The organism is Bordetella genomosp. 5, assembly GCF_002261315.1.
Classification (GTDB): Bacteria; Pseudomonadota; Gammaproteobacteria; order Burkholderiales; family Burkholderiaceae_B; genus Bordetella.
Map to the genome: position 1 here is coordinate 169,768 of NZ_NEVP01000001.1, position 57,671 is coordinate 227,438.

The following is a 57,671-nucleotide window of genomic DNA, read 5'->3' on the forward strand; positions in this document are numbered from 1 at the left end:
GCGATGCGGTGACCCACGCCCTTGGCGGCCCAGCCCAGGTGAACCTCGAGCACCTGACCGACGTTCATCCGCGAGGGCACGCCCAGCGGGTTCAGAACGATGTCGGCGGTGGTGCCATCGGCCATGTGCGGCATGTCTTCGACCGGGGTGATACGCGAGACCACACCCTTGTTGCCGTGACGGCCTGCCATCTTGTCGCCAGGCTGCAGACGACGCTTGACGGCCAGGTACACCTTGATCATCTTGAGCACGCCCGGGGGCAGCTCGTCACCTTGCGTGAGCTTCTTGCGCTTTTCTTCGAAGGCCAGATCGAATTGGTGGCGCTTTTGCTCCAGCGATTCCTTGGCTTGTTCGAGGACGACAGCGTGCGGCTCATCGGCCAGGCGGATGTCGAACCACTGCCAGCGGTCCAGATCGACCAGGTATTCCTTGGTGATCGTGGCGCCCTTGTTCAGCTTGCGCGGACCGCCGTTGACGGTCTTGCCGACCAGCAGCTTCTCGATACGATCGAACTGGTCGTTCTCGACGATGCGCAGCTGGTCGTTCAGGTCCTGGCGATAGCGGCGCAGTTCGTCGTCGATGATCGACTGAGCGCGCTTGTCGCGCACGATGCCTTCACGCGTGAACACCTGCACGTCGATGACGGTGCCGGTCATGCCCGAGGGCACGCGCAGCGAGGTGTCCTTGACGTCGGATGCCTTCTCGCCAAAGATGGCGCGCAGCAGCTTTTCTTCCGGCGTGAGCTGGGTCTCGCCCTTCGGCGTGACCTTACCCACCAGCACGTCGTCGGCGCTGACTTCGGCACCGATGTAGACGATGCCCGAATCATCCAGGCGATTGAGCTGGGTTTCGGCCAGGTTGCTGATGTCGCGCGTGATTTCCTCGGGTCCGAGCTTGGTGTCGCGAGCGACAACGGTGAGCTCTTCGATGTGCACCGAGGTGTAGCGGTCATCGGCGACGACGCGTTCGGAGATCAGGATCGAGTCTTCGAAGTTGTAGCCGTTCCAGGGCATGAACGCGATCAGCATGTTCTGACCCAGGGCGAGTTCGCCCAGGTCGGTCGATGCGCCGTCAGCCAGCACGTCACCCTTGGCGACGCGGTCGCCACGCTTGACGATCGGACGCTGGTTGATGTTCGTGTTCTGGTTGGAGCGGGTGTACTTGATCAGGTTGTAGATATCCACACCCACTTCGCCCGCGACGTTTTCTTCGTCGTTGACGCGGATCACCACACGCTCGGCGTCGACGTGGTCGACCAGGCCGCCACGCAGGGCCTGCACGGTCGTGCCCGAGTCAACGGCCACGGTGCGCTCGATGCCGGTGCCGACCAGCGGCTTTTCCGGACGCAGGCAGGGCACGGCCTGACGCTGCATGTTGGCGCCCATCAGTGCACGGTTTGCGTCGTCGTGCTCGAGGAACGGAATCAGCGAGGCTGCGACCGACACGATCTGCGACGGCGCCACGTCCATGTAGTGCACGTTGGCCGGCGAGGTCAGCATCGTTTCGCCTGCTTCACGGCAAGCGACGAGATCGTCGACGAAGCGGCCTTCGCCATCGAGCGCGGCGTTGGCCTGCGCGATGACGTAGTGGCTTTCTTCGATGGCCGACAGGTAGTCGATCTGATCGCTCACCTTGCCGTCGATGATCTTGCGGTACGGCGTTTCCAGGAAGCCGTACTCGTTCAGACGAGCGTACAGCGCCATGGAGTTGATCAGACCGATGTTCGGGCCTTCCGGCGTTTCGATCGGGCAGACGCGGCCATAGTGGGTCGGGTGCACGTCACGGACTTCGAAGCCGGCGCGCTCGCGGGTCAGACCGCCCGGGCCCAGTGCCGAGACACGACGCTTGTGCGTGATCTCGGACAGCGGGTTGGTCTGGTCCATGAACTGCGACAGCTGGCTCGAACCGAAGAACTCCTTGATGGCAGCCGAGATCGGCTTGGAGTTGATCAGGTCGTGCGGCATCAGGTTTTCGGTTTCGGCCTGGCCCAGACGCTCCTTGACGGCGCGCTCGACACGCACGAGACCGGCGCGGAACTGGTTTTCGGCCAGTTCGCCCACGCAACGCACACGACGGTTGCCCAGGTGATCGATGTCATCGATCTGGCCACGGCCGTTACGCAGCTCCACGAGGACCTTGATGGTCTCGAGGATGTCTTCGTTGGTCAGGGTCATGGGGCCGTTCGAATCGTCGGCACCGCCCAGGCGGCTGTTGACCTTCATACGGCCAACGCGCGACAGATCGTAGGTCTCTTCGCTGTAGAACAGACGCTGGAACAGCGCTTCGACGGCTTCCTCGGTGGGCGGCTCGCCAGGACGCATCATGCGATAGATGGCGACGCGCGCGGCCATCTGGTCGGCGGTTTCGTCGGTGCGCAGCGTTTGCGAGATGTACGGGCCGCGGTCCAGATCGTTGGTGTACAGGGTCTGGAATTCGAGCACGTTGGCCGAACGCATGGCGTCCAGCACGCTTTCCGTGATCTCGTCGTTGGCGTGCGCAATCAGCTCGCCGGTGTCGGCGTCGACGATGTTCTTGGCCAGCACGCGGCCGAACAGGAAGTCTTCAGGCACGGAGATGCGCTGGATGCCGCCATTGGCGAGATCACGCAGGTGCTTGGCGTTGATGCGCTTGTCCTTCTCGACGATCACCTTGCCCGAACGGTCGGCGATGTCGAAACGGGCCATTTCGCCCTTCCAGCGCTCAGGCACGAATTCCATCATGCCGCCTTCGCTCTTGAGTTCGAAGTTATCGAAGTCGAAGAAGTGGGCGAGGATGGACTCCGGCGTCATGCCGATGGCCTTGAGCAGGATCGTCACGGGCATCTTGCGACGACGGTCGACGCGGAAGAACAGGACGTCCTTCGGGTCGAATTCGAAGTCGAGCCACGAGCCGCGGTAAGGAATCACGCGGGCCGAGAAGAGCAGCTTGCCCGAGCTGTGCGTCTTGCCGCGGTCGTGTTCGAAGAACACGCCAGGCGAGCGGTGCAGCTGCGAGACGATGACACGCTCGGTGCCGTTGATGACGAACGAACCGGTGCCGGTCATGAGCGGAATTTCGCCCATGTAGACTTCCTGTTCCTTCACTTCCTTGATGGTGGGCTTGCTGACCTCACGGTCGAGCAGGACGAGACGCACCTTGGCGCGCAAAGGCGACGCATAGGTGAGGCCGCGCTGCTGACATTCCTTGACATCAAACACCGGTTCGCCGAGCGCGTAGCTCACGAACTCCAAGCGCGCCATACCGTTGTGGCTGACAATCGGGAAAATCGACGAAAACGCCGCCTGCAGGCCTTCGCTATGACGCTCCGCTGTGGGGGTGTCAGCCTGCAGGAAAGTTAGGTAGGATTGAAGCTGCGTTGCAAGCAGGAAAGGGACGTTCTGCACGTCCTCACGCTTGGCGAAGCTTTTGCGGATGCGCTTTTTTTCGGTGTACGAGTAAGGCATGAGCACTCCGACTCGAGGTTGCATGGGCCGTAAACCACGGCCCTGGGTGATACGACTCCAGGAAACCACCCTGAAACCACCTGATCAGAAGGGGTTTCCTGGAAACGCAAAAGCCCGGGGACGGCAAATTGCGCTGTCCCCGGGCAGATGACGCGAAGGCTTACTTGACTTCGACCTTGGCGCCAGCTTCTTCCAGCTTCTTCTTGGCGGCTTCGGCGTCAGCCTTGGCCAGACCTTCCTTGACGGGCTTCGGAGCGCCGTCAACCAGGTCCTTGGCTTCCTTCAGACCCAGACCGGTCAGCTCGCGCACGGCCTTGATCACGCTCACCTTGTTGGCGCCGGCTTCAGCCAGCACAACGGTGAACTCGGTCTGCTCTTCAGCAGCGGGACCAGCAGCGGCGCCAGGAGCGGCCACGGCCACAGCGGCGGCAGCAGCCGACACGCCAAACTTCTCTTCCATTTCCTTGATCAGCTCGGACAGTTCGAGCACGGTCATGCCAGCGATGGCGTCAAGGATTTCAGCTTTGTTAAGTGCCATTTTCTTTAGAACTCCAGAATGGGGTAATGCCAGGTTTGGTTGTCGCTATGTCGTTCAGCGAAGTCCGGATACCGCGCCAGCTTAGGCGGCGGCCTTCTGATCGCGCACGGCGGCGAGGCCACGGGCGAACTTGGTCGGAACTTCGTTGAGCGTACGCACGAATTGCGCGATCGGGGCTTGCATAGTGCCCAGCAGCTTCGAAAGCAGTTCGTCGCGCGAGGGCATCGTGGCCAGGGCCTTGACACCATCTTGGCTCAGCAAGTTGTTGGGCAGAGCGCCCGCCTTGATGACCAGCTTGTCGTTGCTTTTTGCGAAGGTAGCGAGGACCTTGGCCGCCGAAACCGGGTCGTTGCTGATACCGTAGATCAGCGGACCGGTCAGTTGCTCGGACAACGGCTCGAAAGCCGTGCCGGCAACAGCACGACGGGCCAGCGAGTTCTTCAGAACTCGCAGGTAAACGCCCGATTCACGCGCAGTTTTGCGCAGTACGGTGACAGAGGCGACGTCCAGACCACGGTACTCAGCGATAACAATCGATTGAGCCTGGGCCACTTGGGCCGAGACTTCCTCGATCACCACCGCTTTCTCTTGGCGATTGAGACTCACGGTTTGAACACTCCATCAAAAGACGCTTGGGGCGGAAGCCTTGCACGTCAACCGAATGCGGCGCCTGGTTGAGTTCTTCGTGTAAAGAATTCTTCCTGGGGACGCCGTCTACGCTGGATCCGGACATGACGAGCTCCGGGATTAAGCGGCTTGCCTTTACTGCCGGCTTGCCACTCCAGCGGTCTTTGACAGCAGCATCCGGAAAAACCGGATGCAGCCCAAAGTACAGTTTGCGATCAGCCTATCAGGCCGACAGCGAAGCGATTTCTACGCGAGCACCGCCGCCCATGGTGGACGAGACGGCCAGCTTGCGCAGGTAGATACCCTTGGCGGCGGCGGGACGAGCCTTTTGCAGGGCGTCGACCAGAGCGGCCAGGTTGGTTTGCAGTTGTTCGACGCCGAACGAGGCGCGACCGATGGTGGCGTGAATGATGCCGGCCTTGTCGGTGCGATACTGCACCTGACCTGCCTTGGCGTTCTTCACGGCGGTAGCGACGTCGGGGGTCACGGTGCCGACCTTCGGGTTCGGCATCAGGCCACGCGGGCCCAGGATTTGACCCAGGGCGCCGACGACACGCATCGTGTCGGGCGAGGCGATGACGATGTCGAAGTCCATCTGGCCAGCCTTGATCTGGTCAGCCAGGTCGTCGAGGCCAACCACATCGGCGCCAGCGGCGCGAGCGGCTTCAGCCTTGTCGCCTTGGGCGAACACGGCGACACGGACGGTCTTGCCGGTACCGGCGGGCAGCACGACCGAGCCACGAACCAGTTGGTCGGACTTCTTGGGGTCGATGCCGAGCTGGACGGCGACGTCGATCGATTCGTTGAACTTGGCGGTGGCGGTTTCCTTGACCAGGGCCAGGGCTTCAGCAACCGGGTACAGCTTGGTGCGATCGATCTTTTCGGCGATCGCGGCAGCGCGCTTGGACAGTTTTGCCATGATTAGATCCCCTCAACCGTGATGCCCATGCTGCGGGCGCTACCGGCGATCGTACGAACGGCGGCATCCAGATCAGCAGCGGTCAGATCGGGCTGCTTGGTCTTGGCGATTTCTTCAGCTTGCGCGCGCGTCAGCGTGCCCACCTTGTCGGTGTGCGGCTTGGGCGAACCCTTTTGCACGCCGGCGGCCTTCTTGATGAGGACCGTCGCGGGCGGGGTCTTCATGATGAAGGTGAAGCTCTTGTCGGCGAAAGCGGTGATCACCACCGGAATCGGCAGACCGGGCTCGAGGCCTTGGGTCTTGGCGTTGAACGCCTTGCAGAATTCCATGATGTTCAGGCCGCGCTGACCCAGAGCCGGGCCAATCGGGGGGGAGGGGTTTGCCTTACCAGCCGGGACTTGCAGCTTGATAAAGCCGACGATCTTCTTCGCCATGCTTTGCTCCTAACGGGTACATGCGCTGCCGGCCAACGACAGCTCCCCGGGGTTGAAATCAGGTCTTTTCGACCTGGCTGAAATCGAGCTCGACGGGGGTGGCACGACCGAAAATCGTGACCGACACACGCACCTTGCTCTTTTCGTAATTGACTTCTTCGACGTTGCCGTTGAAATCGGCGAACGGACCTTCCTTGACACGAACCATCTCGCCCACCTCGAAGAGGATCTTGGGCCGGGGCTTCTCGACGCCCTCTTCCATCTGGGAGAGGATCTTTTCGACTTCGCGCTCCGAGATCGGCGTGGGCCGGTTGCCCGAACCGCCGAGGAAGCCGGTCACCCGGTTCGTGTTTTTGACCAAATGCCAGGTTTCGTCGGTGAGATCCATCTCGACCAGGACGTAACCCGGGAAAATCCGGCGCTCAGAAATCGACTTCTGACCACCCTTGACCTCGACGACTTCTTCGGAGGGCACAAGGATGCGACCGAACGAGGTTTGCAGCGCGGCACGCTCGATACGCTCGTTCAGGGCTTTCTGAACACTCTTTTCCATGCCGGAATACACATGGACGACATACCAACGTTTACTCATGTCTGTCCTTATTTCCAGCCAAGCAGCAGGCCGTAGAGTACCCACTCGATGCCCTTGTCGAGCACCCACATGAAAAGACCCATCACGGCGACGAACGCAAAGATGATCCCAGTCATCTGGAATGTTTCTTTGCGGGTGGGCCATACGACGCGCTTGACTTCGTTGTACGACTCGCCACCAAAGCTGATCGTGCGGCGGCCGGGTTCGCTGAACCAGGCAATCAACGCGGCGATCACAAGGCTGCCGACAAACACGCCGACACGGGCGGCGAGGGGCTGCGCGCTGAGCACGGAAAACCCGACGATGCCAGCAATGACGACGAGAACCGCCAACCCGAGTTTGATCCGGTCAGCGGTACTGGTAACGGTTTCGACGCTGGTATTAGACATTTTGCGACGCGAGCCCGCCGTGAATGCGCAACTCGCGAGATCTCCGGCGGGTGGCAGGGGCAGTAGGAATCGAACCTACAACCTTCGGTTTTGGAGACCGACGCTCTGCCAATTGAGCTATACCCCTAAAACTGACACTTGCGACTACTTGGCACCTGACGGAACCAAGCAGTGTACTACTTTTTTGGCTTTTACGGCAAATATGGATAGAGGACCTTGACGGTCCGTCTATCCATACTGTAACGCGATTTACTTCAGGATCTTGGCAACGACACCGGCGCCGACGGTACGACCGCCTTCACGGATGGCGAAGCGCAGGCCTTCTTCCATGGCGATGGGGGCCAGGAGCTTGACGACCATCGAGACGTTGTCGCCCGGCAGAACCATTTCCTTGTCGGCCGGCAGATCGATCGTGCCCGTCACGTCCGTCGTGCGGAAGTAGAACTGGGGACGATAGCCGTTGAAGAACGGGGTGTGACGGCCGCCTTCTTCCTTCGACAGGATGTACACCTCGGCGGTGAAGTCCGTGTGCGGGGTGATCGAGCCCGGCTTGGCCAGCACTTGGCCGCGCTGGACGTCTTCACGCTTGGTGCCGCGCAGCAGGATGCCCACGTTGTCGCCGGCTTGACCTTGGTCGAGCAGCTTGCGGAACATTTCCACGCCGGTGCAGGTCGTCTTGACCGTGGGGCTGATACCCACGATTTCGATTTCTTCACCAACCTTGACGACACCGCGCTCGATACGGCCGGTCACCACGGTGCCGCGACCCGAGATCGAGAACACGTCTTCGACCGGCATCAGGAACGCGCCGTCAACGGCACGCTCAGGCGTCGGGATGTACGTGTCCAGCGCTTCGGCCAGGGCCAGAATCGCTTGCTCGCCCAGTTCGCCCTTGTCGCCTTCCAGCGCCAGCTTGGCCGAACCCTTCACGATCGGCGTGTCGTCGCCCGGGAAGTCGTACTTCGACAGAAGTTCGCGAACTTCCATTTCCACCAGCTCGAGCAGCTCGGCGTCGTCAACCATGTCAGCCTTGTTCAGGAAGACGATGATGTACGGCACGCCAACCTGGCGCGACAGCAGGATGTGTTCACGCGTCTGCGGCATCGGGCCGTCAGCGGCCGACACCACCAGGATCGCGCCGTCCATTTGCGCGGCGCCCGTGATCATGTTCTTCACATAGTCAGCGTGGCCCGGGCAGTCAACGTGCGCGTAGTGACGCGATTGCGTTTCGTACTCGACGTGAGCGGTGTTGATCGTGATGCCGCGTGCCTTTTCTTCAGGTGCCGCGTCGATCTGGTCGTAGCCCTTGGCTTCGCCGCCGAACTTGGTCGACAGCACCGTCGTGATTGCCGCCGTCAACGTCGTTTTGCCGTGGTCAACGTGACCAATCGTACCCACGTTCACGTGCGGCTTGGTACGTTCAAACTTGCCTTTTGCCATGGCTGACTCCTGACCTGGATTGAAGCTTCTGACTTGAAGAAAAGAACCGAAGCGAATGCTTCGGAGAATTCGGTGGTGCCCATGACGCGGATCGAACGCGTGACCTCTCCCTTACCAAGGGAGTGCTCTACCACTGAGCCACATGGGCATTTTGGAGCGGGTGAAGGGAATCGAACCCTCGTCGTAAGCTTGGAAGGCTTCTGCTCTACCATTGAGCTACACCCGCGGCTACCCTTTCACCTTGCTTCAATACCACTCTGCGCCGCGCTTCAATGCGCGCCACACATCGCAAATCTCTCATCGACCACAGGGGCTGGTTAGACCGACTGTGCAGCGCGCCTATCAAGCGCACCCCTCGATGCGAGGGCCTTACGATGCAAATCCAGGCTGACTGCGCCTGGATTTGAGAATGGGTCTTTGGTGGAGGAGGTTGGATTCGAACCAACGTAGGCGCAAGGCCAACAGATTTACAGTCTGCCCCCTTTAACCACTCGGGCACCCCTCCAGCGAAGATTTGAGATTATGAACACATTCTTTTCGCGTGTCAAACGCATTGGGGAAGTTTTTTTACGTGGAACGTGAAAAAAGTGTGCGGACGGGTGATCGCCGCCCGCCCCCTTCCCGATATGAAGTGCGTCTGACGTGCAGGGTGACGGCGGGCCGGGCCAGGATTCACGCGCTGGCGGGCAGGCGATAGGCGGCGCGCTCCGCGGCATCGATCCGGCTGACGAGGTCGACCTCCCATGCCAGGTACCGACGCGCGGCGTCCTTGTTGCCGTCGTGGCGATCGTGCACAAAGAAGAGGTAATCGATGCACTGCGCGTCGGGAGGCGCGTCGGGGCTGGCGTCGAGCGCGGCGCCCGCGTCGCGCAGGGCCTGCGCGTCCCAGCGCAGCCAGGCCTGTTCACCGCCATGGCCGCCCTCGCGCAGGGCCTGGCCGGCCAGCGCCGCGACGGCGGGGTCGTCGGCCACGAACACGACGGGCGTGTCGAACGGCACCGCGGCATGCGCTAGGCCGGGCCGCGCCAGGCCCGGCCTGATCGCCCATTCGGCGCCGCGCAGATGCGCCGCCCGATAGGCCATGCTGCCGCGCACATCGATCACGCGAGCGCCCTGCTCCAGGCGCTGCGCCAGCGCGGCGGGCCGCACTTCGGGCAGCGCTTCGATGACGGGTCGCGCCGCGCGTGAGCCGCGAACATCGGCGCGCACACCCTCTTTAAGCACGTAGGCGTCCCAACCCAGCTGACGCAGCCACGACGCCACCACCGGTGCGCGCACGCCCTCCGCATCGAAGAGCACCAGACGCGCGCCACGCGCGGCGACAAATTGATCCGTAGCCTGGATCAGCTGCCCGCCCGGCGTGTGCTGGGCGCCAGGCAACGAGCCGGCCGCGAATTCTTCCGGTGTGCGCACGTCGCACAGATAGGTGCTGCGATCCTGCCGCGACAGCCATGCCGTCGCGGTCTCGGCGTCGACCTCGGCCACGCCGTGCGTGCGCGCGAGGTCCTGGGCGCGCGCACGCTGGCGTTCAAGCGCCTCGCCCTCCAGGCCCTCTGCGGGATAAGCCGCGCGCTTGCCGTGTTCGAGCGGAAGGTCGGCGAGATACCAGCCCTGCGTGCCGTTTTCGAGCGCATAGACCGGGTTGGGCACGCCAAGATTGATCAGCGTCTGGGCGCCGATGATGCTGCGCGTGCGGCCGGCGCAATTCACGACGATGGTGGTCGCGGGATCGGGAGCGATGCGCTCGGCGCGCAGCGCCAGCTCGCCGTTGGGGCAGCAGATCGCCCCCGGAATGCTCATCTTCGCGAACTCCTGCAGGGGCCGGCCATCCAGCACGACGAGGTTATCCCCACGCGCCTGTCGCTCTGCCAGGTCCTGCGCGCTGATGCGCGGCGTGTGCAGGGCCAGCTCGGCCAGTTCGCCGAATGTCTTGCTCGGCACGTTGACCCCGGCGAACACCGCATAGCCCGCGTCGCGCCATGCCGACACGCCGCCCTGCAAGACATGGACCTGTGCATAACCCAGCGAGCGCAGCGCGCGCGCCGCCGCCCCGCTCACGCCCTCCCCGTCGTCGTCATACACCACGGCGCGGACGGACACGCTGGGCAGCAGTCGCGGCGCTTCGATTTCGAGCCGGCTATAAGGCAGCGGCACGGCGTAGAACAGGTGGCCCTCGCCGTACTGGCCGTGTTCGCGCACGTCGAGCAGCGCGATCTCGCCGCCGTCGTGCAGCCATTGCTTGAGCGTGGCCGCATCGACCGTTGCGAGAGCGTCTGGGGGATTTGAATTCGTCATGATCCAGCAAGTTGGTTATATCTGTTGATTGCGCAAGCAACCATATTGGTTGCGTGCGCAATCATTACAAGATTGAAGGCCATTGCTTCCGTAACGCCTCTGATAGAACAGGATCGTATGCAGCAACGGGCATTTGCCATCCCTTTATTTACGCTGCTTTTCTTCAAACATGGAAATCACGCATCGCGTTTTCATATGCGCAAATATTGGTTGCCTCGGCAACCAAATATGGTTGTTCGCGCAACAGCGTAAAGTTGTGCTCGCAACCACATGCGAGCTCGCAACGTTTCGTTGATCCTTTTTTTGGCGCCGAAATCGCCAAAAGGCGTGGCTGAAAAATCGGTGAAAAAAAGCCCGGCGGAGAAAATGGCGGTTTCGCCGTCGTGAAAAATCGCACCGTCAGCAAATCGCACTCGCCGTCGCGAAAAACGCCGCGCGGCGTCTTGCGGACGCGTTCGGCGTAATCGCCGTGTGGAAACGCTCGAGTTGATCAACGCCGCGTCTGAACGCCGATCGGCATGATGCTGCAGCGGTCGGTGCTCAAATCGAAGGCCAGGCGCTGGTCGAGCGTCTCGAGCGCCTGGCCGTACATGTGCAGATGCCGGATCACGCTGTCGCCTTCAATGTGCACCGCGTGTATGTCGTCGGGCATGAGCGCGATGCCCTGCCCTGGCGCCACCTGCACTTCGCCGGACAGTCGGAGTCGGCCCACGCCGGGACGCGTGCCATCATCGAGGCGCTCGTAGACGTAGTTGTTCTCGACGCCCTGCACGGCGGCGATGCATGCCCACGTGGTGTGGTTGTGCGGGACGATCTTCTTGCCTGGCCGCATCACGTTCAGATAGAGCGCGTACGACTTGTCGGGCTCTTCGCTGATGAGATAGCGCGCCTGGTGCTCGTTGGCCTCGGGATCAGGGTAGCGATCGGCCTGCCAGCAGTCGGGGCGGGCCGCGAGGGCCAGCAGCGTATGCAGCACCGACGCAAGACTGGCCCGGCTCAAACCCTGGGTGTCTACAGTGTTCTTTATCTTTCCGATCGCCTCGGAAATCTGCCGCTGACAGGGATGGGACGCTTCCATAGAGTTTCTGCCTTGGAAAAACAAGAAGAGTGGCTACACTCTACTGAGGCCGCCGCGACCGGACAATTTAATTTGGCCACGGCATTCATCAGCGCTACTGAAGTTTTCCACAGGCGGGCATGCGTCATTTCGAACTGGATCTGCTGCGTACGCTCGTCGCCATCGCGGATGGCGAGACGTTCGCCGCTGCCGCCGATAAAACCCATCGGACCCAGTCCGCGGTAACGCAGCAGATGCAGCGGCTGGAGGCATTCGTCGGCCAGCCCTTGTTCGAGAAGCAGGGCCGCAACAAGCGCCTCACGCCCCACGGCGTGAAACTGGTTCAGCACGCGCGTCATCTGCTGGCCCTCAACGACGACACCTGGCGGGCCCTGCAGGACGACCAGGTCGAAGGCCTATTGCGCCTGGGCGCGCCGCACGACGTGGCGGATACCATCCTGCCGACGGTGCTGACCCAGGTGTCGCGCCACCTGCCGCGGATCAAGCTGGAGATCCGCGTGGACCGTAGCCCGTTCTTGATGAAGGCGATGGCCGCGGGCGAAATCGACCTCACGATATCCACACGCTACGACCCCGACCTCGAAGGCGTGGTGCTGCGTACCTCGCCCACGGTCTGGATCTGCTCGGCCGATTATGTGCACGACACGCGCGCGCCGGTGCGGCTGGTGCTGGCGGACGAGCCGAGCATCTTTCGTCGTCTGGCGCTCGACGCGCTGGAGCAGGCGCGCGTGCGCTGGCATACGCACTACGTGGCGCCGAACTTGGTGGGCATCAAGGCCGCGCTGCGGGCGGGATTGGGCGTGACGGCGCGCAGCATCGAGTTGCTCGGCCCCGATCTGCGGGTGCTGGGAGAAAAAGACGGGCTGCCGCCGTTGCCGGAGGTGAATTACTTTCTTTGGCTGCGGCGCGAGCCGGTCAACGCGCTGTCACGGCATGTGTACGACATGCTGAAGGACAAGCTCGGGCTGGCCGATCCGGCCGACGCGGGCGCGCCGCCGGCATCGGCACCGCCCCCTTCGCGCACCGGGCAGCGCCAGGATCAATAGCGCTCGAACAGGGCCTGAATCTCGGCGCGGTCGCGCTTGGCCATGAGCGCCAGCGTCAGCAGCACGCGGGCCTTTTGAGGATTGAGCTCATACGCGGCGATGAAGCCGCCGTGATCGTCGTCGACCTCGATGTTGCGGCCCACGCTGCCGGATCCAGTGCGCGTGCTGCGCACCACCGCCACGCCACTGCGTGACGCATTCATCATCGCATCGACCGCGGCGTCGGTGGCATTGCCGTCGCCGACGCCGGCCAGCACGATCCCTTGCGCGTGCGTGGCCATGAAGTCGATCAAGAGACCGTCCATATCAGCGCAGGCATACGCGATCTCGACGCGCGGCCAGACCGTGGCGGGCAACTGAGACAGCGGGAACACATTGTCGGCCGCCGCGCTCGCGATATCGGCACGGCCGTAGAACGACACCCGCGATCCGCGCACCACGCCTGCCCGGCCGGCGTTGGGCGAGTCGAAGGCGTCGACACCGCCACACGCCATCTTCTGGACATGACGGGCGTAATGAACCTCGTCGTTCATGACGACGAGCGGACCACGATTGGCCGACTGCGGCGAGACCGCGACGGCGACCGCGCTATGGATGTTGCGCGGACCATCGGCACTCATGGCGGTGGCCGGACGCATCGCGCCCACCAGCACCACGGGCTTGGTATGCGGCAGCACGAGGCTGAGGAAATACGCCGTCTCTTCGAGCGTATCGGTGCCATGGGTGATGACGATGCCGGTGATGTCATCGGCACGCATGAGCTCGTCGACCCGGCGCGCCAGCGCGTGCCAGACGGCATAGCTCATGTTCTGGCTGCCGACGTTCACCAGCTGCTCGGGCTCGACGCGCGCCAGTCCGGCGAGCGAGGGCACGGCCTCGAGCAAGGTGTCGACCGACAGCGCGCCGGCGCGATAGCCTCCGCTGAGCTCACCGGTTTGCGCACCTGCGATGGTGCCGCCGGTGGCGATGAGCGCGATGCGCGCCTGGCGTCGATCAGGCATCGATGACTCCGGACAGACCCTGGCGCTCGAGCAGCGCGTTGAGATGCTCGTAGCCATGGAAGTCGATCACGATCTGGCCTTTTTCGCGCGCGCCGACCTTCAGCGATACGCGGGTGCCGAGGTGATCGGACAGAGCCTCTTCGAGCCGCGTGAGGTCGCGCGAGGCGCCATTGGCCTTCTTGCGCGGCGAACCATCGCTATCTTTCAGCGTCTTGGTGACGAGCTTTTCGGCTTCGCGCACCGACAGGCGCTTTGCGATGATCTGATTGGCCAGCTGAATCTGGATGGCGGCCTCGGCCGAAAGCAGCGCACGGGCGTGGCCCATGTCGACATCGCCGGCGAGCAGCATCGTCTGCACCGGCGCTGCCAGGTTGAGCAGGCGCAGCAGGTTGCTGGTGGCGGAACGCGAGCGGCCGATGGCCTGCGCGGCCTGTTCGTGCGTGAGACCGAACTCGTCGAGCAGGCGCCGTACGCCCTGGGCCTCTTCGAGCGGATTGAGGTCTTCGCGCTGGATGTTTTCGATGAGCGCCATCACCGCGGCGTTTTCGTCGGGCACCTCGCGCACGAGCACCGGCACCTCTTTGAGGCCCGCCAGCTGCGCGGCGCGGAAGCGGCGTTCGCCCGCGATGATCTCGTATTGGCCAGCGCCCGCGCCCTGAAGCGCGCGCACGAGAATGGGCTGCATGATGCCCTGCGCACGGATGGACTCGGCCAGCTCGTTGAGCGCGCCCTCATCCATGCGAGTGCGCGGCTGGTACTTGCCAGCCCGCATCTTGCTGACAGGCAGGACGGAGGGAGGGCCTTCAGCCCGCACGGCTTCTTTGCCGAGGTTGTCGATGGCGGGCGCATCGGCGCCCAGCAATGCATCGAGCCCGCGGCCCAGGCCCTTGGGTTTCTTGGTGGCCATAGCGATAAATTCCTCTTTCCTTCAGCCTGTTCTCTGGCGTGCGTTCACTGCTGCGCCGTGGCGGGCAGCGAGCGATACCAGTATGAATAACTATCCACAAAACCATATCGCGCATAAAGCGCGCGCGCGGCGACGTTGCCTGCCTCGACCTGCAGATACGCATGCCGGCAGCCGCGCTCGCGCGCTTCGGCGAGCAGCCGCACCAGCAAGGCGGTGCCGTGCCCGCGGCGGCGCTGCGCGGGCAGCGTCACGACGTCGAATATGCCCAGCAGATCCGCTTCAATCACGCCCAATGCCGCCGCCACCGGCGTGCCGTCGGCCTGGCATGCGAGCAAAGGCACCAGGTCGACCATCAGGCCGGTGAGGCGCGCCGTGTGTTCGAGCACAGCGGCCGGCGTGGAGCCTTTCAGGCGTCCGACTTCGGTTGCGAACTGCTGTGCCGGCACCTGCTGGAACGTGATGTCAGTGGACTGCGCCGCAGACGCGATCGGCGTGACGGGCGCGGTCATGACGGAGGTCGGGTCGTACCCCTCATACCCGCGCGCCGCCAGGGCAGCGTCGAGCTCGAAATCAGGACCGATCGAGGTCAGACGCAGGATCAGCGGCAGATCGGCGCGCGCGTACCACCCGAGACAGTACGCCAGTCGCTCGTCGAGCGCGCGTGTGGATAACCCGAGGATATTCACACTGCGCATGCGGCGCGCCGGCGACGGCGCACGCCGCAGCAGCCAGCCGTCGTAGAACACCTGTTCGCGCACCGCAGTGGCGTTGAGCGAGGCTTCTTCGATGCGCGCAAGCAGCCCGTCACGCGCTTGCATGACAGGAGCAAAAGGAGCGGAAGACGGCTCGGCCGGACGACTCTGCATCATGACAGCCGATCAGTTCATTTCCTTGACGCGCTCGATCATCTCGGCGCCAAAGGAGATGTACGCCTGAGCGCCGCGCGAGTTGCGGTCGTAGACGACGCCGGGCATGCCATAGCTGGGGGCCTCGGCGAGCCGGACATTGCGCGGCACCACGCTCTTGAACACCTTGTCGCCAAAGTGCGCCTCGAGCTGGGCCGAGACCTGCTGCTGCAGCGTCATGCGTGGATCGAACATCACGCGCAGCAGACCGATGACGCGCAGGTCGTTGTTGATGTTGCGATGGACCCGCTTGATCGTGTTGACCAGATCGGAGAGGCCTTCGAGCGCGAAGTATTCGCATTGCATCGGGATGATGACGCCATGCGCGGCGGCCAGGCCATTGAGCGTCAGCAGCGACAGCGTCGGCGGGCAGTCGATCAGTACGAAATCGTATTGATCCGCCACGGTGTCGATGGCGGCGCGGAGCTGACGCTCGCGCTCTTCCATCTGCACGAGGTCGATCTCGGCGCCGGAGAGCTCACGGTTGGCCGGCAGCACGTCGTAGCCGCCGGACTCGGAGCGCACGCGCGCATCCGCGATCGTGGCCTCGCCGATCAGCACTTGATAAAGATTGGACGGCACGGCGTTCTTGTCGATGCCACTGCCCATCGTGGCATTGCCCTGCGGATCCAGGTCGACCAGCAACACGCGCTGGTTCAGCGTGGCCAGTCCCGCCGCCAGATTGATGGCCGTCGTGGTCTTGCCCACACCGCCCTTCTGATTGGCGATGCAGAACACGCGTGCGGAGTTGCTGGGCGGTATTGAGTTCATAGAGTTCCTTGACTGCGGCGCATCCAGATGAGGCAGCGCTGCGCGTCGAGTTCGGGGACGGTCAACGTTTGAATGTTTTCGACTTGCCATTCGCCTTGGTCGGCGAGCATGGCGAGCTCATTGTCCGGGACCTTGCCTTTCATCGCGACGAGGGTACCACCGTTGCGCACGTGACGACCCGACCATTCAGCGAAATCCTGCAGCGACGCAAACGCGCGCGAAATCACGACATCGCACTCGCCCGGTTCGAGCTGTTCGATGCGGGCGTGACGCGCATGCAGATTGGGCGCGTTCAGCGCACCGCTCATCTGCCGCACGAACGCGGTTTTTTTCTCGACCGCATCGATGCAGGTGATGTCCCAGGCGGGTTGCATCACCGCAAGCACCACCCCCGGCAAGCCTCCGCCGGATCCCACGTCGTAGATGCGGGCGGGACCGTCGCCGAGATGCGCGCGCAGCGGCCCGACGACAGACAGGCTATCGAACAAATGCTGCACCAGCATTTGTCCGGGGTCGCGGATGGCGGTGAGATTGTAGGTGCGATTCCAGCGCTGCATCTGCGCGACGTAACGCAGCAGCGTGTCGCGCTGCTGCGCGTCGGGCTCCAGGCCCAGCGCGCGGCAAGCCTCGGCGAGCCGCGCCTCGGCGGCCGGGTCGTTCACGACGGCGCTCATGCCGCTTGCTTGCGCGAGCCGTAATGCAGGCGCTTGAGATGAATCAGCAACAGGGAGATCGCGGCGGGGGTCATGCCGGAGATCCGGCCGGCCTGTCCGATGGTCTCCGGACGGTGCGTCTTGAGCTTCTGCCGCACTTCGAAGGACAGGCTCGTGACCGCGTCGTAATCGATATCGGCCGGAATGGGCTGCTGCTCATGGGTCGCGTGCTTCTGCACTTCATCGCGCTGGCGCGCGATGTAGCCGGCGTACTTGACCTGGATCTCGACCTGCTCCGACAGCACCTCGTCGTGCAGCACGCCCGGGCCCGCGAGCAGCTCGCCGGCCTCGTCGCGCGCCTGCATCAGGCCGGCATACGACACATTCGGGCGCTTCAGCAGGTCTGATAGTGAGTACTCACGTTCAATGCTTTTGCCAAGCAGCGGCTCGGCAACTTCCGCGGGCAAGGTCCGCGGGTTGAACCAGGTGGACTTGAGACGCTCGACTTCGGCCGCAACGGCGTCGCGCTTGCGGTTGAACGCGTCCCACCGCAGGTCGTCCACCAGACCCAGCTTGCGGCCGATTTCGGTCAGGCGCAGATCCGCGTTGTCTTCGCGCAGACTGAGGCGGTATTCGGCGCGCGAGGTGAACATGCGATAGGGTTCGGTGACACCGCGCGTGACGAGATCGTCGACCAGCACACCCAGATAGGCTTCGTCGCGGCGCGGCGTCCAGGGCTCTTTGCCCTGCGCCTGCAGCGCGGCGTTCACACCGGCCAGCAGGCCTTGCGCGGCCGCTTCTTCGTAGCCCGTCGTGCCGTTGATCTGTCCGGCAAAGAACAGCCCCTGGATGCTCTTGGTTTCGAGCGTGCTCTTCAGCGCACGCGGATCGAAATAATCGTACTCGATGGCATAGCCGGGACGCAGAATGTGTGCGTTCTCCAGCCCCGGCAGAGAGTGAATCAGATCGAGCTGCACGTCGAACGGCAGGCTGGTCGATACCCCGTTGGGATAGACCTCATGCGTGTCCAACCCTTCCGGCTCGAGAAAGACCTGGTGCGACGCCTTGTCGGCGAAGCGGTGGATCTTGTCTTCGATCGAGGGGCAGTAACGCGGGCCCACGCCTTCGATCACACCGCTGTACATCGGCGAACGGTCGAGACCGCCGCGAATGATGTCGTGCGTGCGCGCGTTGGTATGCGTGATCCAGCACGGCAACTGGCGCGGATGCATCGCGGTGTTTCCCATGAAGGAAAACACGGGCACCGGGTCCAGGTCGCCGGGTTGCTCTTCCAGGATCGCGTAGTTGATGGTGCGACCATCGATACGCGGCGGGGTGCCGGTCTTGAGGCGGCCTTGAGGCAACTGCAGTTCTTTGAGGCGCTGACCCAGCGAGATTGCAGGCGGGTCGCCGGCGCGGCCACCCGAGTAGTGCTGCAGGCCGACGTGGATCAATCCATTCAGGAAGGTGCCGGCCGTGAGGACGACCGTGCGCGCGCGGAACTTCAGACCGACCTGGGTCACGGCACCCACGACCCGGTCGCCCTCCACCATCAGATCCTCTACGGCCTGCTGGAACAGCCACAGATTGGGCTGGTTCTCCAGCCGGCTCCGGATCGCTTGGCGATACAGAACACGGTCGGCCTGCGCGCGCGTGGCACGCACCGCCGGACCCTTGGAGCCGTTGAGAATGCGGAATTGAATCCCGGCCTCGTCCGTGGCGATCGCCATGGCGCCGCCCAGCGCATCGACCTCTTTGACCAGATGTCCCTTGCCAATACCTCCGATGGAGGGATTGCAGGACATCTGCCCTAAGGTCTCGATGTTGTGGGTGAGGAGCAGCGTCTGAGCGCCTGCGCGCGCGGCCGCCAGCGCGGCTTCGGTACCGGCGTGGCCGCCACCGACGACGATGACGTCAAATTCGCGGGGGTAATCCATGATGGGGGCAATAAAAAAGAGCTTCGACCGCCATTATAGAGGCTGCCCTGCCCTTGTTTCACGTGAAACGTGGTAAGGGACAGGAAAAACAACGTGAGCGGCGCGGCTGGGTAGGAAGTGGTGAGGGAAGTTGGGATATGTGACGGGTTGGGCCTGAAGGCTTGGGCGCTGTTTGGGCTTGCTCCCGCGGGGACTGGCCCCCCGGGGGCCGGCCAACACTGACTGAAGCGAGCACTAACTTTGCGGTGCAGGAGGTCGCCTCGCGCGCGGCGAACCGGGAGTACCGAAGCGCTGGCTGGCATCCTGGACGAGTCCGCCTTAGGTTCGGCGGAACGCCGCCTTGAATGCTGCGCTGTTGGCGGTATGCGGTGGCCATGCTGGAACGCTTCCGGCGCTCGGCTGCGTAGAGGGTGGCGGACGGATAGAGGTCGGCCGAGGGATGGGAATCGGGTCGTTGCTATCCCTCCCTGCCCGATGAAGTCCCGCCTCTCTGCCGCGGCATGCAATCCGCGGGCATAGGGGCGGGACTTCATCCCGGTTGTTTCACGTGGAACGTCGCGCCGAGGTTCCATACTTTTAATCGGGCGGACCCGGGCACTACCGTGTGTTCCACCTGAAACAGGCAGCGTTCAGAGTACCGCCAGTCACACCGAGATGTCGGCATGTACGGCGAACCGGTTCCTCGGATACACGACAACGACCAGCCGATGCGCAGCGTGGGCCGTTTCGCATGAGGGCCGACCTACTGACCCGGTAGGATGGCACGCGGCACTCCCTCCTCTTCCCTTCGCTCTCCAACGCACCTGGCGGATCGCCGGCGTTCGGGACGGCGACGTTTCACGTGGAACAAGAGCGGTAGCCGTGAACCGGCCTAGGAATGGCGGGGATGACAAGACACGAAGCTGCGCAGATCGCGGCGGCCAGGTGGCATCCGGCTGTGCCGGAGCATCGCGATGTTTCACGTGGAACAGTGCGACCGCGCGGAGGTCAGGCGCTGGTCCAATGACCGAATACCGTCATGGCCGGGGGACCACGGCAAGATGCTCTGACGTCTAGCGCACTCCCTCCTGCGGCGTCTGCGGACAGGCGCATCTCTCGTTCGCCGCGACGTTTCACGTGGAACATGGAGTGCTAAGGGCCCGATATGCGCCGATGTATGCTCACCCAGGGCCCCAAACCGCGCGCGGTTGCGTCGCTCTGCATCGTCTCCGCCTCTACCCCACCGACCAGAAGCAGCCGGTAAAGTCGGCGACGCTTCCAATGAAGCGTGCGGTGCAACGGGTCAATCGGCATGGCCTGTTTCGTATCCAGGGCACGACCACCGGTGAGATTGCCACAGTGGGCTGCCCGGGTCCCTTTCCACACCTTTGGATTGATCGCAGATGGGAGTCGGGAACAGATGTTCCACGTGGAACAATGCGCGTTGAGGCCGCAACTGCGCCGATGTGTCCGTATCCGCGCGCGGCACCGAGCGCATTTGCGTCGGTTTACAGCCATGCACCTTACCCCGCCATCCCAGAAGCACTCGATATTCGTCGGACGTAGGCGACGTTTCACGTGGAACCGAGCAGTGGGACGGGGTCAGCCTGAACGAATCGCTCCTTATTCCCGCACTCAGGCGCTGCAGAGCGGCCACGATGCTCTCCCTCAACCCTCGCCCCGCCACCTAAGAAGCGCACGATGCCCGTGGATTGTGGCCGATGTTCCACGTGGAACATTGCCCCGCCGTGGGATCACTCTGAATAATCGAGATCGAGGACGCAGCCTTAGAGGCCTTGCCTTCCAGCATCCGCCCTCCCCGTGCGTCTCTCGGTTCCACTTCACCAGCGCATCAGTGCCTAGGTAAGCCTGGGTAAGCCGCCTCGTGCGCCCATGCTTAGGTGAGCCAGAGTAATCCGCCTAGCGCATCCAAAAATCAGCGGTAGAGGCGGATGTTCCACGTGGAACATGCGCAGCGATGATCGCAGCTTTACGCATAGCGGCGAGCCAGTCACCGGTAACGGCTCTCAGACGTGGAGCTAAGCGAGGCGTAATCCCTTCGCTGCTGGGGCGGGCGGGCACGTGTACCTAAACCGATGCCGCGAGGCGGGAGACCAATCCCGACCTTCAGAACGGCGTCCCGCCTTCCCTGGAGACCTACCCTGTACTCTTCTCAGACCTCCCTCCAGGGCCGTGGAATCCGAGTGTGGTCTTGCCCACGGGTATGCATTGCCCCCTATAGCCAGATGCAAATGCGACTGTGCCACCGCCGGGCCACGGCCCTCACCTACCGCCCAGCACAGCGTTACCTTCCCTCCACGGGTTAATGAGGATGTGGCGTCACAATACGTGCAAAGGCGTCTGGGTAGAGACGGAATGCGCCCGGTCACGCACAACCTCTACCTTCTGCAAACGGAGCCATCGAGGGCCGAGACACCTTGGTAAGCGCACCCGAAGGCATGCTTACGGCAATGCCGCACTTGGGCTGCGGCCTTCGACATGGTCAGACCTCTGCGCCGGAGAGACGGACTTCAGTCCGGACGCGGGGCGTTTCACGTGGAACAGAGACCCGGCAACGAGATCCCTCACATACACCTAGATAGTGACGTCGATGTCTCACTGACGCCGCATGCAATCGATATTGCTTTTCTAGGCAGGTGGCACCCCGTGCGGTGTATCGCCGTCCGGGGTGACATACCGGCGTGAGCAGGCAGAGAGGGCGAGACGCGAGACTCGCGTTTCACGTGAAACACGTCAAGCTCGGGAAGAGATACAGCGGACGACGCAAGGCTCAATAAGTGCTTCAAGCCAGATGCAAGGGCACGTAGAGGGGCCACCCGGAATCGTTCAGGCCGCTACCTGTGCCCCGAGTCGGGCACGCCACATGCTTAATGGACGGGTTGCCCGGACCGGTCTCGGTCCAGATCCTGCACGTGCCTCGGACAGCCCCGCCGCCGACTCGCCGCCACTCAGGTCCGCGCCCCGGCGCCTCCGGCAGTGCGGCAACGAATGAAGACCTCCGACTGCCGCGAGTCGGGCAATGAAATTCGAGCCGCCCTGCCCCACGCGTACCGAGATCGAATGGTCGCACCGCATTGCGCGGAGCGAGTACGACGGCATCCTCAAATGCGTCCGGCGGCCCCTACGCAGTCGGCCAAACGGGTGGCAAGTGAGCATCAGCCTCGGGGCCAAGATCGGCCACAGGCTATTCGCGATCTCCCTCAGCGGTTTATTTTTCGATCGCCTGGCGGCCTCGGAGTTCCAGAGAAATGGAAGATATCCACAGAGATTCCCACAGCGGTTGCGGAACGCTGGCGAGATATTCGGCAGCGCGGCGGACTGACTGCGACGACGGTCTGGTCGTGCGCCAGCCCTCGGCTTCATAGGGAACGCGACCGAAAACAGGCGGCGAACGGCCGAAGGCCGGGCCCGCTCCCCGTCCGACGGGTTAGACCAAAGGGATGAGTTGCCGCCGTCCGCACCAGAAGCTATCCACAATGTTGTCCCCACTTGAGTGAGGTGCCGCCACGCGTCGATCGCTTTGGCAAAACGGTTCAACGTGGAAAATGCTGTGCATAAGTCGGAGCGCGCTTTTCGTCGGCGTTTATCGAGCATACCGGTGAAGATCGGTCCGGACCCCGCGGAAATCGCGTCGGCCTTCGAGCGCGGTCAGGTCGTTCTCACTTCCACGGCAAGCGGGAGTGCTTTTCTCTGAGGCCGGGGGGTCCGAGGCCACTGGCCGCGGTCACCGGATGAATCTCCGGGATCCATCTGAGCCTGGCCGCCGGCCTCGCCCGTTCAAAGCTATCCACAGAAAAACAGCCCGACAAATTCCCAATCGGCCGTCGAGGGCGATCATCCTTATTGGGGATATCTTTGTGAACAATGGCCACCGCACTGATGTGGAAAACGGACGGTTCACATGAAACCGTTTTCGGATTCCGACGCCAAGCTCGCCGCCTTTCTGTTCCTCATTCCCTATAACGCCCCGAAAAGATAGAGGAAATTACGTGCGCGCCGGTGCCGCCCACGCCTTCGACTTCAAGCGCGCCCTGGGTATAAAAATGTGGAAAGCTGCCTCGCGCGTCTGTGCAGAACTTCGGCCGTTTTGACGTTTCGCGTGGAAAGCGGCACACCTCGCCCGGGAAAAATACGCGGTCTGGGGAAAATTATCCACAAAGTTATCCAGAGGCATGGAGGGGGCTTGCAGCCTCCCTGGACAGTGTAAGTGAACACTAACTTACATCGATGACGGTCGGCTTGCCGCGCCGGACGATCTGCGGTGCGAGGCCGAGGTCTGGGTGCATAACCGTTCGACCGCGCGTGCCGGCACGTGCCCCAGCCTTGATCGGGAGGGACATACGATCAGGCCCCGCCTTGACCCGCATCGCGCGCCCTTCCCTGTGCGCGCGGCACAGATGAGGCAGAACTCATCCGCTGATGCCCGCGGCGCTCACTCTTCTGGCCAGAGAGCAGCATGTCTTGCGACACCCCGGCCTTTAAGCCCTGGCTTTGAGCCTTAGCCTGCCCCACGCCTACCCAGGTCGCCCCTGTGGCCTCACAAGCCGATCAAAAGCGGGGGATGGCCCAGCGGCAGCATCGGTGCGTAAACAGCCCCTGAAGGGGCCACAACGCCCGATTTATCCACAGTCGCGCTTACCCCCGCCCTTGTCTCGCCGATGCGCCAGGAACGGCCCGGTGGCGCATTCGGTTTCTACCCCCTCATCACACCGCGGCCGCGCCCAGCGGTGAGCTGTGGCCTGCTGGTGTCGGCAACGAAGACTGCTCCACCGCGTGGTGTGTGCGCTGCTCCAGGCACCGGCAACTCAAGGGCCTGGCGTCGGCGCCGCTCCGGGCACCGGCACCCCAGGACGCTGTCCGCGCTGCACCTGGAACGGAACCTAAAAGGCCTGGTGTCGGGCCGCTCCAGGCCGATGACGTACCCTGCCGGCGGTCACGAGGCACCCTTCACGCTCGAGGAATGCTCAACAATCCCCGCCGGCATACGGAAAGCCGATAAGCTGGCCCTGACGAGGCGCATCGCGCCACGCGATGCCGATCAGGAGGAACGAGATGAAACCCGCAGCGAGTCCGCTCACGATCCGGCGCCCGATGCTGGCGGACGTCGATACGGTGCTGGAGATGGAGGCCGATCCGGAGGTGATGCGATACAGCACGGGCGTGATCGAACCCACCGCGGCCCGACGTGAGGGACTGGCCCGCTACTTCGTGGGACCGCCGCCTGATCCTTTGGGTCACTGGATCCTGTTGAACGGCGCCGACGTGCTGGGGTGGGTGAGCCTCACCGAGCTCGACGACACCGGCCGCGTACAGCTTGCCTATCGCCTGCGGCGCCAGGCATGGGGTCAGGGGTGGGCCACCGCCGCCGCGAATTGGGCGTGCGCGCATGCGCCGCAAAACGGACTGCAGGCGCTGGTTGCCGTCGTGTGGCCGGGTAACGACGCGTCACGCCGCGTGCTCGAAAAGTCGGGCTTCCAATTTGAAGCGATGGCGCGGCATTACGATCGCGACACCCTGCTGTACGCGCGATCGTTGGCATGACTGTGCGCGCAAATGACAACGCCCCAGATTGCGCTGGGGCGTTGGAGCCAGGGGTCAAGCCTGGCACGCGGGAAAAAAGGGATTTCCCGATTTAGAGCGGACGAATTTCGGCCGCTTGAGGTCCTTTCGGACCATCCTTGACTTCGAATTCCACTTCCTGGCCTTCGTTGAGGCTGCGGTAGCCTCGGCCTTGAATCGCGGAGAAGTGTGCGAACACGTCGGTACCACCGCTGTCCGGCGTGATGAAGCCGTAGCCTTTATCGGCGTTGAACCACTTAACTTTGCCCTTCTGAGCCATTTCTATAGCGTCCTGGTAAACAATCAAGAATTGCAAGTGACTCAAGGACGCTGACACCAACGTATTGTCTAGGTACTGGGACCGCCGACACCGCGTTTGTGGCTTGCCGAAAATGGCCGAAACCGGGCTTGCGCACTGCTTGATTCAACTGCCCGGCCAGCATACCCAGCGGGGTTTGTTGCTACAAATAGTTGTTTACCCGTATGTGGCTTTTTTTTCACTTGGCTGTCAAGTTTGTTTCCCGTCATTCAGGCGAAACGGCGAGCCAATAGCTTGTACAAAGGGCCGGTCAGCAGCACCACAAAAACCATCCGCATGACGTGAAAGGCCGTGACCACCGGCACGCCCAGTTGCAGCACTTTGGCCGTGATGGCCATCTCCGCGATACCGCCTGGCGTGGTGCCCAGAATCAGCGTCGGCACCGGCGCGGCCGACCAATAGGCCAGCGCATTTCCGAGACCGAACGCGAGCGCCAATGCGATGAGCGTGTAGGCCGCGACCACGGCGATGTAGCGCGGTGCCGCCCGAAAGAAATCCGGGCGATAGCGATCACCGAGCGACCATCCGATGAAGAGTTGGCCGGCCTTCGAAACGGCGTCGGGCAACGCAGACAGCTCGATCTCCGAACACGTGAGAATCATCGCGACGAGCATCGGCCCCAACACCCATGGGTTGGGCAAATTCAAGCGCTGAAAAATGAAGCCGCCGACACTGGTCAGGGCAATGAGGCCGACAAACCCGAGCGCATCGACAGCGCGCGGCCCCGGCACGGTGGGATCGATGCCCGCCACGCCCCACCACTGAAAAACGAACGGCACGATCACGACGACCAGCAAGACGCGCACGCTGTGCGCCGTGGCGACACGATCGATGCGGGCGCCATGGCGTTCGGCCAGGTTGGCCATTTCGCTTGCGCCGCCGATGGCGGAAGAGAACCAGGCCGTCTTGAAATCGACGCGCGCGAAGCGCTGCAGCATCGCCGTGCCGATGAAGGCAAGCACGATGGCGAACACCATGCCCACCACGATGGGTCCGATGTTCGCGCCGATGTGACCGACCATCAGCGGCGTGAAGTACAGCCCCAACGATGTGCCGATGACCCACTGCCCCATGTTGCGCGCAGGCCTGGGGCAGAACGTGCCTGCGCCGCCTATGCGCGTCGCAGCGGTCAGCATCAGCGCGCCCAACATCCACGGCAGCGGCATGTGCAGCCATACCGCCAGCAACGCGCCGGCCAGCGCGATCAAGAAACCCGACACGAGACGCAAAGGCATAAGCTGATAACCCGACGACATCAAGAATCCACCGGGCCGCTCGCGCATCGCAGGCGCCCGGGGATGACTGGCCGTATTATCGGCCACCGGCTTTTGCATCGGGCCCCGGCGGTGGGATACTTACGCACTTCGCGCCATCCCAGCACTACGCCACAGACCGCCATGATCCGATCCAAGCTGCCCGATGTGGGCACGACCATCTTCACCGTGATGAGCCGCCTGGCCATCGAACACAAGGCCATCAACCTCGGCCAGGGCTTTCCGGACTTCGATCCCGATCCGAAGCTGTGCGGCCTCGTGACCCAGGCCATGGCCGCCGGCCACAATCAATATCCCTACATGCCCGGCGTGGCGCCGCTGCGCGCCGCGATCGCGGACAAGGTCAAGACGCTGTACGGCCATGCCTACGATCCCGAGACCGAAATCACCGTGACCAGTGGCGCCACCGAGGCGTTGATGGCCACCGTGCTGGCCGCCGTGGGCCCGGGCGACGAAGTGATCGTGATCGAGCCTTGCTACGACTCTTACCTGCCGTCGATCCGTCTGGCGGGCGGCACGGCCGTGCCCGTGCCCCTGCGCGCGCCGACCCAGGACGACCCCTACTACCGCATCGATTGGCAACGCGTGCGTGATGCCATCACCCCGCGCTCGCGCCTGCTGATGCTGAACTTCCCGCACAACCCGACCGGCGCCGTGCTCGACGAGAGCGATCTCGATGCGCTCGAGCAGATCGTGCGCGACACCGGCATCCTGCTGCTGTCCGACGAGGTCTACGAACACATCGTGTTCGACGGCAAGCCGCACGCCAGCCTGTCGCGCCGCCCCTTGCTGGCCGAGCACGCGTTCGTGATTTCGTCGTTCGGCAAGACCTATCACACGACCGGCTGGAAGATCGGCTATTGCTGCGCCCCGCGTGCACTGAGCGCGGAGCTGCGCAAGGTGCACCAGTTCATGGTGTTCACGGTGCCGTCTCCGATGCAGGTGGCGCTGGCGGAGTTCATGGCCGATCCCAAACCCTATCTCGACCTGCCGGCGTTCTACCAGGAAAAGCGCGACCGCCTGAGTGCGGGCCTGGCGCAGACGCGCTTCAAACCGCTGCCCAGCCCGGGTACGTTTTTCCTGTTGGCCGACTACAGCGAGATCTCGGAGCTCGATGAAGCGACCTTCGCACGCAACCTGACGGTCGATCATGGCGTGACGGTCATTCCGGTGTCGGCGTTCTATCGCGACCCCACGGCGGCGACATCGAATCATCGCATCGTGCGCTTCTGCTTCGCCAAGAAAGACGCCACGCTGGATGCCGCGCTAGAGCGCCTGAACAACGTGTGATGGTTGCGCGTGCAACTTGATCGCAGCGGCTTATAGAATGCAATAACGATTGCATGCGCAACCACATTGCAAAGCGGCAAGCCATAAAAAAAGGCTCGTTCCATATCGGAACGAGCCTTTTTCATTTCAAGCCCTGCCTCAATCCTGCGCGGCGGCAGCCTTGCGGCGCTTGCGCATGAAGCGGAACAATTGCGGCAGCACGACCACCGCGATGGCCGCCGCCCACAGGCCCTTGGAGACCGGGCTCGCGTACAACACATGCAGTTCGCCGTTGGTGATCGACAGCGCGCGGCGCAGGTTCTGCTCCATCATGTCGCCCAGCACGACGCCCAGCACCAGCGGCGGCATCGGCACCCCGAACTTGCGCAGGAAATAGCCCAACGCGCCGATCGCCACGACCATCATGAGGTCGAAGGTGCCTGCGTTGATCGCGTATACCCCGATGTAGCTGATGCACAGGATGCCCGGCACCATCATCCAGGCGGGCACCGACAGCACCTTCGAGAACACGCGCACCATCGGCACGTTCATGATGAAGAGCATCACGTTGGCGATGAAGAGCGACGCGATGAGGCCCCAGACCAGCTCGGGCTGGCTATCGAACAGCACCGGGCCCGGTGTGATGTTGTAGAGCGTGAGCGCCCCCATCATCACCGCGGTGGTGCCCGACCCCGGCACGCCCAACGTGAGCATCGGCACGAACGAACCGATCGCGGAGGCGGTTGCCGCCGCCTCGGGCGCCACCAGCCCGCGCATGTCGCCCTTGCCGAACTTGGCGTCGGGATCCTTGTTTTCGATGATGCGCTTTTCCTGCGAGTAAGCGACCGCCGCGGCCACGCTGGCGCCCGCGCCGGGCAGAACGCCCACACCAAAACCGACGAACGCGCTACGCACCACGCTCCACCAGGTGAAGGCCAGCTCCTTCAGATTGAAGAGTTTGCGGCCGCTGGGCTTGACCTCGATGCTGTGCCCCGCCACCACCTTCTCGAGCATCTCCAGCATTTCGCTGACGGCGAACAAGGCAATCACGACCACGACGAAGTCGATGCCATCGGACAGATGCACCGATTCGAAGGTGTAGCGATAGGTGCCCGAATTGGAGTCCACGCCGATGACCGAGATCGACAGGCCCAGCATCGCGGCCAGCACGCCTTTGACGGGCTGCTTGCCCAGCAGGCTGGTGAGGCAGCAGAACGCGAACACCATCAGCACGAAATACTCGGCCGGTCCGAAGGCCAGCGCCCACTGCGCGAGCAAGGGCGCCAGCAGGATGATGCCGGTGACCGACACCAGCGCGCCGAAGAAGGCCGACCAGGCCGACAGCGACAACGCCACGTTGGCCAGACCCTGGCGCGCCAGCGGATAGCCGTCGAGCGTGGTCATGATGGCGCTGGCCTCGCCCGGCACGTTCAGCAGAATCGAGGTGATGCGGCCGCCGTACTCGGCGCCCACGTACACCGACGCCAGCAGGATGAGCGCCGTCTCCGGCGGGAGGTTCATGGCGAACGCGATCGGGATCAACATCGCCACGCCGTTGATGGGTCCCAGGCCGGGCAGCACGCCGACCATGGTGCCGAAGAACGAACCGATGGCGGCGACCAGCAGATTGCTGAGCGAGAACGCGACGCCGAAGCCGATCGAAAGATGGTCGAGGATGCCGCTCATATCAAGCCCTCCAGGACGCCGGCGGGCAGCACCACGTCCAGCACTTTGTCGAACAACAGAAAGAACATCACACCCATCACCACGCCCCCGATCGCGCACTTGACCCAGGGTCCGCCGAACAGACGGCCGACGAACACCGTCATCAGCGCGGTCGCCAGCACAAAGCCCAGCATCTGGAACAGGAAGGCGTAGACGGCGGCGTATACCACCATCAGCAGGATGCGGCTGTTGGTGCCGGGCGCATTCGATTCGACCGGATTGCCACCGCGGTACACCAGCCACAGGCCGCACAGGCCGATGATGCTGGCGATCAGCATCGGGAAGGCACGCGGTCCGACGGGCTCGTAAGAAAATGGGGCTTCGATATCCCAGCCGGCCCATATCAGGAACGCGGCCAGGACCAGGGCGCACGCGCCCAAAAGTCGATCATTCATGATCAAGTTTCCAATGGCAGAAAGCGAGGTCGGCAGCGATGCGCCGACAGCCGGGAATCCGCGCGCGCGGCGGCATGGCGCCACCGCGCGGGGTTCCGCGTGGCGTTACTTCTTGATCAGGCCGAAGGAGTCGGCCAGCTCGGTGTACGTCTTGACCTGTGCCTTGACGTAGTCATCGAGTTCCTTGCCCGTCTTGCTGAACGGGAACAGACCTTGTTGCGTGCGCAACTTTTCGAACTCGGGCGAGCTCATGGTCTTGTTGAAGGCGTCGACCCAGAACTGATACGCCTCATCGGAAACCTGCGGACCGACGTAGAAGCCACGGATGATGGGCCACACGATGTCGTAGCCCTGCTCCTTGGCGGTCGGCACGGTGTTCAGCTTGCCCGGCAGACGTTCGCCGTTGAACACGGCCAGCACCCGGATCGGCGCGCCGCCCTCGAGCATCGTGAAGGCTTCCGCCGCGTCGCCCATGTAGGCCTGGATGTGACCACCGCGCAGCGCGGTGACCGCTTCGCCACCGCCCTCGAAAGCGACGAAGCGCATCTTGCGCACGTCCACGCCGGCTGCCTTCGCCGTGAGGGCCGCCTTCATCCAATCCTGGCTACCTACCGTGCCGCCCGCCCCCAGCACGATCTTGGTCGGATCCTGCTTGAACGCTTCCATCAGGCTCTTGAGATCGGTGTACGGGGAGTCGTTGCGGACCACGGCAACGCCGTAGTCGGTGCCGATGCCGGCCAGCCAGCGCACGTCGTCGACGCTGTACTTGCCGAACTTGTGCTGCGCGAGGTTCAGCAGCGACCCGCCGGAAAAGGCCACGATCTTGCCGGGCTCGTTGGGATGCTGGGCCACGATGTTGTTGTAGGCCACCGCGCCGATACCGCCCGGCATGTAGATGATGCGCATCGGCGCCTTGAGCGCTCCGCTCTGCTTCAGGCCTTCGGTTGCCAGGCGGCAGGTCAGGTCGAAGCCGCCACCGGGCTGCGCCGGCGCGATGCACTCGGGACGGCGCGGCTCGTCGGCGGCGTGACCCGTCGAGACAAACGACAAGGTGGCGATGGTCAGTGCGGCCGTGGTCGCACGGCGAAACGTCTGCAGCATCTGCATGGTTCGGTCTCCGAAAGTTTTATAAAAATTCTTCTTTTGAAGCGGAGGTCGCGGGGACATCCGTTCAATGGAACCGAACCGTACCGAAGCCAGCCTTTCGAGAAGCTTTCAAATCCGGGCGTTTTTATGCTGCGGTGCAAAAGACCGCCCCGATTCGAGGGGAAACACCAATGCCGCGCGCAGGCCGGGGCCCGGCTCCCGGTTGGCCAGTGCCAGGGTCGCCCCATGCACGCTGACAATCGTGCCGACGATGGCCAGGCCCAGACCGGCACCGGCGGTGTTCTTGCCTGCGGCGCCGCGCCGGAAGCGCACGCTGGCCTGCGCGATGTCGGTCGCGGACATCCCCGGGCCGCTGTCTTCGACGGCGATCCAGGCGCTGGCGCCGTCTGAACCCGCGCTGATCGTGACCATGCCCCCCTGCCCGCTGTACCGCAGCGCGTTGTCCAGCAGGTTGCTCAGCGCTTCGCGCAGCATCCATTCGGCCGCCTGGACCCGGACGGGCCCCTCCGGCACGTCCAGCCCCAGGTCGATCTGCCCGGCACGGGCGGCCGGCAGGAAGGTGCGTGCCACCGCGTGCGCCAGCTCGACGAGGTCGACGGGTTCCACCTGCAGCCCGCCTTCGGCCACGGAGGCGTCCTTGGCGCGCGCCAGGGCGAGCATCTGGTTGGTGGTGCGTACCGCCCTGTCCAGGCCCTCCTGCATCGCCAGAAGGACGCTACGGACCTCCTGGGGGTCATCTTCGCGCAGGGCATAGGCGGTCTGGGTGCGCAAAACCGACAGCGGCGTACGCAACTGGTGCGAGGCGTCGTCCAGGAACTGCCGCTGGACCCTCGCCTGAGCCTCAAAACGGCCCGTGTGGCGATTTATGGCCTCGATGAGGGGTAGGACCTCAGCCGGGACCTCGGAAGCCGCCACGGGCCTTAAATCGTCTGCAGGGCGGCTCTGGATTTCCTCCTCCACCCGCTCAAGGGGTCTAAGAGCGCTCAGAACGGTCCAGATGACGATCAAAACGGCCAGGAGTACCACGGCGAGGTCGCGTTCCACCGAACGCACCAGCGCCTCGTGAAGGAACTTCTGCCGGGTCTCCAGGGATTCGGCCACCTGCACGATGACGCGTCCCCCTTTGTTGGTGTACAGCGGCGGGTCCATCGGCCGGGCCAGCGCGGCGACCCGCACCGGCACCCCGTCGTAGTCGGCATAGAAAAACTCGGGCTGGCCCGACGCCAGCGGATGTGCGGGTAGCGGCAGGCCCGGATTGCCGATTTCGGCCAGGCCGTCCTCGGTGGCGACCCGGTAGAACACGCTGCCATTGGCCGTCAGCTCGAAAAATTCGAGCATGAGGTACGGCTGCTCCAGGGCTAATCCACCGCTGGCTGTGGATATGTTGTGGTCGATGGATTTGAGCGCGCCAGCGAGGGCGCGATCGTAGGCAGCGTCGACCTGGGTGCGCAGTTGATGGTTCGACACCCACAGCGCCGCAACCATGATGACGACCAGCACCGGAATCAGGCGCCACAGCAGGATGGCACGCAGGCTGCGAGAGGGTTTTACGACCGGCGGAACGCCGGTCGCCGCCGTATCACGGGTTATCAACAGCCATCTCCAGGCAATAGCCCATGCCGCGCATTGTCGTCACCTGAACACCCGTGCCGGCAAGCTTTTTTCGCAGCCGGTGAACCAGCACTTCGATGGCCTCCAGGTTCACTTCGGTGTCCTGGCCCTGGACGCGATCGAGGATCTGCTGCTTGGTGATCGGTTCGCCACTGCGCTGGATCAGCACGCGCAGCACCGCGTGTTCTCTTGGGGATAACTGCAGGGGCTGGCCACGGACGCTGAATTTCTGAGCCGAGGTGTCCAGAACCAGGTCTCCCAGCGCGAGCCTGGGATGTTCGCGTCCACGGCTGCGCCGGACCAGCGCCGTCAGGCGCGCCTCGAGCTCTTCGAGAACGAAGGGTTTCGGCAAAAAATCGTCGGCACCTTCGTGCAGGGTCCCCACTCTTTCGGCCAGCGAATCGCGCGCGGTCAGCACGAGCACCGGCGTGCGGTCGTCGCGGGCGCGCATTTTTCCGAGCAGGGTGTGGCCGTCCATGCCGGGCAAGCCCAGGTCGAGCACGACCGCATCGAACTCTTCGACCGCCAGACGCCGTTCGGCAACCAGGCCGTCATCCGCCCACTCGACCACGAAGCCCGCATGTCGGGCAAGACTGCGCGACAACCAGTGCGCCAGTTCGGCTTCGTCCTCGATCAGAAGGATGCGCATGACCGGGAACCCGGGCGGGCGTGGTGGCGGCGGGATGACATGGTCTTGGCTTTTCCTTGTAGTGTTCTTTATATAAAGACTAATGATTAATAAGGGCTGTGGATAACTACCTTAACCTTGAAAACCGATTCTATTTCAAACGCTTGCAGCGGTTTTTGGCTGTGCAAGAACTCTGTTTGGAAAAGAAGTCCAAGTTGAACAAGTTTTGGGGGACATGCCAAAACCCCGGCTTGTTCAACCCGGGTCCACACAATGTGCACAACAGCGCGTAGTAGAGGTTATCCACAGGTCCGTTTTGGCAACTGAGCCCGGAAAACCACTTATCCTTGCTCACTTTCTGCCCAAACCGGGGCCCTGAAAAAGCCTGCTTCCGGCGCGTTTTGCGGGGCGTCAGGCGCTTTGTTCGACCCTGGGAGGACGCGCGCGACCCTTCCGCGCCCAGCGTCTCAGGCACGTTGTTCAGGTCAAATATTGAGCAGGAAAAAGGCGCCTCGAAACCTTGCTCCGGGCGCAAGGTGAATGCACGAGATAGCGCGTGAGCCCGCCGTTTCATCGCGCGTTTTCACGGCGGCCAGCGCATTCTTTGTCGTTGGAAGGGGGCGCGGATCCGGCCGTGGCGACGGGCGCAGGGCAAAAAAAAGCCGCCCCGGGGGGCGGCTCGAGCGCGAAGCGCAGTGATCAGGCGTCGCGGTTGGCGTCGATCACCGTCAGGGCGGCCATGTTCACGATCCGGCGCACCGTGGCGCTGGAGGTGAGGATATGGGCCGCGCCGTTGGCGCCCAGCAGGAACGGGCCCACGGCCACGTTGCCGCCCGCGGCGGTCTTGAGCAGGTTGTAGGCGATGTTGCCCGAATCGACGTTGGGGCAGACCAGCAGGTTGGCCGCGCCCTTGAGCGACGACGAGGGCAGGATGCGCGACCGCAGGGCTTCATCGAGCGCGCAATCGCCGTGCATTTCGCCATCGACCTCCAGCTCCGGTGCCTGGGCGCGCACGATGTCGAGCGCCGCACGCATCTTGGCGCCGGATGCCGAGCTGCCCGAACCGAAGTTCGAACGCGACAGCAGCGCGACCTTGGGGGCGAGGTTCAGGCAGCGCATTTCCTCGGCCGCCGCGACGGTAATCTCGGCGATCTGCTCGGCCGTGGGATCGTCGTTCACATGCGTGTCGACCAGCGCCACGGTGCGTTGATCCAGCAGCAGGATGTTCATGGCCGCGTAGGTCTTCGCGCCCGGCTTCTTGCCGATCACTTCGTCGATGAAGCGCAGATGATCGTGATAGGCACCGACCGCGCCGCAGACCATGCCGTCGGCATCGCCCAGACGCACCATCATCGCGCCGATCAGCGTGAGACGGCGGCGCATTTCGACGCGCGCCATTTCCTTGGTGATGCCGCGACGGCACATGAGTTCCCAGTACGTCGTCCAATACTGATGGAAGCGCTCGTCGTATTCCGGATTGCACACTTCGACGTCCTGGCCGAGCTTCAGGCGCAGGCCGAATTTTTCGATGCGCGACAGCAGCACGGAGGGCCGGCCCACGAGAATGGGCTTGGCGAGTTTTTCGTCGACGATGACCTGCACGGCGCGCAGCACGCGTTCGTCTTCCCCTTCCGTGAACACGATGCGCGCGCGGCCACCGTCGCGCACCCATTGCTTGGCGGCGGCGAACACGGGCTTCATGAAGGCGCCGGAGTGATAGACGAACTGCTGCAGCTGTTCGGCGTAGGCGTCGAGATCGGCCAGCGGGCGCGTGGCCACGCCCTCTTCCATCGCGGCGCGCGCGACGGCCGGCGCGATGCGCATGATGAGGCGCGGATCGAAGGGCTTGGGAATCAGGTACTCGGGGCCGAACGACAGATCGTAGGTGCCGTAGGCTGCCGCGACCACGTCGTTGGCTTCTTCTTCGGCCAGGCCCGCGATCGCATAGACGGCCGCCTTCTCCATCGAGGCCGTGATGGTGGTTGCGCCCACATCCAACGCGCCGCGGAAGATGTACGGGAAGCAGAGCACGTTATTGACCTGGTTCGGGTAATCCGAACGGCCGGTGGCCATGACGACGTCGTCGCGCACGGACTTGGCGATCTCGGGCAGGATCTCGGGCGTGGGGTTGGCCAGCGCCAGGATCAGCGGGCGCGGACCCATCGCGGCGACCATTTCCGCCTTGAGCACGCCGCCGGCCGACAGGCCCAGAAACACATCGGCGCCGCCGATCACGTCGGCCAGTTTGCGCGCTTCGGTTTTCTGCGCGTAGCGCGCCTTGTCGGGATCCATCAGCGTGGTGCGGCCTTCGTAGACCACGCCCTCGATATCGGTCACCCAGATGTTTTCGACCGGGACGCCGAGGTCGACCATGAGATTCAGGCAGGCCAGCGCGGCGGCGCCGGCGCCGGAGGTCACGACCTTGACCTGCTTGATGTCTTTGCCCACGACCTTCAGGCCGTTGATGAAGGCGGCGCAGACCGTGATGGCGGTGCCGTGCTGGTCGTCGTGGAACACCGGAATCTTCATGCGCTCACGCAGCTTGCGCTCGACGGTGAAGCACTCCGGCGCCTTGATGTCTTCGAGGTTGATGCCGCCGAAGGTGGGCTCCAGGCCGGCGATGATCTCGACCAGCTTGTCGGGATCGGTCTCATTGATCTCGATATCGAACACGTCCAGGCCGGCGAACTTCTTGAACAGCACGGCCTTGCCTTCCATCACGGGCTTCGACGCCAGCGCGCCGATATTGCCCAGGCCCAGCACCGCGGTGCCGTTCGAGATCACGCCGACCAGATTGCCCCGGCCGGTGTAGCGGAACGCATTGGTGGGATCGTCGACGATTTCTTCGCAGGCCGCGGCCACGCCCGGCGAGTACGCCAGGGCCAGGTCGCGCTGGGTCACCAGCGGCTTGGTCGCCGTGACGGCGATTTTTCCGGGGACCGGGAACTCGTGATAGTCCAGTGCGGCCTGGCGGTCATTTTGTTGGTCAGCCATGTCGGTCCTCCTTGATGAGCCGATGTTTGAGCATTTGCGACAGTTTAAGGACCTGTTATAAGGAAAGTATTGTGCTTATTTATCTACTCATAAGTTGATTGATATGGAATACGGCCAGGGGCAACCTGGCGGGGGCGAAAATGGCTGAATCCGGCTTCGAGCCCGCCGAGGTCATGCGGCGCCTGACGGCCCGTCTCAAGCTGCGGCACCTGAATCTGCTGCTGATGATCCGCAAGCACGGATCGCTCACGCGGGTGGCCGAGCAGATGTCCACCAGTCAGCCGGCTGTGACCAGCGCGCTGGCCGAACTCGAGGGGATGTTCGGCGCCCCCCTGTTCGTGCGCTCGGTGCGCGGCATGTCTCCCACCCCGTTGGGCGAGGTGGCGCTCGCGCGCGCCTCGGCCATGCTGCAGGATCTCGATCATCTGGTGCGCGATATGGCGGCCACCGCGTCCGGCATGGCGGCCCATCTGAATATCGGCGTGATCCCGTTCGTGTCCGGGCAGCTCATTTCGGGGGCGATCTCGGCCACCCTGCCCATGGAGCGCCGCATCAGTGCCACCCTGACCGAGGGCACCAGCGAGCAGTTGCTGGCGCAATTGCGTGATCACAGCCTCGACGCGGTGATCGGACGCGCGCAGGCGGCCACCGGCATGCAGGATTTGCAGTTCGTGCCGCTGTATCGTCAGCGCCCGCGTCTGGTCGCCAGCCGGCGCCTTGCGGCGCGGCTGACGCGCGGCGTGGTGCAGTGGGATGACCTCACCGATCTGGACTGGGTGCTCGGGACGCGTTCCACGCCGATGCGTGAGCAGGTGGCCGATCTGTTTCTGCGGGCCGGCCTGCCGCCCCCCGAGCCGCTGGTCGAGAGCAATTCGGCCAAGCTGGTGGGCGAAATCGTGGCTGCCAGCGAGCGCGCCGTGTCGGTGGTGCCGGCCGATATCGCCGATGAGCTGGTCCGCATCGCCGGCGTGACCATCGTGCCGTTCACGTTCGAGTGGACGCTTGCGCCGATCGCCCTGTTCACGCGTGCCGACAGCGAGCCTCGGCCTGTCGATCGCTTGTTCAGCGATGCGTTGTCACGGCTGTGCGCGCAGATATACGGGCCGATCAGCTGATTGGTTGCGCGAGCAACCAATATTGTTTGGTGGCGGACGACGACCCATGCTTGATCGTTATTCATTCATATGGTTGCGCGCACAACTGATCGAGCGATAAAAAAACGGCATCCCGAAGGATGCCGTTTTTCGTGGCGCTTACGTCAAGATCAGTTCAGTGCGTCGACGATCTTGTTGAGCGTGGCGCTCGGACGCATGGCCTGGCTGGCCTTGGCTTCGATCGGCTGGTAGTAGCCACCGATGTCGACCGGCTTGCCTTGCGCAGCCTTGAGCTCTTCGAGGATCTTCGCTTCGTTTTCAGCGAACGAGGCAGCGACCGTCTTGAACTGAGCGGCGAGCTCGGCGTCTTCGGTTTGCTCGGCCACGGCCTGAGCCCAGTACATGGCCAGGTAGAAGTGGCTGCCGCGGTTGTCGAGACCGCCGACCTTGCGTTCCGGCGACTTGTTGTTGTCGAGGAACTTGCCGGTAGCCTGGTCCAGCGCCTTGGCCAGCACTTGAGCGCGGGCGTTGTTGTTGGACTTGCCGAAGAAATCGAGCGATTCGGCCAGGGCCATGAACTCGCCCAGCGAATCCCAGCGCAGGAAGCCCTCTTCGAGGAACTGCTGCACGTGCTTGGGCGCGGAGCCGCCAGCGCCGGTTTCGAGCAGCGCGCCACCGGCCATCAGCGGAACGATGGACAGCATCTTGGCGCTGGTGCCAAGTTCCATGATGGGGAACAGGTCGGTCAGGTAATCACGCAGCACGTTGCCGGTGACCGAGATCGTGTCCTTGCCCGCACGGATGCGCTCGAGCGAGAAGCGCGTGGCCTCGACCGGTGCCAGGATGCGCAGATCCAGGCCGCTGGTGTCGTGCTTCTTGAGGTATTCCTTGACCTTGGCGATCACCTGGGCGTCGTGGGCACGCTTTTCGTCGAGCCAGAACACGGCGGGCGTGTTGGTGGCGCGAGCGCGCGAGACGGCCAGCTTGACCCAATCCTGCACCGCGGCGTCCTTGGTCTGGCACATGCGCCACAGGTCGCCCTGTTGCACGGCCTGCTCGAGCAGAACGGCGCCCGAAGCGTCGGTCACGCGGACGGTGCCGGCGGCCGGGATGACGAAGGTCTTGTTGTGCGAACCGTATTCTTCGGCGGCTTGGGCCATCAGGCCGACGTTGGGCACGCTGCCCATCGTGACGGGATCGAACGCGCCGTTTTTCTTGCAGTCGTCGATGACGGCCTGGTAGATGCCGGCGTAGCAGCGATCGGGGATGACAGCCTTGGCATCTTCGAGCTTGCCGGCGGCATTCCACATCTTGCCCGAATCACGAATCATGGCGGGCATGGACGCATCGACGATCACGTCGCTGGGCACGTGCAGGTTGGTGATGCCCTTGTCGGAGTTCACCATGGCCAGGGCCGGACGCTCTTGATAGAGCTTGTCGATGTCGGCGGTGATCGCGGCCTGTTGGTCGGCGGTCAGCGTCTTGATCTTGGCGTACAGGTCGCCGATGCCGTTGTTGGGATCGAAACCGGCTTGCTTGAGCAGGTCGGCGTGCTTGGACAGCACGGGGGCGTAGAACACCGACACGACCTGACCGAAGATCACCGGGTCGGAGACCTTCATCATGGTGGCCTTCAGGTGGACCGAGAACAGAACGCCTTGCTGCTTCGCGTCTTCGATCTGCGCCTGCAGGAACGTGCGCAGCTTGTCTTGCGACAGGACGGCGGCGTCGATGATCTCGCCGGCCTTGACCGGGGTCTTTTCCTTCAGGACGGTCTTGGAGCCGTCGGCGGTGGTCAGTTCGATCTTGACGTCGCCGGCCTGGGCGATCAGGGCCGACTTTTCGCTGCCGTAGAAGTCACCGTCGGTCATGCTGGAGACGTGAGCCTTCGAGTCGGCGCTCCAGGCACCCATCTTGTGGGGGTGCTTGCGAGCGTAGTTCTTCACCGACAGGGGGGCGCGGCGGTCGGAGTTGCCTTCGCGCAGGACCGGATTCACGGCGCTGCCCTTGACCTTGTCGTAGCGGGCCTTCACGTCGCGCTCGGCGTCGGTCTTGGGCTCGTCGGGGTACTCGGGCAGCTTGTAGCCCTGGGCCTGCAGTTCCTTGATGGCGGCCTTGAGCTGCGGCATCGAGGCGCTGATGTTGGGCAGCTTGATGATGTTGGCTTCGGGCGTGACGGCCAGGGCACCCAGCTCGGCGAGGGCATCACCGATCTTCTGTTCGGCGCTCAGGTACTCGGGGAACACGGCGATGATGCGGCCCGCCAGCGAAATGTCGCGGGTCTCAACCGTGATACCGGCCGGCTTCGCGAAAGCCTGGACGATGGGCAACAGCGAACGGGTTGCCAGCGCCGGAGCTTCATCGGTAAGGGTGTAGATAATCTTCGGAGTTTGAGACATGGATCTTTGAACCTTGTTCGGGCGCACAACACCGAGCCGCACGAGCAATGCAGGCCAGCGCCGTAGTGTTTCCGTGAGTGGGTTTTGAGTCGACACGCCGTGGCGCGAGGCCAGGCGCAAAGAAGCGTGCGCCGCGTTGCTCGGGCCGGGCCGCGGGCAACGGGACGGACGTGCCCCTGCGGGGATGGCGTGTCTTCCCACCGTGCCGGACGTCCTCCGTTTTTTGGTCGAGCCAGGGGAGGTTCGGCCGGCACAGCCCTCTGATTGTAATACCCCGCCCCGGACACGTCAGTTTGATGCCGTCCACAGCCCGTTTCAGAGTGAAGGCGCCGACTTTTCCCCAGCCTGTTCAATGCTTGTCCACAGGGAAATTCACAGGTTTGTCCCCGCGGCCCGGCAGGCGTTTTGTCCGGTGCCCTGCCCTCGTGATAGCCTCGCAGGCGATGCCGGCAGGCGTGCTGGCGCGACTCTCAGGCAGGAACCGCATGGCTGAAGATCTGTGGATAAGTACCGCCGCGGGGCGACTGTATGCCCGGCGCTGGCGAGGGGCCGAGGCCGGATCCGGCGCGCCCATCGTGCTGTTTCATGATTCGCTCGGGGCGGTTTCGCTCTGGCGCGATTTTCCGGAAAACCTGGCCCGCGCGACCGGCCGCGATGTGATCGCGTACGACAGGCTGGGCTTCGGTCTGTCCGATCCGCATCCCGGCAAGCTCGGCCCGGGCTTCGTCGAGGCCGAGGTGGACGCATTTGCCGCCTTGCACGAGCAACTGGGCCTGGACGCCTTTGTCGCCTTCGGCCACAGCGTCGGGGGCGCGATGGCGAGCAATGTCGCGGCGGCTTATCCACAGGCCTGCCGCGCGCTCATCACCGAATCCGCGCAGGCGTTCGTGGAAGACCGGACGCTGAACGGCATCCGCGCCGCCGATGTGTCGTTCGCCGAGGCGGGCCAGCTCGATCGCCTGGCGCGCTATCACGGCGACAAGGCCGAATGGGTGCTGCGCGCCTGGGTGGACACCTGGCTCTCCGACGCCTTTCAGGGCTGGAGCCTGACCGACGTGCTGCCGCGCGTGACCTGCCCGGCGCTGGCGATCCACGGCGATGACGACGAATACGGCTCGCTCGAGCATCCGCGCCGCTTCGCCTCACTCACCCCTCATGCCGCACCGCCCTTTATCGTGACCGGCTGCGGCCACGTGCCGCATCGGGAAAAGCAGCAGGCGGTGGTCGACGCCGTGGCGGGGTTCTTGAAGGCGGTGTGAACGGGGAGTCAGTGCCCAGGCCGGACGGGCTGTCCGGCCATGGGATCACTTGCCGATGCAGAAGCTCGAGAAAATCTCACCCAGCAGGTCATCGCTCGTGAACTTGCCGGTGATGCTGGTGAGGCTTTCGTGTGCGAGGCGCAGCTCTTCGGCGAACAGGTCGAGCACGCGGTCGTCCTGCTCGGCGTGCGCGGTGGCGAGTTCGAGATGGTCGGCGGCGTCCTGCAGCGCGTGCAGATGACGCTCGCGGGCGAGCCAGGGCGACTCGGCGCCGGGATTCCATCCGGCCAGCGCGAGCAGGCGCTGGCGCAGCGCTTCCAGGCCCGTGCCCTGCTTCGCGGAGATGCCGATGGCTTTTGCCGCGATAGTTGCGTCCGCAACCAATAAATCTATCTTGTTGAAAACTTCGAGCACCGGCGTGCGCGCGGGCAGTCGTGCCGTGATCGCGGCGTCGAGCACGTCGTCGGGCGAGGTGGCGTCCTGCAGGTGCAGGATCACGTCGGCACGTTCGATCTCTTTCCAGGTGCGCGCGATGCCGATGCTTTCCACCGTGTCGTCGGTCTCGCGCAGACCGGCCGTGTCGATGATGTGCAGCGGCACGCCGTCGATGTGGATCTCCTGCACGACCTTGTCGCGCGTGGTGCCGGCAATCGGCGTCACGATGGCGATCTCGTCGCCGGCCAACGCGTTGAGCAGGCTCGACTTGCCGACGTTGGGCTGGCCGGCCAGCACGACGTGCAGGCCTTCGCGCAGGATGATGCCCTGGCGCGCCTGACGGATGAGCGTGTCGAGCTCCTCGGCGATCGCGTCCAGCGTGGGGCGGGCCTGATACTTCTCGAGGAAGTCGATCTCTTCTTCGGGGAAATCGAGCGTGGCCTCGACCAGCATGCGCAGATGCACGATGCGATCGGACAAGCCCGTGACCTTGTGCGAAAACTCGCCCGACAGCGACGCCATCGCGCCGCGTGCGGCGGCCTCGGATGAGGCGTCGATCAGATCGGCGACGGCTTCGGCCTGGGCCAGGTCCATGCGGTCGTTGAGAAAAGCGCGTTGTGTGAACTCGCCCGGCTCGGCGGGACGCGTGCCGAGATCGTGCCCGGCCTGCAGGCAGCGCGCCAGGATACGGCGCAGCACCGCGGGGCCGCCGTGGCCCTGCAGCTCGAGCACGTCTTCGCCGGTGTACGAGTGCGGGCCCTTGAAGTAGATCGCGATGCCTTCGTCGAGCACCTCACCTTCCGCATTCTTGAACGGCAGATAGTGCGCATGACGCGGTGTGAGATCGCGGCCGAACAGCGTGCGTACGAGCTCGCGCAGATCGGGTCCGGAGACGCGCACGACCCCGATTCCGCCGCGTCCGGGAGCGGTGGCGATGGCAACGATGGGGGCGGCGAGACTCATGGCGATGCAGACGTGCGGACGATGAACAATAAGGGAATATAACTGTTGCGCGGCCCGATGTTTGCTGGTTATGTTCATTGCGCGGTAAGACAGACCAAACACTCTTCGGGGAGAGCGAAATGGCTTTTCGTTTTGCGCGTGGGCTGACCTGTGCGTCGGCAGCGGTATTGATGGCTTTCGGTGCGCTTTCGCAAGCGTCGGCGCGTGACCTGGTGGTGGCGCTCAAGACCGAACCCAGTTCGATGGATCCGCAGTATCACGCGCTCACGCCGAATACGCAGATTTCGCAAACGCTCTTCGAGTCTCTCGTGGGGGTGGACAACAAGTTGCAGCCCGTGCCGGGTCTCGCCGAGTCCTGGACCGTGGACGACAAGGTCTGGACCTTCAAGCTGCGGCCCAACGTCAAGTTCTCCGATGGTTCGCCGTTCACGGCCGAAGACGTGGTGTTCACCTACGATCGCGTGCCCAAGGTACCGAACAGCCCCTCGCCCTTCACGCTCTACCTTGGCGCCGTGGCGAAGACCGAGGCGGTCGATGCACATACCTTGCGCATCACCACCAAAGACGTCGCGCCCAACCTGCTGATCAATCTTGCGCAGCTGCCGATCCTTTCGAAAAAGGCGGCCTCCGGTCCCGCGGCCGAAGGCAAGACCACGACCGAGCTCAACAGCGGCGACGGCCTGGTGGGCACCGGCCCGTACAAATTCGTGTCCTGGAAGCGCGGCGCCGAGCTCGTGTTCCAGCGCAACGAGCATTACTGGGGCAAGCAGCCCGCCTGGGAAAAGGTCACGTATCGCCCGATGACCAACGCTGCCGCGCGCGTGGCGGCGCTGCTCGCGGGCGATGTCGACATGATCGAGGATCCCCCGACCGACGATCTGCCCAAGCTCAAGGGCGACAAGAAGCTGCACGTCGAAGAAACGCCGTCGGTGCGCGTGGTGTACGTGGCGCTCGATCAGCATGCGGAGCCTTCGCCGGGCGTGCAGGGCACCGAGAAGAATCCCATGAAGGACAAGCGCGTGCGCGAAGCGCTGTCGCTCGCGCTCAATCGCGAGGCCATCGTCGATCGCGTGATGGGCGGCGTGGCTAAGCCGGCGGGCAATCTGCTTCCCTACCCCATGTTCGGCGCCTCGAAAGAACACGCCGAAGCGCCCAAGCCCGATGTCGAGAAGGCCCGGGCGCTGCTGAAAGAAGCCGGCTATCCCAATGGCTTCTCGATCACGTTGGGCTCGCCGTCGGGCCGTTACGTGAACGACGCCAAGGTCGCGCAGGCGATCGCCTCGATGTGGACGCGCGTGGGTGTGAAGACCAGCGTCGACGCGATGGCGCCGCCGGTGTTCTTCAAGAATCGCGACAGCTATCAGTTTTCGGCCTACCTGGCCGGCTGGTCGGTGACCAGTGGCGAGATGGCGAATGCGCTCACCTCGCTGCTCATGACGCGCAATCCGGAGGCGGGCCAGGGCACGACCAACCGCAGCCGCTATTCCAATCCTAAGATGGACGAGCTCGTGAAGCAGGCCTCGTCGACCATGGACGACACCAAGCGCGCGGCGTTGCTGCAAGAGGCCAGCAACATCGCGATGGATGATTACGCAATGCTGCCGGTGCATTTCGAGCTCTCGGTGTGGGCCATGAAGAACGACGTCCGCTATCAGGGCCGTCCGGATCAGACCACGCTGGTGCAGTACGCCACGCCCGCCAAATGACCGGTAGCAGGTAGCCGCTCGTGCTCGCCACCATCATTCGCAGGTTGATGCAGTCTGTTGTCGTGATGCTGGTGATGTCGGCATTGGTGTTCGCCGGTATCTACATGGTGGGCGATCCGGTCTCGATGCTTGCCAGCCCCGAGGCCACCGACGCCCAGCGCGCCGCCATCCGCACCGCGCTGGGCCTGGACCAGCCGCTCTGGCGGCAGTACCTGATCTTCATGGGTCAGGCCGTGCAGGGCAACTTCGGCAACAGCTTCCTGACCGGTGAGCCGGCCATGCGCCTCATTCTCGAGCGCATGCCGGCCACGCTCGAACTGGCCTGTGTCGCCATGCTGCTGTCGGTGCTGATCGGCGTGCCGCTGGGCATCCGTGCGGGTCTCAAGCCCAAGGCGCCGACCTCGCGCGCCATCATGACGGGCTCGGTGCTGGGCTTTTCGCTTCCCAATTTCTGGGTGGGCCTGATGCTCATCATGGTGTTCGCGGTCACGCTGCAGTGGTTGCCCGCCAGCGGCCGCGGCGCCACGGCCGAGATCGGCGGGCTGTCGCTCAGCGTGTTTACCTTGAGCGGCTGGGCCGCGCTGATCCTGCCGGCCAGCACGATCGCGCTGGCCAAGTGCGCCATGATCATCCGCGTGACGCGGGCGGCCACACGCGAATCCCTGCCTCAGGACTACATCAAGTTCGCGCGAGCCAAGGGGCTGTCGGAGCGCCGCGTGCTGGGTGTGCATCTGCTGAAGAACATCCTGATTCCCATCGTGACGGTGGCCGGCCTGGAGTTCGGCCAGGTGGTGGCGTTCGCGGTGGTGACCGAAACCGTGTTTTCGTGGCCCGGCATGGGCAAGCTGCTGATCGATTCGATCATCAACCTGGATCGGCCGGTGGTGGTGGCGTATCTGCTCCTCATCGTGTTCTTCCTCGTGATGCTCAATCTGGTGGTCGACATCATCTACACCGTGCTCGATCCCCGCGTGCGACTGGAGTCCCGCCGATGAGTTCTCCCGCCGACCTGAGCGTGGTGCCCAAGCCCGCCGGCGCCGCGGCCGCTCGCTCGCCGTGGCGCCAGTTCGCCGCCGATTTCTGTGCCAGCAAGCTCGCGCTGTTCGGGCTCGTGCTGCTGGTATTCACCGTCGGCGCCGCCCTGCTCGCGCCCTGGATCGCGCCGCAGAACCCCTACGATCTGGGATCGCTCGACATTCTCGACGCCAAGTTGCCGCCTGGCGAAAAGAGCGGCGACGGCACGATGACCTATTGGCTGGGCACCGACGGCCAGGCTCGCGACGTGTTGTCGGCCATTCTGTATGGCATGCGCACCAGCCTGATGGTGGGTGCCATCTCGGTGCTGGCGGCATTTCTGATCGGCACCTCGGTCGGCCTGATCGCGGCTTACTTCGGTGGCCGCATCGATGCGCTGCTGATGCGCATCGTCGACATCCAGTTGTCGTTCCCCGCCATTCTGGTGGCTCTGGTGCTGCTGGCGATTCTGGGCAAGGGGGTGGACAAGGTCATCATCGCGCTGGTGGTGGTGCAGTGGGCCTACTTCGCACGGGCGGCGCGCGGCGCGGCCCTGGTCGAACGCGGCAAGGAGTACGTGGAGGCCGCGCGCTGCATGTCGCTGTCGTGGGGCCGCGTGCTGTTTCGCCATGTCCTGCCCAACTGCATGGCGCCGCTCATCGTCATCGCGACCATCGATCTCGCACATGCGATCGCGCTGGAGGCCACCCTCTCCTTCCTCGGTGTCGGGGTGCCGGTCACCGAGCCCTCGCTCGGCATGCTGATCGCCAATGGCTTCGAGTATCTGCTTTCGGGCACCTACTGGATTTCTTTCTTCCCTGGCATCGCGCTCGCGGTGCTGATCATCGCGATCAACCTGGTGGGCGACCATCTGCGCGATGTGCTCAACCCCCGCAACAATGCCTGAGGAGGCCCGGATGCACGCTGTCATGCCCGACGCCGCCGCGCAGGCACCGCTCCTGGATGTGCGTTCGCTCAAGACGCATTTCTACACGCGCGCCGGCGTGGTCAAGGCCGTCGATGGCGTGGATCTGCATCTGGCGCGCGGCGAGATCCTCGGCCTGGTGGGCGAGTCCGGATCCGGCAAGAGCATCACGGGCTTCTCGTTGATCGGTCTGCTGGACGAGCCTGGCCGTATCGTCGAAGGCTCGATTCATCTGGGCCAGGAAGACCTGCGCGCGGCCAGCGCGGATCGCTGGCGTGCGTTGCGGGGCAACGAGATCGCCATGATCTTCCAGGACCCGATGATGACGCTCAACCCGGTGCTGCGGGTCGACACGCAGATGATCGAGACGGTGCGGGCGCATCAGAAAGTATCGCGCGAGGCGGCGCATGCGCGCGCGCTGGAGGTGCTCACGATGGTGGGCATCCCGGCGCCGCGCGAGCGGCTGCGCGCGTATCCGCATCAGCTGTCGGGCGGTATGCGCCAGCGCGTGGCGATCGCCATCGCACTGCTGAACAAGCCGCGCATCATTATCGCCGACGAGCCCACGACCGCGCTCGACGTCACCATTCAAGGGCAGATTCTCTACGAGATGCAGAAGCTCTGTGCCGAGACCGGCACGGCGCTCATCTGGATCACGCACGATCTCGCGGTCGTGGCCGGCCTCGCGGACCGCGTGGCGGTGATGTATGCCGGGCGCGTGGTCGAAACCGGCACCACGCGTGACGTGCTTGCGCATGCGCAGCATCCCTACACGCACGGGCTGATCGCATCGATTCCGTCGCCCGCCACCCGGGGCCAGCCGCTGGCGCAGATTCCGGGCATGACGCCGTCGTTGCTCAACCTGCCCGAAGGCTGCGCGTTTCGCACACGCTGTCCGCGCGCGAGCGAGGCCTGTCTGGCCGCGCCGCAGCCGGTGGAGATCCGGCCGGCGCACTGGGTGCGATGCTGGCACGCGGGAGAGGCCGTATGACGCAGGCAACGCAAAAGACGGTGGATCAGGCGCCGCCGCGCACGTTGTTGTCGCTGCGCGATGTGGAGATGCGTTTTGCGCAGCCCGTGGATATCGCCGGGCGCATCGCGAATCTGTTCGGCGCCGGCCTGAAGGATCAGGTCGTGCATGCGGTCGCCGGCGTCGACCTCGACGTGCAGGCGGGCGAGGTGATCGGTATCGTGGGCGAATCCGGCTGCGGGAAGTCGACGCTGGGCCGCATGGTGGCCGGCATTCTCAATCCCACCGCCGGCCGCATTCAGTACGAGGGACAGGACGTGGCGCGTCTGCCCGGGCCGCAACGGCGCGCCTACGAGCTCGGCGTGCAGATGATCTTCCAGGATCCCTACGCTTCGCTCAATCCGCGCATGCGCGTGGCCGACATCATCGGCGAGGCGCCGGTGGCGCACGGACTGGTGCGACGCGCGGACCGGCAGGAGTATGTGGCCGGGCTGATGCGGCAGGTCGGGCTGGATCCGACTTACGCACAACGTTATCCCCATCAGTTTTCCGGCGGGCAGCGTCAGCGCATCGGCATCGCGCGCGCGCTGGCGCTCAAGCCTCGCGCCATCGTGTGCGACGAGGCCGTCGCGGCGCTCGATGTGTCGATCCAGGCGCAGGTGATCAATCTGTTCGGTCAGCTGCGCGCCGACCTGGACCTGACGTATCTGTTCATCAGCCACAATCTGGCGGTGGTCAGCCATATCTCGGATCGGGTGGCCATCATGTATCTGGGCCGCATCGTCGAGCTGGCGCGCACCGAAGACATCTTCGACCGGCCCAACCATCCGTACACGCAGGCGCTGCTCGAAGAGCTGCCGACGCTCACGCCCGAGCGGCGCAGCTATCGCCCGATCAAGGGCGAGCTGCCCTCGCCGCTCGCACCGCCCTCTGGCTGCACCTTTCATCCGCGCTGTCCGCATGCGATGCCGCGTTGCAGCATCGAACGTCCGTTGCTGCGGCAGGTGGCGGCAGGCCATATCAGTGCCTGCCATCTGAACGACGCGCAACCCGCTGCCGTACAACACGCCGACACGCAGCCCGCTGAAACGCGGGCACAATGACAGTCAGTTCGCCGGGCGCGGCGCTGGCTGGGCCGTGCCTGTGCTACAAAATTCTTTCTCAAGTCGACCTTCGACCATCATGAAGACCATAGACGAAATCGAACGCGCCCACGCCGACCTCACGGCGCTGCGTCGCGATATTCACGCTCATCCCGAACTCGCCTTCGAAGAAACCCGCACGGCTGGCCTGGTGGCGCAGCGCTTGCGCGATCTCGGTCTCGAAGTGCACACCGGCATCGGCAAGACCGGCGTGGTGGGCGTGCTGCGCGCGGGCTCCGGCACCAAGACCATCGGTCTGCGCGCCGACATGGATGCGCTGCCGATGCCCGAGCACAATCGCTTCGAGCACCGCTCCACCATCCCGGGCCGCATGCACGGCTGCGGCCACGACGGCCACACCACGATCCTGCTCGGCGCGGCCGAGTATCTGTCGCGTCATCGCAATTTCGACGGCACCATCAATTTCATCTTCCAGCCCGCCGAAGAAGGCGGTAACGCCGGCGCCCGGGCGATGATCGAAGACGGCCTGTTCGATCGCTTCCCTTGCGATGCGATCTATGGCCTGCACAACATGCCGGGCATGCCCGTGAACCAGTTCGGCTTCCGCGCCGGCCCGATGATGGCGTCGAGCAATCGCTGGGACATCATCATCAAGGGCGTGGGCGGCCACGCGGCGCAACCGCACGGCGCGGTCGATCCGATCGTGGTCGCGGCGGACATGGTGCACGCGCTCCAGACCGTGATTTCACGCAGCCGCGATCCGCTGGACGCCGCCGTGCTGTCGATCACGCAGATCCACGCCGGCGACGCGTACAACGTCATTCCGGGCGAAGCCGTGCTGCGCGGCACGGTGCGCACCTACACCACGGCGGCCCTCGACAAGATCGAGGCCGACATGCGCCGCATCGTGACCACCCTGCCGCAGGTGTATGGCGGGTCGGGCGAGCTGCAGTTCGTGCGCGCCTATCCGCCGCTCGTGAACTGGGCTGAGCAGACCGCGTTCGCGACCGAGGTGGCGCGCGCCGCCTTCGGCGACGAACACGTCAACACCGACATTCCGCAGTTCATGGGCGCCGAAGACTTCTCGTTCTATCTCGAGAAAGTGCCCGGCTGCTATCTGTTCCTGGGCAACGGTGACGGGGATCACCGCCTGCAGAGCTATCACGGCATGGGCCCGTGCCAGCTGCACAACCCGAACTACGACTTCAACGACGCGCTGTTGCCGGTAGGCGCCACCTACTGGGTGAAGCTGGTCGAAGCTTATATGCCGAAGGCATGAAGCCAGGCGGGCCGGCCCCGGCCCGCCACTTTGAGCGGCCGGGGTCGCCGCTCTGAAAATTGCGTAAATAAAGGCCCCTAGCGTAAGTGTGTACTTACCTACGCGGCTTTTTGTCGTCCTGCCATATGACGTGAAGCTCTGTGCAAACGCCGAGATATTCGTTTGTCGCAGGGTGGCGCGTTTTCATAATGGGTCGCTCTGAATCCAGCACACGCCGCCGGCCGCCAGGCCAGGCTGACGATGTGCCGGTTCCTCCCCGACCTTCGCAGGACATTCATGCAGAACCCGACCGCTTCCGAACGTGCTCCCGAAACGCTGCGCGACCGCCTCGTGCGCTACGGGACGTGCGCCGGCCTCGCGCTGCTCATCGGCACGCTGGCGCTGGCCGCACCCACGCCGGCGCGCGCAGAAGGGCAGATCCGGGTGGTGGAGCAGTACGGCATCGTGTATCTGCTGCTCAACGTCACGCGCGAACAGCAGCTGATCGAGAAGCATGGCAAGGCCGCCGGACAGGACATCAAGGTCGAGTGGAAGAAGCTGTCGGGCGGCGCCGCCGTGAACGACGCGTTGCTGTCCGGCGCGGTCGACATCGCCGGGGCCGGGGTCGGCCCGCTCCTGACCATCTGGGATCGCACGCACGGCAAACAGAACGTGAAGGGCGTCGCGTCGCTGGGCAACTTTCCTTACTACCTGGTCACGAACAATCCGAACGTGAAGACGATCGCCGACTTCACCGACCGCGACCGCATCGCCGTGCCCGCCGTGGGGGTGTCGGTCCAGTCGCGCGTGCTGCAGCTGGCTTCGTCCAAGGTCTGGGGCAAGGAGCAGTACAACAAGCTCGACGCGATTTCCGTGGCGGTGCCTCACCCCGATGCGGCCGCGGCCATCATCTCGGGGGGTACCGAGATCACGGGCCATTTCGGCAACCCGCCGTTCCAGGAACAGGAACTCGCCGCCAATCCGAAGGCGCGCATCGTGCTGAATTCGTACGACGTGCTGGGCGGGCCGAGCTCCTCCACGGTGTTGTTCGCCACCGAGAAATTCCGCAAGGAAAATCCCAAGACCTACGCCGCCTTCCAGGCCGCGCTCAAGGAGGCCGCCGAGTTCGTGCGCGCCAACCCCGAGGCGGCCGCCGACATCTACTTGAAGTCGACCGGCGCCAAGACCGATCGCAAGCTGCTGGTCGACATCATCAAGAACCCGCAGGTGGAGTTCAAGCTCGCTCCACAGAACACGTACCGTCTCGCCGAATTCATGCACGAGGTGGGCGCGATCAAGAACAAGCCGGCCAGCTGGCGCGACTACTTCTTCGACGATGCGCTGACCGCACAGGGCGGCTGAGATGAACGGGCGCGATTCGCAGAGCCACGCCGTGCACGAGACCGGTCCGCTGCTGCGGGTGGACCGCGCCACGCTCGAGTACAAGGCGGGTCAGCGCCGCATCCGCGCCACGCACGAGGTCAGCTTCGACGTCTGGCCGCAGGATCGCTTCATTCTGCTGGGCCCGTCGGGCTGCGGCAAATCCACCTTGCTGAAAGCGGCCGCCGGCTTTGTCGCGCCGGTCGGGGGCGAGCTGCGGCTCGACGGTGAGCCCATCCGCGCGCCGGGCCCGGATCGCGTGGTGGTGTTCCAGGAGTTCGACCAGCTGCCGCCCTGGAAGACGGTGAAGCAGAACGTGGCCTTTCCGCTGCGTGCGGCGCACAAGCTGCCGCGACGCGAAGCCGAGGAACGTGCGCTGCACTATCTCGACAAGGTGGGTCTGTCGGCCTTTGCCGATGCGTATCCGCACACCCTGTCGGGCGGCATGAAGCAACGCGTGGCGATTGCGCGTGCGCTCGCGATGCAGCCGCGCATCCTGCTGATGGACGAGCCGTTCGCGGCGCTCGATGCGCTCACGCGGCGCCGCATGCAGGAAGAACTGTTGACCCTGTGGGAAGACAATCCGTTCACGCTGCTGTTCGTGACGCATTCGATCGAAGAGGCGTTGATTCTCGGCAATCGCATTCTTCTGCTGTCGCCGCATCCGGGCCGCGTGCGCGCCGAACTCAACGCGCATCAGTATGGGCTGCATAGCCCCGGTTCGAGCGCGTTCCAGGCGGCCGCGCAACGTATCCACTCGCTGTTGTTCGGCGAGGCCGAGGCCGGTGCCGCGGCGGCCGCCACCGCAACGGCCCGCCGCGGTATCGACCGCCGCGCTGCCTGAGAGCCCCGCATGCCGATCTCCTCCACACTGACCGATCCCGCACACGCGCGGCCCGAATACGAACGCGTGCTCGAGCCCCTCCCTCCCTTGACGCTCGCCGCGACGCTGCCGTGGCATGAGCGTCTGTATGGTCATAGCGCCGTGCGCAAGGCCCTCATCCTGCTGTTGCTGACGCTGTTGTGGGAAGGCGCGGCGCGTTGGGCCGACAACGATCTGCTTCTGCCCGGCGCCTGGGCCACCGCGCAAGCCTTCGCCGAGGAGCTCTTCAACGGCCAGCTGCCCGCGCGCGCCGCGTTGTCCCTGTCGGTATTGCTCAAGGGCTATGCCGCGGGCGTGCTGCTCGCCTTCGTGCTGACCACGGCGGCCGTCTCGACGCGTTTCGGCCGGGACCTGCTCTCCACGCTGACCGCCATGTTCAATCCGCTGCCTGCGATCGCCCTGCTGCCGCTGGCCATGCTGTGGTTCGGTCTGGGAGAAGGCAGCCTGGTGTTCGTGTTGATCCATTCCGTGCTGTGGGCATTGGCGGTCAACATGTACTCCGGCTTTCTCACGGTATCCGAAACGCTGCGTATGGCGGGCCGCAACTATGGCTTGAGCGGGCTGCGGTACGTGTTGGCCATCCTGGTGCCGGCCGCCCTGCCCGCGATTCTGTCCGGCTTGCGCATCGCGTGGGCCTTCGCCTGGCGCACGCTGATCGCGGCGGAGCTGGTGTTCGGCGCATCGAGCGGCAAGGGCGGGCTGGGTTGGTACATCTTCCAGAATCGCAACGAGTTATACACAGACAAGGTGTTCGCGGGACTGGCTGCGGTCGTGCTGATCGGGCTGCTTGTGGAGAACCTCGTGTTCGATACGCTCGAACGCGTGACGGTCAGGCGTTGGGGCATGCAACGCTGACGAATCCTCGCAGAGGCCGCGTCAGTGTGATGCATGCGGGCGTCAAGCTATACCAAATGCTTAGGTCTATAGCGCTCTTCTATGAGTGGCATTAGACCAATCAAATATTTTCTTTCGTAGCGCTCACGTATATTCCCTAGCACCGGTGGGGCCTTCGCTGCTGCGCGATCGCCAAGCCCCGGACACGACACGGGAGTGGCGTGAGCAACCGCGGCAATGCATTCGGCGTCTTGATTACGCCAGCCGCTCTCTCCCTGACGTGGCGCCTGTGCAGGCGCACACACGCCGGCTCGTGGACGAGCCGGCTCCCCATTTCATATCAAGGAGAGAGCGCATGTCGAACGAAGCCAAATGCCCGTTCAATCACACGAAGGGCGACGACGCTCCGAAAGGCGTCAAACACGCCGCCGGCGGTGGCACCACGAACCGCGACTGGTGGCCTCAGCAACTCCGGCTCGATCTGCTGAGCCAGCATTCGGCGAAGACGGATCCGATGGACCAGGATTTCGATTACGCCCGCGCCTTCAAGGGCCTGGATCTCGCCGCGTTGAAGCAGGATCTCGCGCAGCTGATGACCGACTCGCAGGAGTGGTGGCCGGCCGACTTCGGCCACTATGGTCCGCTCTTCATCCGCATGGCCTGGCACAGCGCCGGCACCTATCGTATCGGCGATGGCCGGGGTGGCGCGGGTCGGGGCCAACAACGCTTCGCGCCGCTCAACAGCTGGCCCGACAACGTGAGCCTGGACAAGGCGCGCCGGCTGTTGTGGCCGATCAAGCAGAAGTATGGCAACAAGATTTCGTGGGCCGACCTGCTGATCCTGACCGGCAACGTCGCGCTCGAAACCATGGGCTTCAAGACCTTTGGTTTTGCGGGCGGACGGGTCGACACCTGGGAACCCGACCAGGACGTGTATTGGGGCAACGAGAAGACCTGGCTGGGCGGCGATCTGCGCTACGGCAAGGGCGCCGCGGGTAACGACGACGAAGGCGTGATCGTGGCCGACGAAGCGCTGCATGGCGCCGAGGAAAGCCGTACCGATCATGGCCGTCATCTCGAGAATCCGCTGGCTGCGGTGCAGATGGGTCTGATTTATGTGAATCCCGAAGGCCCCGAAGGCAATCCCGATCCGCTTGCCGCGGCCCAGGATATCCGCGAGACCTTCGCCCGCATGGCGATGAACGACGAGGAAACCGTCGCGCTCATCGCCGGTGGTCACACGTTCGGCAAGACGCACGGCGCGGGTCCGGCCGACCACGTGGGCCCCGATCCCGAGGCCGCCGATCTCGAGCATCAAGGTCTGGGCTGGGCCAATAGCTTCGGCACCGGCAAGGGTGGCGACACCATCACCAGCGGCCTCGAAGTGACCTGGACCACCACGCCGACCAAGTGGAGCAACAACTTCTTCTGGAACCTGTTCGGCTACGAATGGGAGCTCACCAAGAGCCCGGCAGGCGCGCATCAATGGACTCCCAAGCATGGGGCGGGTGCCAACTCCGTACCGGACGCGCATGATCGTTCGCGCCGCCATGCGCCGTCGATGCTGACCACCGATATCGCACTGCGTGCCGATCCGGCCTACGAGGCGATCTCGCGCCGCTTCTACGAGGATCCCGATGCGTTCGCGGATGCCTTTGCCCGCGCATGGTTCAAGCTCACTCACCGCGACATGGGCCCGCGCGCCCGTTATCTCGGTCCGGAAGTGCCCGCCGAAGAATTGATCTGGCAGGATCCGCTGCCGCGCGCCACCCATCCGCAGGTCGACGATCAGGACGTGGCCGCGCTCAAGGAAAAGATTCTGGCCTCGGGCCTGTCGGTCGCCGAGCTCGTATCGACCGCATGGGCATCGGCCTCCACGTTCCGTGGGTCCGATAAGCGCGGCGGTGCCAACGGCGCACGCATCCGGCTCGCGCCGCAGAAAGACTGGGCCGTGAACCGTCCCGAGCAGTTGGCCAAGGTGCTGGACGTGCTCGAATCCATCCGGCGCGATTTCAACGGCGCGCAGGCGGGTGGCAAGCAAATCTCCATCGCAGACCTGATCGTGCTGGCGGGCTGTGCAGCCGTGGAGCAGGCGGCCGCCAAGGCGGGCCAGAAGCTGACCGTGCCGTTCGCGCCGGGACGCACCGATGCCACGCAGGAGCAGACCGACGTCGATTCCTTCGCACCGCTCGAACCCGTGGCCGATGGCTTCCGCAACTATCAGAAGGCGCGCTTCAGCGTGCCCGCCGAGCATCTGCTCATCGATCGCGCGCAGTTGCTGACGCTGACCGCGCCGGAGCTGACGGTGTTGATCGGCGGCCTGCGTGTGCTGGGGGTGCAGGATCCGCAGGATGCGCGTGGTGTGTTCACCGACCGGCCGGGCGTGCTGAGCAACGACTTCTTCCGCAACCTGCTCGACATGGGCACGGTGTGGCAGCCGGCGACGCCTGCGCGTGAGTCGTTCGAGGGCCGGGACCGCAAGACGGGCGAAGCCAAGTGGACCGCGAGCCGTATCGATCTGGTGTTCGGTGCGCATTCGCAGCTGCGCGCACTCGCCGAGGTGTATGCCAGCGACGACGCACAGGAGAAGTTCGCGCGTGATTTCGTGGCGGCCTGGACCAAGGTGATGAACCTCGATCGTTTCGATCTGAAGTAATCGAGTTTGCTCGACCGCGGCCCCGGTGGCGCAGGCATTTGATGCCTGCACCTCCGGGGCCGCTGCTTTACTGACGCTGCGGGAAGCTGCGCTCGAACACGCCTTCGGCGATGCGGTTTTTCAGGATCTCGATCGAGCCGCCGGCGATCATCCAGCCGCGGCAACGACGCACGCAGTACTCGACCAGGGATTCGCGGCTGTAGCCCATGCCGCCCATCACCTGCAGCGCCTCGTTCGCGACCTCAAACCCGATCTGGTTGCAATAGGCCTTGGCAATCGCGGTCTCGGTTGCGTCCGGGAAGCCGGTGTCCGCTTTGGTGGCCGCGCGATAGAGCAGCAACTGCGCGGCGTCGAGCTTGATGCGCATGTCGGCGAATTTCCATTGCAGGCCCTGGAACTCGCACAACAGTTTGCCGAACTGCTTGCGCTGCAGCGCCCAGCCCCGTGCCTCTTCGTAGGCATAGCGCCCCAATGCCAGCGAGCGCGCGGTGTTGCCGATGCGTTCGACGTTGAAGCCCGCGATCTGCTTCTTGAATCCGCCCTCGCCCAGAACGACCATCTCGTCCGGAATGTAGACCTCGTCGAAGTGGATTTCCGCCCAGGCTTCGTCCGACATGAAGGTGGAACGCTTGCCGAGCCTGACGCCGTCGGCGCGGGTTTCGATCAGGACCGAGCCGATACCTTGCGTGCCCGGGCCGAAGCGCACATAGGCCAGAATCAGATCCGCGTGAGGGCCGTGCGTGGTGAAGATCTTCGAGCCGTTGATGCGCCAGCCCTGGCCGTCGCGCGTGGCACGCGTCTTGAGTTCGGTGACGGCAGAGCCCGCATCGGGCTCGGTCATGCCGACCGCGATCAACATGTCGCCCGCCAGCAGTCGGCTCAAATAGGCTGCTTTCTGCTTCGCGCTGCCGTACTCGGCGAGCACGCGGATCGCGCCGAAGTTGCCGGCCTGCACCACATCCGCGCTGCGTGGGCAGACCGAAGCGACCGTCTCGATCGCAATGACGGCATCCATGAGCGAGCCGCCCACGCCGCCGTCCGCTTCATCGATCGTGATGCCGAGCAGGCCTTGCGCCGCCATCTCGCGCGCGACCTCCCAGGGATAGGCGTCGGCGTGGGCGCGCTCCAGCGCACCGGGCTTGAGTGCCTTTTCGGCGTAGCGGCGCACCGCATTCTGGAAGTCGCGTTGTTCAGCAGTGAGTTCGAAGTTCATGGCAGTCCGAATGAACAAGTCTGTGGATAAGAAGAGAGGCGCGGCTACGCGCTCAGGCGCAGCAGGCCGTCGACGGCGATCACGCCGTCGGCGCACACGAACAGCGGATTGATCTCGGCCTCGGCAATCGTGGCGTCGGTGCACGCCGCGAGCTGCGAGAAGTCGGCGATGGCGCGCGCGAGCGCGGCGCAGTCGCCGGGCGGCAGCCCGCGGAATCCACGCACCAGCCGCGTGTGCCGCACCGCGTGGATCATTTCCCAGGCGCCGGCTTCGTCGATCGGCGCGAGCCGCAATGCGATGTCGGGGGCCAGCTCGGCGTGGATGCCACCCGCGCCGAGTAGCACGGTCGGACCTGCGAGCGGATCGTCGCGATAACCCAGGATGAACTCCGCCAGGCCCTGGCGCATCTCCTGCACCCGCAGCCCGTCGATGCGGGCAGCCGGCGCGAGGCGCGCCACATTGGCCTGGATGTCGGCGGCGGCGGCACGCAACGCCTCGGCGTCGCGCAGATTGACGCGCACCGCGCCGATATCGGTCTTGTGCGCGATATCGGGCGAACTGATCTTGGCCACCACGGGATAGGCGAGGCTGTGCGCCGGCGCGTCGGCGGATACCAGCTCGGCACGCGCGACCGGCACGCCGAGCGACGCGAAGATCCGGCTGCTCTGGTGCTCGGTGAGCATGCCGTTGCGCGGCATCCCGGACGGCCATTGCCAGGTACGCGGGTCGGCCGGTGCGCGGCCCGGACTCGCCAGCAAGGCGGCGAGCGCGTCGGCGCACGCCTCGGGCGTGCGGAACGCGGCGATTCCGGCCTCGCGCAAACGGGCAAGCGATTGCGGCGCATCGGGCGCGAGAAAAACGGCCAAGGGCTTATCCACAGGTTTGTCCGCGGCTTCGAGCGGCTCGACGACCAGCTGCGGGTGGAACTGCGCGGAGGAGCCGGCCACGCTCAACACCGCATCGCACCAGTCGGCGCGCAGCAAGGCCTCGAGCAGATCGCGGTACTGCGTGCTGGTTGCGGCCAGCGTGAGATCGATCACGGGCGTTTCGCGCAGACGCAGGCCTCGCTCGGCCATGCGCGCGATGAAATCCGGGGGCGGTGCCACCGCAACCAAACCATGCAGCCCCAGGTTGTCGACGACGGTGGCCGCGCCGCCGCCGGTGGTGGTAATGACGGCCACACGTGGCGCGTCGGTTCGCTCACGCCGGCTCGCCTGATAGCGGCGCGCCAGCGGCGCCAGCTCGAACAGTGCTTCGAGCGAGCGCACGCGCATGACGCCATGCGCGCGCAGGAAGGCGTCGACGGCGGCATCGTTGCCCGCGAGCGCGCCGGTATGCGTGCTCGCCAGCGCGTCCCCTTGCGCCGACTGGCCCAGCTTGTAGGCGATCACCGGTTTGCCGGCCGCACGGGCCCGTGCCAACGCACGCGCCATCGCCGGCGCGTCGCGCAGCGTCTCCATGAAAAGCAGAATCACGCGAGTCTGCGCATCGTCCACCAGCGCATCCACGACTTCGCCCACGCTGATGTCGGCTTCATTGCCCACCGACACGGAACGCGCGAAACCGAAGCCGCGCGCCGCCGCGCGAGAGAGCAGTGAGCCCATCATCGATCCGCTTTGCGAGACCAGGCTGATGTCGCCCGGGATCAGATCGTCGGCCTCGAAGACCGCGTTCACCGACAGGATCGCACCGCCATGCAGGTCCGCGCATCCGATACTGTTGG

General features: G+C 64.3%; 43 protein-coding genes and 4 tRNA genes (2 of these 47 only partly in view). 15 read left to right on the forward strand and 32 right to left on the reverse strand.

Features of this window, described 5'->3' with window-relative positions; genetic code table 11:
• The 14 genes from rpoB to CAL25_RS00870 all read right to left on the reverse strand — a co-directional run.
• Window positions 1-3,443, reverse strand: partial view of a DNA-directed RNA polymerase subunit beta gene (rpoB, locus tag CAL25_RS00805; RefSeq protein ID WP_094798050.1) — the 5' portion only. It extends 670 nt beyond the left edge of the window; the window shows 3,443 of its 4,113 coding nt (coding positions 1-3,443); the start codon lies at window positions 3,441-3,443; the stop codon falls past the left edge of the window.
• Window positions 3,444-3,603: 160 nt separating this feature from the next.
• Window positions 3,604-3,981, reverse strand: coding sequence for a 50S ribosomal protein L7/L12 (rplL, locus tag CAL25_RS00810; protein WP_094798051.1), 378 nt, complete (start codon window positions 3,979-3,981; stop codon window positions 3,604-3,606).
• Between the two features lie 81 nt (window positions 3,982-4,062).
• Window positions 4,063-4,587, reverse strand: a complete 525-nt coding sequence (gene rplJ / locus CAL25_RS00815; protein ID WP_094798052.1) for a 50S ribosomal protein L10 — start codon at window positions 4,585-4,587, stop codon at window positions 4,063-4,065.
• A gap of 244 nt (window positions 4,588-4,831) precedes the next feature.
• Entirely contained in the window at window positions 4,832-5,527 is a 696-nt protein-coding gene (rplA, locus tag CAL25_RS00820) for a 50S ribosomal protein L1 (protein WP_094798053.1), read from the reverse strand.
• Window positions 5,528-5,529: 2 nt separating this feature from the next.
• Window positions 5,530-5,961: a 50S ribosomal protein L11 gene (gene rplK, locus CAL25_RS00825; RefSeq protein WP_066409498.1), complete on the reverse strand. Its 432-nt coding sequence runs from the start codon at window positions 5,959-5,961 to the stop codon at window positions 5,530-5,532.
• A 58-nt stretch (window positions 5,962-6,019) separates the two neighbouring features.
• Window positions 6,020-6,553 (reverse strand): transcription termination/antitermination protein NusG, encoded by a 534-nt coding sequence (nusG, locus tag CAL25_RS00830; protein ID WP_094798054.1) that lies wholly within the window; start codon window positions 6,551-6,553, stop codon window positions 6,020-6,022.
• An 8-nt stretch (window positions 6,554-6,561) separates the two neighbouring features.
• Window positions 6,562-6,942: a preprotein translocase subunit SecE gene (gene secE, locus CAL25_RS00835; protein ID WP_094798055.1), complete on the reverse strand. Its 381-nt coding sequence runs from the start codon at window positions 6,940-6,942 to the stop codon at window positions 6,562-6,564.
• Between the two features lie 51 nt (window positions 6,943-6,993).
• Window positions 6,994-7,069: transfer RNA gene (locus CAL25_RS00840), tRNA-Trp, on the reverse strand.
• Between the two features lie 122 nt (window positions 7,070-7,191).
• Entirely contained in the window at window positions 7,192-8,382 is a 1,191-nt protein-coding gene (gene tuf, locus CAL25_RS00845) for an elongation factor Tu (RefSeq protein ID WP_094798056.1), read from the reverse strand.
• 73 nt (window positions 8,383-8,455) lie between these two features.
• A tRNA-Thr gene (locus tag CAL25_RS00850) sits at window positions 8,456-8,530 on the reverse strand.
• Window positions 8,531-8,534: 4 nt separating this feature from the next.
• Window positions 8,535-8,608: transfer RNA gene (locus tag CAL25_RS00855), tRNA-Gly, on the reverse strand.
• Window positions 8,609-8,800: 192 nt separating this feature from the next.
• Window positions 8,801-8,887: transfer RNA gene (locus CAL25_RS00860), tRNA-Tyr, on the reverse strand.
• Between the two features lie 167 nt (window positions 8,888-9,054).
• Window positions 9,055-10,677 (reverse strand): rhodanese-like domain-containing protein, encoded by a 1,623-nt coding sequence (locus CAL25_RS00865; protein ID WP_094798057.1) that lies wholly within the window; start codon window positions 10,675-10,677, stop codon window positions 9,055-9,057.
• Window positions 10,678-11,167: 490 nt separating this feature from the next.
• Complete coding sequence (locus CAL25_RS00870; protein WP_094798058.1) at window positions 11,168-11,755, reverse strand: hypothetical protein; 588 nt, start codon at window positions 11,753-11,755, stop codon at window positions 11,168-11,170.
• 119 nt (window positions 11,756-11,874) lie between these two features.
• Between CAL25_RS00870 and CAL25_RS00875 the strand changes: the two genes are divergently transcribed.
• Window positions 11,875-12,801, forward strand: a complete 927-nt coding sequence (locus CAL25_RS00875; RefSeq protein WP_094798059.1) for a LysR substrate-binding domain-containing protein — start codon at window positions 11,875-11,877, stop codon at window positions 12,799-12,801.
• Here CAL25_RS00875 and CAL25_RS00880 read toward each other — a convergent pair.
• The 6 genes from CAL25_RS00880 to mnmG are packed head-to-tail and all read right to left on the reverse strand — an operon-like array spanning window position 12,795 to window position 18,975.
• Complete coding sequence (locus CAL25_RS00880; RefSeq protein WP_249278903.1) at window positions 12,795-13,802, reverse strand: asparaginase; 1,008 nt, start codon at window positions 13,800-13,802, stop codon at window positions 12,795-12,797. The two genes, CAL25_RS00875 and CAL25_RS00880, sit on opposite strands and share 7 nt — an antisense overlap.
• Window positions 13,795-14,709 carry a ParB/RepB/Spo0J family partition protein gene (locus CAL25_RS00885; protein WP_094798061.1) on the reverse strand — a complete coding sequence of 305 codons (915 nt, stop codon included), beginning with the start codon at window positions 14,707-14,709 and terminating at the stop codon, window positions 13,795-13,797. The genes CAL25_RS00880 and CAL25_RS00885 overlap by 8 nt, the downstream gene beginning before the upstream one ends.
• Before the next feature lie 44 nt (window positions 14,710-14,753).
• The gene (locus CAL25_RS00890; RefSeq protein WP_249278904.1) at window positions 14,754-15,527 is read right to left on the reverse strand and encodes a GNAT family N-acetyltransferase; all 774 of its coding nucleotides are present in this window, start codon (window positions 15,525-15,527) and stop codon (window positions 14,754-14,756) included.
• A 60-nt stretch (window positions 15,528-15,587) separates the two neighbouring features.
• Complete coding sequence (locus tag CAL25_RS00895; protein ID WP_094798062.1) at window positions 15,588-16,385, reverse strand: ParA family protein; 798 nt, start codon at window positions 16,383-16,385, stop codon at window positions 15,588-15,590.
• Window positions 16,382-17,059 carry a 16S rRNA (guanine(527)-N(7))-methyltransferase RsmG gene (rsmG, locus tag CAL25_RS00900; RefSeq protein ID WP_094798063.1) on the reverse strand — a complete coding sequence of 226 codons (678 nt, stop codon included), beginning with the start codon at window positions 17,057-17,059 and terminating at the stop codon, window positions 16,382-16,384. The genes CAL25_RS00895 and rsmG overlap by 4 nt, the downstream gene beginning before the upstream one ends.
• Entirely contained in the window at window positions 17,056-18,975 is a 1,920-nt protein-coding gene (mnmG, locus tag CAL25_RS00905) for a tRNA uridine-5-carboxymethylaminomethyl(34) synthesis enzyme MnmG (protein WP_094798064.1), read from the reverse strand. Before mnmG ends, rsmG begins: the two co-directional genes overlap by 4 nt.
• Before the next feature lie 5,052 nt (window positions 18,976-24,027).
• Here mnmG and CAL25_RS00915 point away from each other — a divergent pair.
• Window positions 24,028-24,516, forward strand: coding sequence for a GNAT family N-acetyltransferase (locus CAL25_RS00915; protein WP_094798066.1), 489 nt, complete (start codon window positions 24,028-24,030; stop codon window positions 24,514-24,516).
• Window positions 24,517-24,607: 91 nt separating this feature from the next.
• Here CAL25_RS00915 and CAL25_RS00920 read toward each other — a convergent pair whose 3' ends face one another.
• Together CAL25_RS00920 and CAL25_RS00925 are read right to left on the reverse strand one after the other, a co-directional pair.
• Entirely contained in the window at window positions 24,608-24,814 is a 207-nt protein-coding gene (locus CAL25_RS00920) for a cold-shock protein (RefSeq protein WP_003816068.1), read from the reverse strand.
• A gap of 248 nt (window positions 24,815-25,062) precedes the next feature.
• The gene (locus CAL25_RS00925; protein WP_094798067.1) at window positions 25,063-26,109 is read right to left on the reverse strand and encodes an AbrB family transcriptional regulator; all 1,047 of its coding nucleotides are present in this window, start codon (window positions 26,107-26,109) and stop codon (window positions 25,063-25,065) included.
• A gap of 141 nt (window positions 26,110-26,250) precedes the next feature.
• On the opposite strand from CAL25_RS00925, the gene CAL25_RS00930 reads away from it, so the two are divergent.
• A complete protein-coding gene (locus CAL25_RS00930; protein WP_094798068.1) occupies window positions 26,251-27,417 on the forward strand; it encodes a pyridoxal phosphate-dependent aminotransferase in 1,167 nt (388 codons plus the stop codon).
• 138 nt (window positions 27,418-27,555) lie between these two features.
• Here CAL25_RS00930 and CAL25_RS00935 read toward each other — a convergent pair whose 3' ends face one another.
• From CAL25_RS00935 to CAL25_RS00960, 6 genes are all read right to left on the reverse strand, one after another.
• Window positions 27,556-29,082, reverse strand: a complete 1,527-nt coding sequence (locus CAL25_RS00935; RefSeq protein ID WP_094798069.1) for a tripartite tricarboxylate transporter permease — start codon at window positions 29,080-29,082, stop codon at window positions 27,556-27,558.
• The gene (locus tag CAL25_RS00940) at window positions 29,079-29,516 is read right to left on the reverse strand and encodes a tripartite tricarboxylate transporter TctB family protein (RefSeq protein WP_094798070.1); all 438 of its coding nucleotides are present in this window, start codon (window positions 29,514-29,516) and stop codon (window positions 29,079-29,081) included. Before CAL25_RS00940 ends, CAL25_RS00935 begins: the two co-directional genes overlap by 4 nt.
• A 105-nt stretch (window positions 29,517-29,621) precedes the next feature.
• Window positions 29,622-30,623, reverse strand: a complete 1,002-nt coding sequence (locus CAL25_RS00945; RefSeq protein ID WP_094798071.1) for a Bug family tripartite tricarboxylate transporter substrate binding protein — start codon at window positions 30,621-30,623, stop codon at window positions 29,622-29,624.
• 108 nt (window positions 30,624-30,731) lie between these two features.
• Entirely contained in the window at window positions 30,732-32,108 is a 1,377-nt protein-coding gene (locus tag CAL25_RS00950; RefSeq protein ID WP_170948380.1) for a sensor histidine kinase, read from the reverse strand.
• A gap of 94 nt (window positions 32,109-32,202) precedes the next feature.
• On the reverse strand, window positions 32,203-32,883 hold the full coding sequence (locus CAL25_RS00955; RefSeq protein ID WP_094798072.1) for a response regulator: 681 nt from the start codon (window positions 32,881-32,883) through the stop codon (window positions 32,203-32,205).
• Between the two features lie 678 nt (window positions 32,884-33,561).
• Window positions 33,562-35,856: an NADP-dependent malic enzyme gene (locus CAL25_RS00960; protein WP_094798073.1), complete on the reverse strand. Its 2,295-nt coding sequence runs from the start codon at window positions 35,854-35,856 to the stop codon at window positions 33,562-33,564.
• Window positions 35,857-35,996: 140 nt separating this feature from the next.
• On the opposite strand from CAL25_RS00960, the gene CAL25_RS00965 reads away from it, so the two are divergent.
• A complete protein-coding gene (locus tag CAL25_RS00965; RefSeq protein ID WP_094798074.1) occupies window positions 35,997-36,971 on the forward strand; it encodes a LysR substrate-binding domain-containing protein in 975 nt (324 codons plus the stop codon).
• Between the two features lie 149 nt (window positions 36,972-37,120).
• On the opposite strand, the gene CAL25_RS00970 is transcribed toward CAL25_RS00965, so the two are convergent.
• Window positions 37,121-39,349 carry an NADP-dependent isocitrate dehydrogenase gene (locus CAL25_RS00970; protein WP_094798075.1) on the reverse strand — a complete coding sequence of 743 codons (2,229 nt, stop codon included), beginning with the start codon at window positions 39,347-39,349 and terminating at the stop codon, window positions 37,121-37,123.
• Between the two features lie 485 nt (window positions 39,350-39,834).
• Here CAL25_RS00970 and CAL25_RS00975 point away from each other — a divergent pair, with 485 nt between their 5' ends.
• Window positions 39,835-40,608, forward strand: a complete 774-nt coding sequence (locus tag CAL25_RS00975; protein ID WP_094798076.1) for an alpha/beta fold hydrolase — start codon at window positions 39,835-39,837, stop codon at window positions 40,606-40,608.
• A 45-nt stretch (window positions 40,609-40,653) separates the two neighbouring features.
• On the opposite strand, the gene mnmE is transcribed toward CAL25_RS00975, so the two are convergent.
• On the reverse strand, window positions 40,654-42,006 hold the full coding sequence (mnmE, locus tag CAL25_RS00980) for a tRNA uridine-5-carboxymethylaminomethyl(34) synthesis GTPase MnmE (RefSeq protein WP_094798077.1): 1,353 nt from the start codon (window positions 42,004-42,006) through the stop codon (window positions 40,654-40,656).
• Window positions 42,007-42,125: 119 nt separating this feature from the next.
• Between mnmE and CAL25_RS00985 the strand changes: the two genes are divergently transcribed.
• The 10 genes from CAL25_RS00985 to katG all read left to right on the forward strand — a co-directional run bounded on the left by CAL25_RS00985 (window position 42,126) and on the right by katG (window position 54,735).
• Window positions 42,126-43,712 (forward strand): ABC transporter substrate-binding protein, encoded by a 1,587-nt coding sequence (locus tag CAL25_RS00985; protein WP_094798078.1) that lies wholly within the window; start codon window positions 42,126-42,128, stop codon window positions 43,710-43,712.
• A 20-nt stretch (window positions 43,713-43,732) separates the two neighbouring features.
• On the forward strand, window positions 43,733-44,707 hold the full coding sequence (locus CAL25_RS00990) for an ABC transporter permease (RefSeq protein WP_094798079.1): 975 nt from the start codon (window positions 43,733-43,735) through the stop codon (window positions 44,705-44,707).
• A complete protein-coding gene (locus CAL25_RS00995; protein ID WP_094798080.1) occupies window positions 44,704-45,633 on the forward strand; it encodes an ABC transporter permease in 930 nt (309 codons plus the stop codon). The genes CAL25_RS00990 and CAL25_RS00995 overlap by 4 nt, the downstream gene beginning before the upstream one ends.
• Window positions 45,634-45,643: 10 nt before the next feature.
• A complete protein-coding gene (locus CAL25_RS01000) occupies window positions 45,644-46,642 on the forward strand; it encodes an ABC transporter ATP-binding protein (protein ID WP_094798081.1) in 999 nt (332 codons plus the stop codon).
• Entirely contained in the window at window positions 46,639-47,724 is a 1,086-nt protein-coding gene (locus CAL25_RS01005) for an ABC transporter ATP-binding protein (protein WP_094798082.1), read from the forward strand. Before CAL25_RS01000 ends, CAL25_RS01005 begins: the two co-directional genes overlap by 4 nt.
• Window positions 47,725-47,803: 79 nt before the next feature.
• Window positions 47,804-49,003 carry a M20 aminoacylase family protein gene (locus CAL25_RS01010; protein ID WP_094798083.1) on the forward strand — a complete coding sequence of 400 codons (1,200 nt, stop codon included), beginning with the start codon at window positions 47,804-47,806 and terminating at the stop codon, window positions 49,001-49,003.
• A gap of 276 nt (window positions 49,004-49,279) precedes the next feature.
• On the forward strand, window positions 49,280-50,344 hold the full coding sequence (locus CAL25_RS01015) for an ABC transporter substrate-binding protein (protein ID WP_094798084.1): 1,065 nt from the start codon (window positions 49,280-49,282) through the stop codon (window positions 50,342-50,344).
• Window position 50,345: 1 nt separating this feature from the next.
• Window positions 50,346-51,206, forward strand: coding sequence for an ABC transporter ATP-binding protein (locus CAL25_RS01020; protein WP_094798085.1), 861 nt, complete (start codon window positions 50,346-50,348; stop codon window positions 51,204-51,206).
• Between the two features lie 9 nt (window positions 51,207-51,215).
• The gene (locus CAL25_RS01025; protein WP_094798086.1) at window positions 51,216-52,100 is read left to right on the forward strand and encodes an ABC transporter permease; all 885 of its coding nucleotides are present in this window, start codon (window positions 51,216-51,218) and stop codon (window positions 52,098-52,100) included.
• A 334-nt stretch (window positions 52,101-52,434) separates the two neighbouring features.
• Complete coding sequence (gene katG, locus CAL25_RS01030) at window positions 52,435-54,735, forward strand: catalase/peroxidase HPI (RefSeq protein WP_094798087.1); 2,301 nt, start codon at window positions 52,435-52,437, stop codon at window positions 54,733-54,735.
• A gap of 67 nt (window positions 54,736-54,802) precedes the next feature.
• Here katG and CAL25_RS01035 read toward each other — a convergent pair whose 3' ends face one another.
• Both CAL25_RS01035 and CAL25_RS01040 read right to left on the reverse strand, forming a co-directional pair.
• Window positions 54,803-55,948, reverse strand: coding sequence for an acyl-CoA dehydrogenase family protein (locus CAL25_RS01035; RefSeq protein WP_094798088.1), 1,146 nt, complete (start codon window positions 55,946-55,948; stop codon window positions 54,803-54,805).
• A gap of 44 nt (window positions 55,949-55,992) precedes the next feature.
• On the reverse strand, window positions 55,993-57,671 hold the 3' portion of the coding sequence (locus CAL25_RS01040; RefSeq protein ID WP_094798089.1) for an acetate--CoA ligase family protein. Its footprint extends 409 nt past the window's final position; the window shows 1,679 of its 2,088 coding nt (coding positions 410-2,088); its start codon lies beyond the right edge, outside the window; its stop codon occupies window positions 55,993-55,995.

What these genes read in the sequence shown, in the direction of transcription:
- rplL (WP_094798051.1), bottom strand. Translation starts at nt 3,981, where the DNA reads ATGGCACTTAACAAAGCTGAAATCCTTGACGCCATCGCTGGCATGACC.
- rplA (WP_094798053.1), bottom strand. Translation starts at nt 5,527, where the DNA reads ATGGCAAAACTGTCCAAGCGCGCTGCCGCGATCGCCGAAAAGATCGAT.
- rplK (WP_066409498.1), bottom strand. Translation starts at nt 5,961, where the DNA reads ATGGCGAAGAAGATCGTCGGCTTTATCAAGCTGCAAGTCCCGGCTGGT.
- nusG (WP_094798054.1), bottom strand. Translation starts at nt 6,553, where the DNA reads ATGAGTAAACGTTGGTATGTCGTCCATGTGTATTCCGGCATGGAAAAG.
- secE (WP_094798055.1), bottom strand. Translation starts at nt 6,942, where the DNA reads ATGTCTAATACCAGCGTCGAAACCGTTACCAGTACCGCTGACCGGATC.
- tuf (WP_094798056.1), bottom strand. Translation starts at nt 8,382, where the DNA reads ATGGCAAAAGGCAAGTTTGAACGTACCAAGCCGCACGTGAACGTGGGT.
- CAL25_RS00865 (WP_094798057.1), bottom strand. Translation starts at nt 10,677, where the DNA reads ATGACGAATTCAAATCCCCCAGACGCTCTCGCAACGGTCGATGCGGCC.
- CAL25_RS00870 (WP_094798058.1), bottom strand. Translation starts at nt 11,755, where the DNA reads ATGGAAGCGTCCCATCCCTGTCAGCGGCAGATTTCCGAGGCGATCGGA.
- CAL25_RS00875 (WP_094798059.1), top strand. Translation starts at nt 11,875, where the DNA reads ATGCGTCATTTCGAACTGGATCTGCTGCGTACGCTCGTCGCCATCGCG.
- CAL25_RS00880 (WP_249278903.1), bottom strand. Translation starts at nt 13,802, where the DNA reads ATGCCTGATCGACGCCAGGCGCGCATCGCGCTCATCGCCACCGGCGGC.
- CAL25_RS00885 (WP_094798061.1), bottom strand. Translation starts at nt 14,709, where the DNA reads ATGGCCACCAAGAAACCCAAGGGCCTGGGCCGCGGGCTCGATGCATTG.
- CAL25_RS00890 (WP_249278904.1), bottom strand. Translation starts at nt 15,527, where the DNA reads ATGCAAGCGCGTGACGGGCTGCTTGCGCGCATCGAAGAAGCCTCGCTC.
- CAL25_RS00895 (WP_094798062.1), bottom strand. Translation starts at nt 16,385, where the DNA reads ATGAACTCAATACCGCCCAGCAACTCCGCACGCGTGTTCTGCATCGCC.
- rsmG (WP_094798063.1), bottom strand. Translation starts at nt 17,059, where the DNA reads ATGAGCGCCGTCGTGAACGACCCGGCCGCCGAGGCGCGGCTCGCCGAG.
- mnmG (WP_094798064.1), bottom strand. Translation starts at nt 18,975, where the DNA reads ATGGATTACCCCCGCGAATTTGACGTCATCGTCGTCGGTGGCGGCCAC.
- CAL25_RS00915 (WP_094798066.1), top strand. Translation starts at nt 24,028, where the DNA reads ATGAAACCCGCAGCGAGTCCGCTCACGATCCGGCGCCCGATGCTGGCG.
- CAL25_RS00920 (WP_003816068.1), bottom strand. Translation starts at nt 24,814, where the DNA reads ATGGCTCAGAAGGGCAAAGTTAAGTGGTTCAACGCCGATAAAGGCTAC.
- CAL25_RS00925 (WP_094798067.1), bottom strand. Translation starts at nt 26,109, where the DNA reads ATGTCGTCGGGTTATCAGCTTATGCCTTTGCGTCTCGTGTCGGGTTTC.
- CAL25_RS00930 (WP_094798068.1), top strand. Translation starts at nt 26,251, where the DNA reads ATGATCCGATCCAAGCTGCCCGATGTGGGCACGACCATCTTCACCGTG.
- CAL25_RS00935 (WP_094798069.1), bottom strand. Translation starts at nt 29,082, where the DNA reads ATGAGCGGCATCCTCGACCATCTTTCGATCGGCTTCGGCGTCGCGTTC.
- CAL25_RS00940 (WP_094798070.1), bottom strand. Translation starts at nt 29,516, where the DNA reads ATGAATGATCGACTTTTGGGCGCGTGCGCCCTGGTCCTGGCCGCGTTC.
- CAL25_RS00945 (WP_094798071.1), bottom strand. Translation starts at nt 30,623, where the DNA reads ATGCAGATGCTGCAGACGTTTCGCCGTGCGACCACGGCCGCACTGACC.
- CAL25_RS00950 (WP_170948380.1), bottom strand. Translation starts at nt 32,108, where the DNA reads ATGGTTGCGGCGCTGTGGGTGTCGAACCATCAACTGCGCACCCAGGTC.
- CAL25_RS00955 (WP_094798072.1), bottom strand. Translation starts at nt 32,883, where the DNA reads ATGCGCATCCTTCTGATCGAGGACGAAGCCGAACTGGCGCACTGGTTG.
- CAL25_RS00960 (WP_094798073.1), bottom strand. Translation starts at nt 35,856, where the DNA reads ATGGCTGACCAACAAAATGACCGCCAGGCCGCACTGGACTATCACGAG.
- CAL25_RS00965 (WP_094798074.1), top strand. Translation starts at nt 35,997, where the DNA reads ATGGCTGAATCCGGCTTCGAGCCCGCCGAGGTCATGCGGCGCCTGACG.
- CAL25_RS00970 (WP_094798075.1), bottom strand. Translation starts at nt 39,349, where the DNA reads ATGTCTCAAACTCCGAAGATTATCTACACCCTTACCGATGAAGCTCCG.
- CAL25_RS00975 (WP_094798076.1), top strand. Translation starts at nt 39,835, where the DNA reads ATGGCTGAAGATCTGTGGATAAGTACCGCCGCGGGGCGACTGTATGCC.
- mnmE (WP_094798077.1), bottom strand. Translation starts at nt 42,006, where the DNA reads ATGAGTCTCGCCGCCCCCATCGTTGCCATCGCCACCGCTCCCGGACGC.
- CAL25_RS00985 (WP_094798078.1), top strand. Translation starts at nt 42,126, where the DNA reads ATGGCTTTTCGTTTTGCGCGTGGGCTGACCTGTGCGTCGGCAGCGGTA.
- CAL25_RS00995 (WP_094798080.1), top strand. Translation starts at nt 44,704, where the DNA reads ATGAGTTCTCCCGCCGACCTGAGCGTGGTGCCCAAGCCCGCCGGCGCC.
- CAL25_RS01000 (WP_094798081.1), top strand. Translation starts at nt 45,644, where the DNA reads ATGCACGCTGTCATGCCCGACGCCGCCGCGCAGGCACCGCTCCTGGAT.
- CAL25_RS01005 (WP_094798082.1), top strand. Translation starts at nt 46,639, where the DNA reads ATGACGCAGGCAACGCAAAAGACGGTGGATCAGGCGCCGCCGCGCACG.
- CAL25_RS01010 (WP_094798083.1), top strand. Translation starts at nt 47,804, where the DNA reads ATGAAGACCATAGACGAAATCGAACGCGCCCACGCCGACCTCACGGCG.
- CAL25_RS01015 (WP_094798084.1), top strand. Translation starts at nt 49,280, where the DNA reads ATGCAGAACCCGACCGCTTCCGAACGTGCTCCCGAAACGCTGCGCGAC.
- CAL25_RS01020 (WP_094798085.1), top strand. Translation starts at nt 50,346, where the DNA reads ATGAACGGGCGCGATTCGCAGAGCCACGCCGTGCACGAGACCGGTCCG.
- CAL25_RS01025 (WP_094798086.1), top strand. Translation starts at nt 51,216, where the DNA reads ATGCCGATCTCCTCCACACTGACCGATCCCGCACACGCGCGGCCCGAA.
- katG (WP_094798087.1), top strand. Translation starts at nt 52,435, where the DNA reads ATGTCGAACGAAGCCAAATGCCCGTTCAATCACACGAAGGGCGACGAC.
- CAL25_RS01035 (WP_094798088.1), bottom strand. Translation starts at nt 55,948, where the DNA reads ATGAACTTCGAACTCACTGCTGAACAACGCGACTTCCAGAATGCGGTG.